Genomic DNA, 57,671 nt, shown 5'->3' with positions numbered 1-57,671 from the left:
AGAAGTAAAAAGTAAGAGAAATGATTCGCCTCTTTATATTGATTCCTCTCAAATTTTAAATTTAATGGAATTTTCGAAAAGATCTTTAGGTATACCCATTATTGCTTTTAAATCATCAAGAAAGGAATGGAGATTTCATTTTATAGATAATTTAGAAAGTAAAGGAAACAGCTTTAAACTTGAGAATCCAGGAGAAGGTCTTAGGTTTAGAGATTTGGAAGAAGCGCTATTTAAAAAACATAAGGATATGGAAGAATTTTTAAAAAATAAGTAACAAATTTTTAGATTTTAAATCTTTTAAATGGTAAAAATTTTTAGATTTTAAATAACATATGTTCATAACATTTTATTTTAAAGATTTATGTATTTATTAAAACAATTATAAAATGGGTCTGAATTATGACCAGTAAGATAGAATGTGAGGTTGAGGAAACTCCATTAGGGAAATTCTTAACTCCTCCACAACAAGGTTATTATATAAGAGTACCAAAAGGATTAGTTGATGTTATCACTGACACAACTAATGTGAGCGGAGTAGATCCAAAAGGTACAAGCACCATATATAGAGGGTATACAATTGATGATATAGGAGAACATGCCGATTTCTATGAAGCGGCACATTTAATACTATATGGTCACTTACCTAATGAAAGTGAATATAAAGAAATAAAGAATAAAATTGATACGTATAGAGGACAGATCCCTGAAAAAATATTTGATGCATTAAAATATGTGCCTGCAACGCATCCTATGTATTATGCCCAAGTTGCAGTAAGTATGATGGGTCAATACTTTGCTCCAGAATGGAAGTTTGAAAGAGATTTATTATATGATCATGCATTAAGGTTAATAGCCGCAATGCCAGTTTTCTTTGCTGCTGGATGGCACTTATCTAGGGATGGTCAATTATATAGACCTGATCCGAGTTTGCCTCATGGTAAAGATGCCTTAAGAATGATATTAGGTAGAATGCCATCGGATTTGGAGGCAAGAGCATTTGAGAGCACTTTAGTGTTATATATGGATCACGGATTTAATGCGAGCACATTTACTGTAAGAGTAGTTGCTAGCACTTTAACAGATATATACAGCGCTATAGCAGCAGGTATTGGTGCACTAAAAGGCCCATTACATGGAGGTGCAAACGAACAAGCGATGGCAATGTTCTTAGACGCTTTAGCTAAGGCTAAGGCTAAAGGGGTTTCATTAGATCAATACATAGAAGAATATATAAAAGATAAGCTTGCTAAAAAAGAATTAATCATGGGATTTGGACACAGAGTTTACAAGGTACATGACCCAAGAACAGACGTTGCAGGGAAATTCGTTAAACAATTGAAAGACGGAGAAATGTGGTTAAACGTTCTTAAAAAGTCTGAAGAAGTCATGAAGAAAGAAAAGAACTTACCTGCAAATATAGACTTATACACAGGTGTACTTTACTATCAACTTGGTATTCCAATACCTATGTACACACCAATATTTGCAATGGGTAGAATTGTTGGTTGGTCAGCTCATTACATAGAACAGGTTGGTGAAGGAGACACGAAGAAAAACAAGATAATGAGGCCAACAGAAGATTATAAAGGGCCAGTAGGACTTAAGTACGTTCCTATGTCAGAAAGAAAGTAAATTATTTTTTTATTTTTTTATTTTTTTATGCTTTTTCCATTGCATTTATACTAACTAGCATTCCTATTACAAATAGAGTTATTGATATGACTATAAGAATTATCCAGCTCAATAAATAATTGCTTATAGGTGTACCTACTAAATTATATCTAACTATGTCTGCGGCATAAGTTATTGGGTTAAATTTGGCTACTTCTTGTAACCAACTAGGCATTTGTTTTAATGGAAATAGCGCGCTTGACGCAAACATTAATGGCAAATTAATTAAGTTTACTATAGCAAACATAATTTCAACATTATCAACATTAAATGCTATTGCTGCAAAGATGCTTACAAACCCTATAGCAACAAATATTATTGCAATACCAGCTAATAATATGTTTACTACTGTTAATCCTGGCTTGAATTTAATCCCTAGTCCCCAAGCTATTAATATTAATACGGTCTCATAAAATAATATTCTGATTAGAGTTCCAAACACCTTTGATAAAAATATACCTGATCTTGGCGTTGGAGTCATTAATAATCTATTTAAGTAGCCTAACCTCTTTTCGAAAACTAGGTTTGTTCCGCCAAAAACACTTTGGAAAAATCCAAATACAACTAACATTCCGCTTGCGAGATAGGTAAAGTAACTTGTTGTACCGAACAAGTTTAACAGTTGTTGGTCAACATATTTAGAAATTAAAGATGAGTATTGTGGGGGTATATTTGTTGGGGCAAACATCTGAGCAAAGTTAAGACTCTTTCCAAATAAGCCTAACCAGAACAATGGAGTTATTAAAGACACTACAAATGTACCCCTTCTACTTAACCACTTTTTAAGTTCCCTAATAGTCAATGTATAAACTTCCTGAATCATCTTCTAGCACCCCTTGTAACTCTCATATATTTAAATCTATCAAATCCTCCCTCTTCTTCCCTAAGCTCTCTACCTGTTAACTCTAAAAACACTTCTTCTAAATTTGGTTTCACCACTTTAAGCTCAACAACATCGTAGCCTGATAATATCTTAATAAGTTGCGGAAGTAATTCACTTGATGATTCAGTTTTAACTAAAATTTGATTATCTATTTTTATTGCTGAATTAGGGATTATATCATTGATTTTATTAATAATCTCATTCAATTGATCATTTTCTTTAACTAATATATAAATTCTATCGCCTTTTATTTTAGCTTTGAGTTCATCAGGAGTTCCTATAGCTATAATTTTTCCATGATCTATTATTGCTACCCTATCTGATAATGCCTCAGCCTCTTCCATATAGTGGGTTGTAAGCAAAACAGTTGTTCCATTTTTCTTAAGCTCTCTAACGAGTTCCCAAATATGCCTTCTTGATTGCACATCAAGACCTACAGTGGGTTCATCTAAAAATATAACAGATGGATTATGCACTATACTCATAGCTATTTCTAATCTCCTTCTCATACCTCCGCTATATTCTCTTACCCTTCTAAAAGCGCTGTCCCACAAATCCATAAACTTTAAAGCCCATTCTGATCTATCTTCTGCTTCTTTACCCTTATAGCCAAAAAGCTTAGCCATAATCAATACATTTTCATAACCGCTTAATTCATCATCTGCAGTTAAATCTTGAGGAGAAACTCCAATAATTTTTCTAACATAATACTTTTGTTTAACTATGCTATATCCTAATATATAAGCATCACCTTCTGTAGGTCTTTTTATTGTTGATAGCATTCCAATTGTTGTAGTTTTACCTGCTCCATTAGGGCCCAATAAAGAAAATATTTCACCCTTATTGATTGTAAAGTTGATATGATCTACAGCAACAAAGTTTCCATACTTTTTGGTTAAATCTTTGACTTCAATAGCAGTTTCCATTTGTTTCACCCGGATTAATGTATATAAAAATAATATATAAATATTGCTATATATTAGAAAAGTATATATAAATAATTTATCATATAGTTAATTTTATCCAGAAAACAAAACAAATATTGATGAAAAATGGAATATAATAAAAAACAAACTCATATAGCAATTGGTAACATAAATATAGATTTTATATCAATAATTGAAGAAGAATTAAAACCGGACTTTAATGTTGTTGCAAAAGATGTATGGATAGGTTTAGGCGGAGCTGCCACAAACTACGCTATAGCAGTATCTAGATTAAATCATAAAGCCAAACTTATAGCGAGAACTGGAGAAGATATAGTCAAATATGGATTTTTAGATAAATTAAAAGAAGAGGGCGTAGACGTTTCATCTGTCGAAATTTCAAAAGAAAAACCGGGTATGGTAATGATAATAGTTAATAGCAAGAAATCAACAAGAACAATGATTACAGCAAGAAATGCTAACAAAGGGTTAAGATTAAGCAATGAAAAAATTGATGGAGACCACATACATTTTTCTAGTGTTGACCCAGATTTAATTAAATATGCCAAATATGCGAATAAAACAAAAACAATTAGCTATGACCCTGGTGGAGAAGCATGCTATAATAAAGAAAAAATTATTAACAACATAAAATATATCAACTGGTTATTAATAAATGAAAATGAGTTCTCATGCTTAGATTTAGATGTTAATAAGTTGTTTAAAAACTATGGGTTAGAATTTATAGCTATAAAGAAAGGATCAAAAGGAGCGGAAATTATAAACAAAAACAAAAAAATTTTAGGTAAAATAGAGACTACAATAAATCAGATTGATCCAACTGGTGCAGGAGATGCCTTTAATGCATCCTTTAACATTTTTTATAAAAGCACAGGTGATATTAATGAGGCATTAAAATATGCCATATCGGCTGGATCTGCTAAAGTAGAAAAGTTGGGAAGCAGTAACATGCCTTATTTAGATGAAATTGAATCTAAGCTAAAATTTGTTGAAATTTTGCATTATTAACTATTTTTTCTATAAGACTTTCGGCTTCGCTTAGATGTTTTTGACCTATCCTTAAATGGCCTCCTATATCTATTAAAACGTCTTCTCCAGCTAAGAGGCTTTCTATTATTGCGTTTTCATTATATATATTTTTTATATAATCTAATGTTCCTTTATAATAATTCATCGCTGGTGGTCTAGACGTATCATAAACAACAATTTCAGCTTTATTGTTTTCCTTTATTATATTTGGAGGTAAACCGGCTAAAGCCCTTATCTTTTCGCTTTTTTCATAAACATTTTCTATTTTTGATAAATTATAACTTCTCTTGCCTAATAATGTTAAGTAATCATTAGAATCCTCACTAATTCCTTTTCCATCACAACCATAGCCGCTAACTTCTATTTTTCCACTGAGGCTTGGTGGTACTGATATATTATCCATACAAGATGGCGCAGCTATGCCAAAGAATCCTCCTAATTTATCTTGAAGATCAATGATATACGAAACGTCTATAGACTCAGCAAATATTGTTGTAACTCCATGCATGTTTAGCTCATAAATGCTTGGCAAAGATAAAGTAAACAAGTCCTTTTTACTAAGCATCTTGTACAATTCTATTCTTTTGTTCATCTTTAAATTAAAAAATCTGATTAAGAAGGTTGATATATCTGCTATAGCTGTTAGAGACGGAGCAATAATCCTACCTTTTCCTCCTAAAACTAAAGAAGGTTCACTTATTTCATCAGGAACTGGCTGAATTCCAACTTCTTTTATTTTACCATCTTCAATGAAAACGTAGCCATCTCTTATCAATTCTTTTCCTGTGAATATTGATGACCCAGTTATTAGCATTGAAACCATTTTTTCACCTATAAGTTAATTAATTTAAAGAAAGTATAAATATGTTAATAAAAATCTTATGCATTAATAGTGCGAATCCTTTTTCATGTTAGCAGAAATGTTTTTAAATCTTTTTATAATAGCTCTAAATAAAGACACCCCCATACCGATGTGGGCTATGTCTAAAAGGTAAGGTAAAGCAGATATGTGAGTCCCGTACCGTTAGGCTCGAAGGAGTCCCATGACCTGCACGTGATGTTCCCTGAGCGTGAGGCCGAGGACTAAGTCCCTACGCTAGATCATGAATGAAGGTAAGATGGTTGAAATGAAAGTGTAGGGACAAACGGTTATAATCTGGATAAGCCAGTGGAATTTGGCTAAAACTGAAACTGTTGAGTAGGGTAATGCTGAGAGTAGTTTTGGCTGAAGGATATGGCAAAAAGCCCTTGCCTTTAACAAAAGGAAAATCAAAATCTTTTTTGGAAGTTGTAGGAAGGTAATTATTAGATTACAGCGTTGAAATATTGAGAAATACAGGTATAAAGAAAATTGTTGTGATTGTTCCAACTGGATATGAAAATCTAGCAGTACATTGTTGAATAATTTAATGGTAAACAAAAACATACTCAATATCTTTTGGTAAGTTAATTGTTTTGCATTCTTTATTTTTGCATATTATTTCAGCCTCAACTCCTTTATCATAATAATCCATTTTTGCATTATTTCCATATACGTGAAATTCTATATTATTAAACATCTTTTCTTCTATATAAGAGATTTCATTCTTTAGCATTGGAATAATTGAGTTTAGCTTAACAAATAATGGAAACTCATCTAAATTATAAGATAAATTATACCATTTTCCTCCTTCAAAATACTTATTTGAAAAAAATTCAATATAGTAACCCTCTGGCAAATAGACTTTTCTCTTACCTCCTTTTTCCATTATAGGTGCAACCAATAGACTATTACCTAAATAAAACTCGTCATCTATATTATAAGTGTTAGGATCATCATTTTCAAAGAACAATGGCCTAATAAGAGGAGTCTCTTCTTTTATAGATCTTATGGATTCACTATATATGTATGGTAATAGCTTATATCTTAATTTTATCATTTTTTTAGTTATTTCTTCATTATACTTCCATGGTTCTCTCTCGCTATTTCCATGGGCTCTTACATGACTTATCATTATACCTGCTTGCAACCACCTTATGTAAAGTTCTTCACTTGGTTTTCCAATAAAACCTCCAATATCAAATGATGCAAAAATTCCTCCTGATGAATGAAAAGATAAAAGTCCTCTTAAAGCCTGCCTAAGTCCTTCCCAAGTTGATGGAGGATCACCTCCCCAGTTTAATGGATATTGCCAAATACTTGTATAGCCAGATCTACCCCAAACTATTCCATATCCTTTATTCTCTTTAGTTGCCTCATAAACAGCTCTCATATAATATAAGGGAAAAAGGTTGTGAAGTTCCTCCCCTCTTAAACTTTTTGATATTGCATCAAAAGGTATTGCTTCTCCATAATCGGCTTTAATTACATCAGCATATTTTAAAACTAGCTCCTTTAAGACTTTTTTATACCTTGAAAAGCCTTCTTCATCAAACAGATCCGGTATTCCAGCATTTTCTCTTTTTTGGCAATCTGCTAGAGGAACTGCATGGCCTCCATTTGATGATTTTAACAGCTTATCTTTCATAATATTCCATAACTTTGTCCCAGGCTCTATATAAGGGTTTATCCATAAAGAAAGCTTGAATCCCATTTTATGTAATTTTTCTATCATTTCATCAGGATTTGGAAATGCTTTTTTATCCCATTCTAAATCCACTGTATCGCAACTGAATTTATCCCAGTTTCCCATCCATGGAGGGTCTATATGAATAACGTCACTTGGAAAATCTCTTTTTCTTAATTCTTCTGCAACACTTAATACTTCATCCTGATTTCTATAGGCGCATTTGCTCTGCCAAAAACCAAAGCTCCACTTAGGTAATTCATTTTTTGGTTTACCTGTTATACTATATAATTTCTTAAATATTTCCTTTACATTACCTAAAAATAGATATGAATCGAAATAATCCCTTGTTATAATTAAAAGCCTATCATAAGAAGTTTTTCCTATATCAAAATAAACTGGTGAAGAACTGTTTATTAAAAGACCCCAACCCTTTACAGACCATATGAAGGGTATTGGAATATAGGTTGCATAATTAGGAGTTGAAGGCATATCTGAAGCCCAGGTTATAAAATCATAACCCCTTTTATTTATATGTCCAAAATGCTCACCCAAGCCATATATAGGTTCATCGCCAGATAAAGATACGGAAAAGGAAAAACAAGTTTTACCATCTTTACAAGTTAAAACGCCAGTTGTTATTGTTGTCTTATCATACCATTCTAATGAAGGATCAAACAATGGATCAAACCATGGTCTCTCTCCTTCATTTTCTCCAGTTCCCCACTCTTCAAGAACCTTATCATTATTAAAGATTAGCAATTTTGGTAGTAAATGAACTCTATAGCTATTTGTAGTAAATGAACTATTTACGTTTCCATTAATTCTATTGCCAATCCTTAAAATACCATCATCAACCAATGAATAACATAATTTGCCATAGTCTGAATAAATACATCCATCTTTAAAAAATCTTCTTTTATATGGGTGAAAGGATAAAGTTTTAAATTTCGACTCGTCAAATTTTAATGTTGCCATTTTTTTCACCTGATTCTAACAATATTATTTTATTAATAATTTATACGTTTATACTCAGATAAGAGATTATCCGAAAAAAGACAAATAGGCCTCATGGTGCTCGATAAGGTTTTTAAATATTGAATCCATTAAAAATTTTAATCCATCAATTTATTAATAATAATCGTCAACACATAAATTAAAAAGTAAGATGCTGAGTGATTAAAATGTATAAATACTATAGACCTCGGCTTGGAAGAAAAAGATTTGGAGAGCCAATAGTAACCTTCAGTATCCCATGGCCTGAAAAGGCAAAAAGGCTTTATTTGGCATCCGAGTTTACTTCTTACTTTCCAGGTAGGTTTGAACTAAAAAAAGAAGGAAATAGGGGCTCAGTTTCCCTAAAAATATGGGAAGGTATTTATAAATATTTTTATTTTGATAATTACTACAATGTTTTAACTGATTTTGAAGTGGAAGATCATGAATTCATAAAAATTTATCCTTTTGATACCTTGTCATCTATAGCTAATATAGGTCTTCAAGATTTAAGAGACTCAATAAAAAACGGTTTATCTGATGAGCTCATAATACATGATGAGACTATGCCTTCTTTTATATCAAAACTTGGGAATAGATATCATATAAGAATTTTTACAATAAAAGATCAAATCGATGATATATATTTAATGTTTTTTAACGGGAAAAGTTGGAATGAAATAAAAGCAGAAAAAGTTTATTCAGATAATTACAGGGATTATTACGAGGCAATAGCAGATAACGATATAAAAGCTTATAAATTTAAGCTGATTATTGATAATCGAGAAAAGTACTTTGGTTTTGATGGTTTTGATGACGATAAACCATTTTATGTTTCTGATGGAGAAAAAGAAATACCATGGTATGTAGGAACGATTTATTATTTAATTTTTCCTGATAGCTTTTTATCAAAAGATTTTGATTATAAGGAAAGGTTACCAACAAAGATTGGTGGTAAGATTGATGATATAATAAACAAAATTGATTACATAAAAGACCTAGGAATAGAAACAATTTATTTAACTCCTATATATGTATCTCCCAGTTATCATAGATATGATGTTATAGATCACTTTAATGTAGATCCTAACTTAGGTGGGAATGAGAAATTTAAAGATTTAATAGAAAAAGCACATAAAAAAGGTTTGAAAATAGTTATAGATATTGTAGCTCATCATACATCCCCTTGTGCAAAGGAATTCAAAGAGGCTTTAAGAGACTTTAATTCTGAAAAAAAGAATTGGTACAGGTTTTTAGTAGAGGATTTAAAGGAAGTAAATGAAGAAACAATGAACTTTTTTAAAAATTATATAGATAACAACTGTCAGAAACTGCCTCAAGAATTAAAAAGCTTAAAGCCATTTTACGAATCTTTCTTCAATTTATGGTCAATGCCGAAACTAAATCATAATAACATAGATGTTGATAACCATTTTTGTGAAATAGTTAAGAGATGGTTAAGTTTTGGGGTTGATGGCATAAGAGTTGATGTTGCTCATGGAATACCAGATAAATCAATGGAATTTTTAAAAGAATGCGCTCATAGAGAAAAGGAATCAGTAACAATAATGGAAATTATGGGAAATTCATCAGATTTTCCCCTAGGAAAAATTGCTGATTCTGCAATGAATTACGAAATAAGAGAAAAGATAATAAAATTTTTAATAAATGAAATTAGTGCTTACGAACTATCAGAACATTTAAATAAACAATATATGAAGTTACCTGTTAATGTTTCAAATTCTATGTATAACTTGTTGGGAAGCCATGATACTCCAAGGATTATTAATGTTTTAGGCTATGATGTTGATAAAGTAAAAAGAGCTTATGTAATAATGTATTCCATTTATGGATCTCCCAGCATATATTATGGGGATGAAATAGGTTTATCAGGTCAAAAGGATCCTGATAATAGAAAACCTATGATTTGGAATGAAAACAAATGGAATAAAGAAATATATTTATTAATAAAAGAATTAAATAAAATAAGGCTAAATAATTCAACTTTAAAATATGGTTCATTTGTATCAAATGCTTTAAATAATGATGGGTTAATTATAAAAAGAAGATTCAAAAAAGATGAAATTATTGCTTATATAAGTAGAAAAGAGATTAGCGGAATAAAAATAGATAACCATAAAATCATTATTCAAGAAGGATATAATGAAAACAAATTAAACGGTTATGTAATAGCCCTCTCAAATTTACAATATTAATTTTTTTAATATAAACCGTAAATATATTTATACTCCTTTGTGTATACAATATAATTAGATAACTTTGGGTGAAATTATGGGTAAGTATAGGTCCTTAAGTGGAACTGCGATAGCAGCAATAGTTATAGTCGTTGTAATAGTAATAATAGCAGCAGGAGTTGGGGCATATTATGCAACAAGAAAGCATATTACTACGACTTCAACTACACCTGTTGCAACGACTACTTCTTCTGTTCCAGTAACTTCTACCACGACTACGACAACACCACCTCCAACGACTTCGACCACTACGACAACAACGACTACCACAACAACTCATACTCCTGTAACAATAACTGTTGCAGATTCTTATAGTACATCAGAAAATGCTGCATTTAATCAAACAATAGCTGCATTCGAACAACAATATCCATGGATTCATGTAAATGTAGAGTATGGTGCTCAAGACTCCGCAAGCAATTACCAAAGTGAAGTACAGGCTGGAGATGCTCCTAATGTGCTAAGAGTATCAAGTGATTCAGCAGGCGTAGCATTTGCATCAGGATGGTTATTGAATTTATCTCAATACTTACCTAAGAGTTATTTTGCAAGATACATAAATGTTACAATTCAGGACTCAATGCTTAATGGTTCAGTATATGGTTTGCCTGATGATGAAAACTCCATTGTAATGTTCTACAATAAGAAATTTGTGCCAGAACCACCAAATACAACAAATCAATTAATACAAATTGCTGAAAATGTTAACAAAACATACCATATATGGGGTATTGCTTACGGTGCATCAGATGAATATGGTTATAGATTTGCTGCATGGTTTGCTGGTTATGGTGGACAAATATTTACTACAATAAATGGAAAAATATATCCAGATTTGAATTCAACAGCTATGGTTAATGCATTAAACTTCTGGTATAATTTAACTTATAATTTAAAAATAAACTACTTAGCACCATCGCCTGGAGCAGGAGGTGCAGAAGGTGAACTATTTACATCTAATCAAACAGCTATAATTTTTGACGGACCATGGGATTTAGGAAATTATTTCAGCGCTTTGGGCTGTAATTTAGGTGCAGCACCCTTACCAGTTGTTAGCCAAACTGGACTGTATGCAACTCCATTTGTTGGTGCACAAGATTGGGTAATAACAACTCCATCAGCATCTGGGGCAACACCTGCACAAATAAATGCTTCATTATTATTCATAGAATTTGTAACAAACTATTCAGCAGAAATGAGGTTATGGAATATAGCTGGGGATATTCCAGCTTTAACTTCTGCATACAACACAGCTTTAAAAGAATTAAGTGAAACCAATACAACTAATACAACTATATTGTGTTTAAACAATATAAAGAAAGGCATTTTAGAACAAGAAACTCATGGAATGATAATGCCAAATATACCGCAAATGGGTTCTTATTGGTCCTCATTCCATCAATATGCTAGTGAATTCTTTGCCAGCAAAATAAATGCAACACAAGCAGCTCAAGGAATGGAACAAGCATTTATACAAGCATTACAGCAATCCGGTTTACTATCACCAATTCCACTACCTAATTCTTTGTATTTATTGCAAGAATTTTCAACAAAGTATTGAGGTATAGTAAATGGTTAGTTGGAATACAAAACAAAAAATAATTGGTTTTTTATATATTCTTCCTCTTTTTATTGTTGTTTTGCTTCTTTTCTTGTATCCATTAATATATTCAGTTTATATTTCCTTTACTAACATGGCAGCTATTCACTTCCTTCATTTCAAATACATTGGATTGTTTAATTATGAAATGATGATTAAGGATAAATATTTAGCGACACTTTTAATAAACACAGTTATATGGACTCTTGGAAGCCTAATTCCTATGATAGCTTTAGGCTTATCATTAGCTATAATACTAAATCAAAAGGATTTATATGGTAAATCAATTTTTTACGCCATTCTAATTTTGCCATGGGCTTTTCCTGGTTTTATTTCATTATTAGTTTGGCAAGGCATGTGGGTAGATCCGTATGGATTCATGAATAGATATCTCTTACCATTTCTTCATTTGCCTCACGTAAATTCATTGATATCTGTAAGCTCTGCGTGGACTGAATTAATTGTAACCAATTTGTGGTTAAGCTTTCCCTATTACATGACAGTTTTCTATTCTGGTTTGCAAAGCATACCTCAAGAACTCTATGAAATAGCAGATGTAGATGGAGCGGGACCTTTGCAAAAGTTTGCAACAATTACATTTCCATCCTTAAGAAAAATTATAGCTTTTGTTTTTATAACAAGCTTTGTATTTACATGGAATAACTTCTACCCAATTTACATATTAACAGGAGGGGGTCCAGGTATTGCAACGGAAACCTTTACAGTTTATGCTTATCAGCAGGCTTTCAGCCAATATAATTATGCATTTGCAGCAGCTCTTTCAATAGTTTCCACAATAATAACTGTTGGTCTTGGTATAATTGTTTTAAAGTTTACTGGAGTTTTGGAGAACATAACATGAGGTGGTTAATTTGAAATTTAGGTTAATTAAGAAAATTGTGAGATTGATTATTTCATATTTGGTTCTCATTGCAATAGCGATATGGTCAGTTTTACCTATTTATTATATTATTATGACATCGTTTAGCAAAGTAGGTGGATTAATTTCAATAAGCATAAAGACGCTAATACCAAATCATATTTATTTGGGAGCATATAAAACGCTCTTAGAAGGAAGATTCATTCCATCTATAAAGGTTCCCAACTTTCCTATATGGGTTTTACATAGTATAGAATTAGCAGCTGCAACAGCAGTTTTATCTGTTATATTAGCTATGCTAGCTGGTTATTCCTTATCAAGAATGCAAATACCAGCTAAGCAAACACTTGCAACATTTATTTATATAATAACGTTTTTACCTATGACAGCAACAGCTGTTCCCCTCTATCTCTTATTTGCGAAATTCCACCTATTGAATTACCTTGGCTTAATCCTGGCATATACTCCTGGTACAGCGGTTTTCGCAGCTTTTCTAGCTAAGCTTTCTATAGATTCTATACCACCTGATTATGAGGAGGCAGCAATGATAGACGGATTATCAAGATTTCAAGCATTTTTAAGGATTATATTTAGATTAGCCTTACCAGTTGTTATGCTTACTGCCTTACTAGGCTTTTTAGGGGCATACATGGATTACGCTTTAGCATATGCTTTTATTGGTCCTGCATCAACAAAGTGGACAGCTATGATAGGTCTTTATTATTTATCAGGTTTGTTTAATTATGCAGCTGCTCCAGCATATAATATATTTGCAGCTGGAGCGGTACTAATGGGTTTACCATTAATGGGTTTATTTTTAGTATCCCAAAAGATGATGACTAAAGCTTATAGTAATTTAGCAGGGATAAAATAGGTGATATAAATGGAATACATAAAATTAGAGGATATATGGAAAACATATAAAACGAAAAAAGTTGTTACTACGCCTCTTAAAGGTCTTAATTTGTCAATCGACAAAGGGGAATTAGCGGTTATTTTAGGTCCTTCAGGAGAAGGGAAAACAACAATTCTGAGAGTTATAGCAGGTTTAATTAAACAAGATAAAGGTCATGTATTTTTAAGAGGGAAAAATGTAGATGATTTATCACCAAAAGAAAGGAACATAGCAATGGTATTTCAGAGCTATGCAATTTATCCATTTATGTCAGTATATGATAACATTGCATACCCATTAAAAATCTCACATGTATCAAAAAATGAAATAGAATCAAAAGTTAAATACATAGCTGATATTTTAAAGATAAGCGATATTTTGCAAAAAAAGCCTTCAGAATTGAGCGGCGGACAAAGGCAAAGAGTTGCTATAGCAAAAGCCTTAGTAAAGGGAGCTGATATAATATTAATGGATGAACCTATGGCAAACCTTGATGCAATTGTTAGAGTATATGCTAGAGAGGAATTAAAGGAACTTCACAGGAAATTAAATACTACAATAGTTTACGTTACACACGACCAAGTAGAGGCATTATCCTTAGCAACTAAATTGGGAATTTTGCATGATGGGATAATACAGGATTACGGGGATCCTATGGAAGTATATAAAAATCCAAGAAACAGCTGGGTAGCTTCATTTGTTGGCAACCCTCCAATGAATCTTGTTGAAGGTATCGTTAAGAATAATGAGATATCATTTATTAGGGGGAATTTAAAATTTGGTTTACCTAAAAGGTATTTAAACAATATTAATGATGGACAAGAAGTTATAATAGGCTTTAGACCTGAAGATGCTATTATAGGTAAAGGACAATTTAAGGGAAAGGTTTCTATGACTGAAAAAATCGGTGCGTATACTGTTATTCACATAGATGTAGGAGATAATGTTCTTTTAAGGCTAATTCAACCGGCGTTTGCTAATTATTCTAGAGGGGATGAAGTAAATTTTGATATACAAGAAGATTCATTAGTTTTATTTGATAAGAAAAGCGGGAAAAATTTGTTAAGATAATTATTACTATTATTGTTTTTCTTTGTATTTAATATATTAAAAACACTAATTTTCTTCATTTTACATCATATTTTACGGTAGATTTGTATCTAATATTGTTTTAAGTTTTATTTTAATAAATTAATGAGTGAAAAATTGGAAGATAGATTTTATAATGAGATTTTTGGTTCTTCTCCTAATAGGTTTGGGACTCATAGAATTTTGACGAATCTATATTTCAATTCTTAATCCTTGGGCTTTACTATGGCCACAAAGTATAGAATCTTTCACTTTTCTCTTCTTTAGCAGGATAACACCAACTCATACATGCGTCATTAATAGCCTTATTAACGTAATGGGAAGCCAAGACATTAATTTTCTCTAATTAATCCAATAATGTTTTGTATAACACATTCTTTTTAGGTAAAGAAGTCTTGACCTTAGTTCTGATTTTACTTCCACTTCTTACCTCATTTCTTTCTATCTTTGTCCTTTTCCACAACCAATCAAAAGCTTTCTCTAAAAGGCCTTCTATAGTTCTCTAGAAGCGTTTTAGTCTCCTTATTTTTATTATTTTTGCAGAATATGTTAGATAAACATATTCTTCTTTCGGTTTGAATGATCTAAGCCGTTAACAATGGCTTTAAAATTCTTTGAATTTAAAAAAGAATAATATAATTTATACTCCTATTTTACATAAAAATATTGGTAAGGGGACAACAAAGTTGGTAGAAAATGCAGGCCTATATCTGGTTGACATAGAATCTGTATTAGACGGTAGTGCGAGGAGAGCCATTGAGGAAGGTATGGTTCCTGTAGGAAGAGTGATAATATTAAAAGATCTAATTGAGTATTTTTATAACCAAGCTAAAAAAGGAATGAGCATAGGATTTACTGGTTTAGATGAAATTAAGAAGATAGGTAATATAAAAAGAAGTGGAGTTCAAATAGATATAGTGGAAAGAGATAGAAAATTAATAAAAGAAATAACTTATGAAGAATTAAAAAAAGAAATTAGAGATTACGCTTGGAAATCAAGTGCTATTATAATAACAAGTGATTTGATGATGTTAGAATCCTCTGAAGCGTTAAATATACCTGTTCTATTTACGGGATCTAAGAAATCTGGAAAACTAAAAATAGAAGAATTTTTTGATGAGAAAACTATGAGTGTTCATTTGAAAGAAGGAGCTTTACCATTAGCAAAAATAGGCAAGCCTGGCAGTTGGATATTCGTTAAGCTTTCAGATAAAACCTTAGATAGGTCTCAAATTGAAGAAATGTCGAGAGAAATAATAGAAAGGGCCTCTACAATGGAGGAAGGATTTGTAGAAATAGATAGAACAGGATCCACAATAATTCAACTTAAAGACTATAGAATTATAATTACAAGACCTCCATTAAGCGATGGATGGGAAATAACGGCAGTAAGACCAATAGTCAGACTAAAGTTAGAAGATTATAATTTACCTGAAAAGTTAATGAAAAGACTGTTAGAAAGGGCTGAAGGAATTCTAATAAGCGGATCACCAGGAGCTGGTAAAACAACTTTTGCTCAGGCTCTTGCAGAATTTTATTCTAGCAAAGGAAAAATAGTGAAAACTATTGAATCCCCCAGAGATATGAGATTACCTCCAGATGTAACTCAATATTCAAAAACTTATGCAGAAATGACAGAACTCCATGATATATTACTTTTATCAAGACCTGATTATACATTTTTTGACGAATTGAGAGACGATGATGATTTTAAGCTCTATGTGGATTTGAGATTAGCAGGAATAGGCATGGTAGGTGTAACTCATGCTACATCACCAATAGATGCAATACAAAGAATCGCTACAAGGGTTGAACTGGGTATGATACCAAGTATAATTGATACCGTAATATTTATAAATAATGGAAGTGTTGAGAAAGTTTATGAATTAGAAATAACTGTAAGGCTTCCTACTGGGTTAAAAGAAGCTGAGTTAGCAAGACCTGTTGTTGAAGTGAAGAACTATTTGACAGGTGAACTTGAATATGAACTATATACATTTGGAGAACAAACTATGGTAATTCCTGTAAGAAGAAAATATAGAGAAGGTAAAGGGGGTAAAACTAGCTTAAATTTATTGGAAGAGGACTTTTCATCTATATCAGATAAAATAAGTAGGCTAATTCCTAATGCGAAGACTGAAATAAGCGAAGGTAGCCTTATTATAAGGATACCTAGGCATTCAAGAGTTACAGCGAAAAAGGTAAAATCAATAAAGAAAATTGCAGATGAATATGGATTAGACTTAAAGTTTATACCATTAGATTAGGAGGATAAAACTATTAATGATTAATTCCACAATTATATCGTTTCTCTACGTTGGTGTTATAATATTAATTGCTAAAGTACTAGAAGAGAGCCTAAAAAAATTCTACATTCCAGCATTTGTTAGTATAATTGTTTCTGGTATTATATTGGGGCCAGCAGTATTAAATTTTATAGTTCCAAATCAATCAATAAATTTCTTATCTCAACTAGGCATAACTTTTATTTTATTTCTTGCTGGAGCTGAGGAGTTTAATTTAAATGAAAGGCCAAACATAAAATTATTTGTTGCGTCTTTAATACAAGTATTGATTCCCATTACTTTTATTTTGTTATTTTTTAAACTAATAAACACTGAGAATGCTTTAATATTAGCTGTACCATTAGCTATGACAAGCACTGGTCCTCTTGCAAGAGCACTTTCTGATATGAATATTTCAAAAACAAAAACGGGAACTACACTCTTTTATCAAGCTGTGATAACTGAAATTATATTTATTATTTTATTTGTAGGATTTAGTCAAAAAACAAGGATATTAGAAGCTTTCATCGGAACTTCTTTGGTAATAATAGCTATTTTTGCTCTAGGGCAAATATATTCGAAAATATTTTCAAAAATATTGTACTTATTAAAAGCAAGAGAAATTGAATTGGCATTAATAATATCAATAATTTTAATCGTAGGTTATTTCTCAGACTATTATGGCTTCAATGCCGCTATTTCAGCTCTTTTTCTAGGATATTTGTTTAGAGATTACTTCGAAGACAGACAAGAAATTTTAGAAAGAGTTCGAGGATTAACTTATGGTTTTTTCGAACCAATATTTTTTGCTGATATTGGACTAGAAGTTGTTAAGATAACAGCTAACATAGTTATAATGTCATTAATACTTGTTGGAATTGTTCTAGCATCTAAGCTTTTTTCTGGGTATCTTTCTTCCGATATAATAAAATTTCAAAACAAATGGCTCAATTCGTGGGCCCAAACGGCCAAGGGCGGCGTTGATACATCATTGTTGCTTATTTCATTACTGAGCAATTACATAACCGGATATCAATATTCTTTTTCGGTTTTAACAATAGCTATAGTTGCAATAATATTCCCATTTGTTTTAAGAAAATGGAAGTTACCTGGAGAAAAAATTGAAAATATTAAGCTTTCAATGCCATTATCAACTATTAAAGTTGATGACTATGACATATTGCATTGCGATTCTACATTATCTGATGCTGCAAAAATATTTTCAAAAAAAGATATAAATGAAATTGTTGTTGTTAACCGTGATATGGTTCCAATTGGAGTTTTTTCTATAAGAAGTCTCATAGATGTAGATCCTAACAATTACGAGAACACGATGATATGTGAAACCTATTTAAAACAAGTTGAAGTATTATTATATAATAATACTATAGGTGAAGCTGTAAGAAGAATAAAAGATAAGGACCTCTATGTAATAGCTATAATTGATAAGGATGGTAAGCTAGTGTTCCCATTATATAGAAGAGATATATTAAAGATTTACAGCAGATAAAAATTTAGGTTTTATGTATAATATGATCTTGGTGGTAATAATTGAATAAAAATGATTTAGCAAGGTTCTCTAGACAATTATTAATGCAAGATATAGGATATGAAGGTATGGAAAAAATTATGAATTCCAAAATAGCTATTGTAGGCTGTGGTGCCTTGGGTTCAACCCAGGCAGAAATTTTAGCAAGGGCAGGAATTAAAAAAATCAAAATTATAGATAGAGATTATATAGATTTAAGTAATTTACATAGGACTCATATGATTACAGAAAAAGATGCTTTGGAATCATTGCCTAAGGCTATTGCCTGTGAAAAGTGGATTAAAGAAATAGATCAAAGTATCAAAGTAGAAAGTGCTATAGATGAATTTGATTCTTTAAACGCCGAAAAGTTTTTAGAAGATGTCGATTTAATTCTTGATGGAACAGATAACTTAGAGGCTAGATTTTTAATTAATGATGTTTCAGTTAAACACAACATACCCTGGATTTACGCAGGCGTTAATTCGTGGTATGGTAATGTTATGTTCATAAAACCGAATCAAGGGCCTTGCCTTAGATGCCTTATACCTGAAATTAGCAATCAAAATGAGAGTTGCGATATTATACCTTCTATTGGAACTATGACTTCATTAGTTTCTTCCATATCTTCTAATTTAGCTATAAGATACTTAGCAGGTAATGAAGTGCCCTATGGTGTTTTATTTGTAATAGATGGAAGAGATGTGAGCATAGAAAAGATAAAAATAACTAAAAATGAGAAGTGTACTACATGCGGTTTACATCACTATGAATTTTTAGAGAAAAAAACGTTAAGAGGTGTAGTAAAGATTTGCGGGACGCATGCTGTAGAAATAAGGCCAGAAAAATTTGTTAATTTTGATTTTAGTAAAAAAATTAATAAAATTAAAGAAAAATTTAATGTAATATCTATAAACAAATATAGTTTAAGAGTACAAAAAGATACTATTCAAATGGTTCTCATGAATAATGGCTTAGGCATGGTAGAAGGAATCGATGATATAAATACTGCAAAGAAAATATATGATGATCTCTTTAATATTTTAATTCAATAAGATTTAAAATTATTCATTATTGATGTCCTCAAGTTTTTTATTAATTGTTTCAACCCCATAAACATACCATAATATAGATGCTAAGCCGCCAATTCCCCATAATATGATATTATATATTAAATATTGCATTACATCAAAAGAAGCTGCATAAAAAATAGAGGCCGCGTATAAAATATATGGCAAAAGTCTTGAAATAGCTATTCCCGTTGATCTAAAGTTTGTTGGAAATATAACTGGTTCTAATGAGACTCTTGCAGCCCATGCAAATTCTCCAAATAATCCATTTATAAATAACAGGGCCAAAAATAATTGTAATACATTTTTTGCAAAAATATAATCAATAACGACAAATATCATAATTATGAAACCTCCCATATAAGAAAAAACAGCAAAAAATTTCGTGCCAATTCTTTTAATAATGCCTAATGAAATGAAACCACCAATACTTTCCCCTAAATTATAAATAACTAATAAAATTGAAGTCAATTTAGGAAATAAGTAAGGACCTATAGTTAATGCTAATAAAGCATAAGTTAATGCTGTTGCAATTATCAAAGAAGTTAAAAAGTAAATTTTAAACCATAGCTGTTCAATTTTAACCCTTTTTCCAATTTCTTTTTTCTTCTTAATCTCCCATCTCAATGACTCGGGTATCATTAACCTAAATACTAGCATTAATGATATTGATGCTATTAAAGATATCAAATAATAAAATCTTTCTTGTTCTATTGAAAGAAGACCTGCCTTTAATGAAATGATACCGCCTATTAACACACCTACATTTGCAATGTTAGTTGTAAATATTAATACAATTTCTCTATATTTTATTGGAATCATTTCTGATAGATAAGTTAAAAGCGTAGGCATTTCTCCTCCAAGACCTATTTGAGAAATAAGCAAGCCTAAAATCAAAACCAAAAAATTATTTGATACTAAAACTATTAAAGAACCTAATCCATACAATAATAATGTTAATATAAACATATTTTTTCTTCCTTTAGTATCCGCTAGCCTACCTATAACCATGTTTCCTATAATTGTCCCTATTGGAATTGAAAGAAATATGTATACGTAATAATTTTGAGGTACAAAGCTCCACGTAGTTGAAATTGAAGGTAAAGCTAAAACTAGACCATAAATTAACATACTGAAAGATGAGGAAATTATTATTAGCCATTGATACTTATTTAAAGGTCCATAATCAATTCTGTTTATTTCATTCACAAATTTTCACCAAATAAATTGAATTGAATTAATAATATTAGCTCTGCTGAACGTTCAATAAAATTTAGGGATAGGATTCTTCTATAGCCCCTAGTACATCAGTTATTGAATTTTTATATCCTAAATCATTTAGAGATCTTGATAAAGCCGAGTAAGCTATCAATAAGTTATTTAGAGATGCTTGATATCCCATATGTCCAATTCTTGCAACTTTCCCTTCAAGCTTACCCCAACTACCTGCTATCATAACACCATATTTCTTCCTTGTTAATTCTCTTAAATCTTTATCATTAATGCCTTTAGGTAATAAAAAAGCTGTAACACTTGGTGAAGAATAATATTCATTTTCGGGATATAATTCTAGGTTCAGAGATTCTAATGCTTTTAAGGATGCTTTTTTTGCTAACTTATGCCTTTCGTAAACGTTTTCTAAACCTTCTTTAAATAAATTATTCAATGAAGTATCTAAAGCATAAATCAAAGTATCATTCATAGTGTAAGGAAACGTATCTTTGTAATCAAACATTTCCTTCCATAAAGTTAAATTCATATAGTACCCTTGGTAGTTTACCTTTTTAATCTTTTCCCATGCATAATCACTTAATGCAACTATTGTTAACCCAGCAGGTACATTTAATGCCTTTTGAGACCCACCAATCATAATATCTATATTATCAAATTTTATTTCTGATGTTGCTAAACTAGATACAGCATCAACGATAAGTAATGCTCCATGAGATTTAACAACTTTAGATATTTGATTTAAATCGTTCAAAATACCTGATGGTGTATCGCAATGCACTAAGGTAACAGTATCGATGTCTTTATTTTTTTCTAATGCTCTATCTATCTCATTCGGGTCAGCACTTTTTCTCCAATCTAAACCCATCGTTAATGGAATACCTTTGTACATTTTAACTAAATCTTTGAATCCATCGCCGTAAACACCATTATCTATAATTAAAACCTTGTCTCCTTGGTTTATTGTATTTGATATAGCTGTTTCCAAACCTATCATTGCTTCACCTAACATTATATAAACATCACCCTTTTTCATATTTATTAAATTCTTTAGTTTGTTTCTTAAGTTATTGTAGAAAACTATGAATTCTTCATCTAAATCGGTATTTTTAGCCTTGGTAATCATACTTTGATAGATATCTAAAGGAACTTGAGTGGGACCTGGAGTTAGCAAAATTTCATCTGTGTAATATTTAACCATACTTTCACCATCTTACATACTATCTTTTTATAAAGTAAAAATTTTAAGTGTTTATTTTTCAATATTAATTGTGGAGAAAATGTGGAGTTTATTTTGTAAAAAATGTGGGTTTGAAGGAGAAGAAAATAAATATTATCCTTACTGCCCTGTTTGTAAATCATCACTTTATATAAAAGGTATACCACCAAAATTTAGATCAATACTTGGAGAAGGAAATACACCTATTGTTAAGGAAAGTATTAATAAAAATGATGTTTATTTTAAGCTTGAGTATCTAAATCCTACTGGTAGCTTTAAGGATAGAGGGGTATCATATAGCTTACAACTTGCTTCTCAATTAAAATACAAGTGCTCTGTAGAAGACTCAAGCGGAAATACTGGTATATCTACAGCAGCTTTTTCATCAAGGCTAGGAATTAAAAGCAAAATAGTTATACCAAAATATGCACCTCCTGGAAAAAAATCAATTCTAAGATCTTTGGGAGCTGAAGTTATAGAATCAGAAACAAGAGACGAAGCCTCAAATATTGCTGAAGAATTATCAAAGGAATGTTTTTATGTATCTCATGCTAGAAATCCTTTCTTCATTGAAGGTATGAAAAGTATTGCTGAAGAAATTAAACATATTAATCCCAGAGGTATTGTAGTTCCAACTTCCAGTTTTTCATTATTTTTAGGAACATATTATGGATTAAAAGAAATCGGAATAAATGCTAAAATGTTTGCAGTTCAAGGAAAAGAAACAGCTTCTTTAAGGGAATTTATCGAACCTATATATGAATCTAAAGGAAAAGAATCGAAGTTAGCTGATGGACTCGCATTAAAAAAAGCACCAAGGGTTTATGATGCATTAAGCGTCATTAAAGAAAGTAATGGTGGGCTATTAGTTATAGACGATGAGGAAATTAAACTTGGTTTAAAAAAACTATGGAATTTAGGTTATATGGTAGAGCCTACATCAGCTGTATCTTATATAGCACTAATTAAACTTAACGAATTGAATTATGATATAAACAAATATGTAGCAATGCTTACAGGTAATGGGCTTAAATTTTATGACTTAATTGAAAAAATAATAAGCAAAATATAAATCAGTTTTTTAAATTGTACTTATCTAAAGCATTATAATTTCTAATATAATTAAAGTAATCATTCTTTTTGTTCGTGAAGAGTAATTAATTAATTTTAGAAATTAAATAATTGTATAGAAATAAAGCTTTAACTTGAGTAAAACTAAAAATTAAATCTATTAATAATACCATATTAATTTAGTTGTAATACTTAATTCAGGTATACATCTTTATTTTAGTTATTTGATATGAACTAAATCGTTATTAATGTTAAGTATATAAAGATAAATAGGCAAGGTGGCCTATATGGTTTTAAATAGAAAAAAGAAAGGTATGGTTGGTATTGATACTGCTATAATTCTAATTGCCTTTGTATTGGTGGCTGCTGCGGTTGCATTTGTTGTATTAGATATGGGTATGACATCAGCAACAAAGGCAAAGCAGACAATGGTTAACGGATTACAACAAGCTTCCACAGCATTAGAAGTCAATGGAGAAATACTAGGACTAACAAATTCAACAGGAACTGGGGTTGACGAATTGGCTATACCTTTAGGTGTGACACCGGGTACAGGTTACGTTTCATTTGATACAGCTACTTTTGTAGTATCATTTTCTGATCAATATGGGTCATATCCAAATATATATATCGGTGTTAGCAAAAAATCAATTTCAGCATCAACTAGCTTGTATAGCTTACATAATAATAGTTCAAATGGTCCTATAGCAAAAGCCTATTTCTTAACAGGTAACGTAACTCCAACAGTTTTAGGACCCTATGGACAAGCTCTATTAGTAATAAGCTTACCTAACGGTAAATCCTTAACTGCATATAATAGCTTTACAGTAACAATAAAACCAAGTGTAGGTGGAGCATTAACAGTATCAAGAATTATACCTCCTGACACACCAGAAAACACCACAATAGATTTAGGATAAACTTCATATTTTATTTTTATATTATTTTTATATTATTTTTATATTAAAATGGTTTTATTATATTTCACTATTTTTATTTTTAAAATTTACTGGTATGTTAGTTCACATGAAGAATAAGTACCAACTTCAGTATATACAGAAACCTTATATAGATTGCCAGGCGTTAAGGCAAATGTTTGTATATATATTGGTAACGCTTTTCCTGGAGGAATCTTTACTGATAAGCTGGTATTGCTAGCATCTTCTAGCCCATTTTGATCATAGAGATAAGCTGATGTAATTACGGCATTTGATTTTCCTATATTTTGCACATATGCCACGATTGTTATGAGACCATTTTGGTTCTGAAATGAGAAACATTGCACTACGCTTATACTTTCGTTAGTAAGCTGAAATTGCGTTGTACCTATAATATACATAATTTTTGGAACATTAATTACAATAATAATAACTAACACGAATATTGCAATTAACATTATTATAGCACTTTTCCCATTTTCTTCCGGTACCTTTATTTTGGGCAATTTCGGTCTTCTCATATAAATCACATTTTTATTTTTACTCTACCTAGGTATTACAGGGGTTAAGGTATACTCATAAATAAAAGAGCCCACAAAAAGGAAAATTTATTTGTATTTTTGTAATCAAAATGATATATAGCTCAGGGGAAACTATATGAAATTAAATAAAAGTTCAATTAAATACAAATATAATTAAGGTGATTGTATTGCCAAAAACTTATTTATATGTAAGCGGGAACAATAAAACGGCCAGAAAAATAAAGATCGAGTCTTATCTGTTAACATCTATGTTTCTTTTAATAGAAATTTTAGGAATACTATTTATATTGATGAAACCATATAGCATGTTATATTTTATTTTGGGATTGGCTCTAATTGTATTATCATCAATAAACATTCCTATACCAGCAATTATTGGATATAGAATTAAGGGAGGTTGTTCAATCCCTTTCAGGAAAAAGACCTGGCTAAGATTAACAAAAAAATATTATCAGGATTTATATTATATAAGCTATCAAATAAACATAAAATTATTGGGAGGTGTGAGCAATTGAGTCAACCTCCTCAAACACCTCCTATTGAGAAAAAACAAGATGATTCTGTTAAGGAAATAGCTGAAGCGTTAAGAGATGCTACCTCCCAATTAAGAGCTATAATAAATGATCTAACTAATCCTTTGCTCAGAGTAAGTTTACAATCACAAGCCCAACAAAGTAATATTCAACCACAAAGTAATAATCAATCAAGATCGCAACAAGTAGCAAATAGTGAGACTATGCAGCAAACATCTAAAAACTTACAATCCCCAAATGAAGAAATTGAATTAAAGGAGTCAATTAAAAAGATACAGACAGAAAAACAGCCAGAAGAAATTATTAGAAAAGAAATAATAAAAAGAGAAGAAGAGAGAAGAGAAAAAGTCGAAACTACGAACGTTTTTAAACTTCTTTCCTTGGTTTCAGATTTATATATGCTTCCTAAAGAGTTTTTTGAGCAAGCCATAGATGCAATGAAATCTTTAGGTTACTTAACACAACAAGAAGCAGATGCTACTAAGAAACTTTTAAATGTAATGATAATGGCTGGAGATAAGGGTTTAACTCCAAATGAATCACTAGCATTAGTTGCTTTAATGCTTAATGAATTAAGCGGAGAGAATAATGAGCTTGTTAAGGATTCTCTTAGCAAAATTGTAATTAATAAATTAAAAAGACAAGAAGAGGTTAGATAATGAGCGATGTGCCAATTAGCCACACAATATTTTTATTAGTTACTATAATATTAGTTAGCGCTGTAAGCTCAGTAGTAATAGTAAAAACATATCAAATTATGTCTTCATATTCACAAAATGCTGAAGCTATAAGCCAACAACTATCAACATCGTTAAGTATTGTATATGGATATTATAATCAAACTATCAATGGATACGTCATATATGTGAGAGACAATGGAATGGAAACGTTAACTCAAGCATCTTTTTCTAGGACACAAATATATTTGGGATCAGTAAACTCTACTATGGGTTTTTATACTTATAATCCTAGTGGTGGTTTAGGATATTGGAATATTTACAAAATAATTGGTGGAAATAATAATGATATGACGCCCGGATCTACTGCAATTATCTATGTTTATACAGGTGCAAACTATGGCAAAACTATTCAAGTTTCTATATCTTTACCAAATGGGCAAACATTTAGCAATGTTGTACAATCAACACCATAGGTGATATTTTTGGGAATAGAAATTGCCGTTGGTATGGTAATTGCTGCGGTTGCATTAGTTGTAGTTCTTGGATCATTAGCCTCTCTTATTTTAACGGGATACAAAATTTCAACATCAAATCTAAATATTAATGTTCAAGATGAGATTAAAATTACTGGAGCTATTCTTGAAAGCAATAATCAAACCCTATTAGTTAATATAACAAATATAGGAAGCAATTTGATTTACGATATAAATCAATTTGACATAATAGTTGAATATAATTCAACTGATAAAACTCAGGTTGTAACACTTCTTCAATATAATGTTTCTTGGTTTCCAATAGAAATTTTTGTAAATTCATATAGTTCTCCATATATTTACTATAATGGTATTTTACCTGGAGAAACTTTAGAGATAAAGATAAACTTACCTAATCAGGCTAATAGAAGCTATCCATTAGTAATAGTGGTATCACCCCTAAAAGGTATTGAAGCAACCTATACATACTAGGTGAAAAAAGTGTGCAGATACTCAGCACAGGTAACGAAGAAATTGATCAAAGACTAGCTGGCGGAATTCCACATCCAAGTTTTATAGTTATAGAAGGTTCTCATGGAAGTGGAAAAACTGGAATAGCGTTATTGTTAACGCAGGCATATTTAAGATCTGGTTTTAGGGTTACCTATTTTACAAGTGAAGGGGATAGCTATAGTTTTATAACTAAAGCAGCGCAGTCTGGTTTTGATTTTTTAGACTATTTTGCGAAAGGAAACTTATACATATATAATATGAGTGTAGGTTTGTCACTAAATGAAAATTTTGCTAATATTTTGCTTAAGCAATTAGCGAACATATTAATAAAAGACATCATTAAGACAGAAGCTATAATAATTGATAGTCTTTCTTACCTGGCTGAGGCATCTGCAGATTATGTGAGATTAGCTATAGAAACTTTTAGAAGAATTTCCGATGAAGGTAAAAGCGTTGTAGTAACTTTTCATCCAAATTCATTTCAACAAGAAGTAGACTTAATGATGAAAAACTCTGCTGATGGTTATATAAAACTAACGGAGGCTAGCATTGCAGGAAGAAGACTTAAAGTTATGAATATAATAAAATTAAAGGGGCTTCAATCTGGAGCGCAAAGCAATATAACATTTGATATAGACCCAGCTTTCGGGATAAAGGTTATACCAATAGTTGTTTCTTAAGCGGGGATAGCAATGGCAATCAAATTGAACATATTTAAAAGGAAAAAAAGCGAAATAGAAGCTAAAGAACCGGACTTCGGAGAGAAACCTGATTATTTAGATAATTATATGAAAAGCGTTGAAAATCCTCCTCAATATATAAGCAAACCAGATTCTAGTATGAGAAAACTAAGAGAATTTAATTTTATTTATCCTGTTGGAGGAGGGGTATTTATACACGTTTCATCTGTAAAAGGAAGCGATATGGGTAAATATATTGTTATTGAACCTCCTAAGCCAAAAAATGAAATTTTAAGACTTGTAGACATAGCTCTTGCAAATAAAATTCATGAAGAAGCGCCTGAGAACGCTCAAGAAAGGAAAAAAATGTTGCTTAAACTTATTGATGAAATATTAGAACCGACTAACAAAGAAATAGATTATAAAACCATGATGAATTCTTTCTATATTGAAAAAATTCCCGTGAAAAAAGAAACGATAAATTATTTAAAGTATCACATAATAAGGGATAAGATTGGAGTTGGGGTTCTAGAACCGTTTTTAAGAGATCCTTTTTTGGAAGATATATCATGCAGTGGTGTTGGTCCAATATATGTTGTTCATAAAATTTTTAATAGATTAGCCAGCAATTTGGGTTTTAAATCCCAAGATGAATTGGATTCTTTTGTTTTAAGATTAGGAGAAAAAATTGGTAAGCCTATAACCAGGGCTAGACCAATAGTTGATGCTAGCTTGCCTGATGGTAGCAGATTAAATATTGTTTTTGGATCAGACGTTAGCTTAAATGGAACTAATTTTACTATAAGAAAATTTTCTCAAATACCAATAAGTGTTACTCAACTAATAGATTGGAACACTATAGATGAAAGGGTTGGAGCATATACTTGGATGCTTTTAAGAGAAGGGATGAGCGGTTTTATATGTGGAGAAACTGCATCAGGTAAAACAACTGCTTTGAATGCCATTGCCGCATTTATTAAACCTACAAATAAAATTGTAACAATAGAAGATACGGCCGAAATACAATTACCTCATTCGAATTGGACTAGAGAGCTTGCAAGGGATACTGGAAAGCCAGAAACAAGTGTAACTTTATTTGATTTGCTAAGAGCAGCATTAAGGCAAAGACCAGATTATATAATAGTCGGAGAAATAAGGGGTGCAGAAGGAGCCATAGCATTTCAGGCCATGCAATGTATAAAAGAGGGTAAAATAATACTAGAAAATGAGATAAAAAATATCAAAGATTTATTTAATTTTTATAAAAGCAGATTTGGCAGCGAAATAATAGATAATAAAGAGATAGTTTATATTAAAAATGAAGAAATCAAAATCCCTTCATATAATAATGGGAAAATAGTTAAAGCTAAGCTTGTTGCTATATCTATGATGCCAAAAGAAAAATTAATAAGGATTGAACTTGAAGATGGTAACGTTTTTGATGTGACAAAAAATCATAAATTTATAACGAACTATGGTGAAATTGAGGCCAATCAAATAGTAAATTTATTAAAAAATAATAAAGAGGTATATGTGAAAAGAATTAAAAACTTTGAAACGACAAAGAAATACATAAAATTTAAAGAAGGTAAATTAAACATATCAAATCCATTATTTTGGTATTTAATTGGGGTAATTTTAGGAAGCTATGTTAGTTATAGAAAGGGGAAGTTCATACTCAAAACTACTAATAAATTAGAAGAATTTATGACGATTGATAACCTACCAATAATTCCAATGAGGAAGTCAGGTAGAAAATATTACTATTATGAGTTAGAATTGTTTTTTGTTGATTGGCTTCTAAAAAATAACTTCATTGAATTTGATGGAAAAAAGATTAAAATCAAAATACCTAATATTGATTTTAATGTAACAAAATTAATTATTTCAGGCTTTATATCTTCTACTGCATTCTCATCGATTAAAAATCCCATTATAATAAACTTCAAAGAAGATGAGGAGATCTTATATGCAATCAATATGTTAAAAGAATTATTTTATAAAGAACCAAAATTCTATCAAAGGAAAAAAATAGCAAATAAATTACTTAAAACTTTTAAAAATAAAATTTCTTATCAAGATCTTACCAATTATAGAATTAACTCTTATAGCGATGTATCAATTAAATTTATAAAAATTAATGAAGATAAATTAAATATTTACATAAGTAAACTTTGGTATTCAGGGTATATGTTTTCGTTAGATTTAGTTAAATCGAAATACAGAATTATTTATGAAGACAATAAAGAATTCGTAAAAATAATAAAAGCTGATTATAGTATTGAAGATTATACGTATGATTTAATGTTAGAAGGAGCAAAATATTATATAGGATTTAATAATGGCTATCCAATACCATTAGAAGACACAGGTCATCCTGTTATGGCCACATTTCATGCTGGAGACTTAACAAGGTTAATCCAAAGACTCACTGGAAATCCTATAAATATACCCAAACCATATATGGATAATTTAAATTTTGCATGGTTTCAAGCATCAACATATTCAAAGACAGGTTTGTTGGTAAGAAGACAAACATCTTTATATGAGCTAGTAGGTTACGACCCAAATACAGACCAAGTAAGCGCTATACCAATATTTAACTGGGATCCAAGTACTGACAAGTTTCTTTTCTCAGGTAAGGGATCTTCTTATTTGCTTGAAGAAAAAATAGCCAGAATGAGAGGGTTGAGTAGAAAGAATTACGGACTTATTTATGACGAACTTGACTTAAGAGCAAAATATTTAAGAGAACTAGTAAATAAAAAAGTGTTTGATTATTATAAAGTTTTCAAGGCAATCACTATTGCGGAATCTATAGGAATAGAAAATGCATTAAAAGAATTAGTTTCTGGGAGGCTAAATCTAAATGAGTAATTTAATGCATTTTATCAAAACAAAGTTAAAATTAACGACTTTTATAACTTTGGGTTTAATTGCTCTAGGTTTAATTATTTTAATAATAGATAGACCTTTTCTTTATATTGGACTCGGAATAGTAATTTCCGGAATATTATTTTATTTATTACTTTATTTAAAAAATAGAAGCTATGTGAAAATAGATTATGATTTATTATATTCTATTATGCATATGTATTCGATTTCAACAGGTTCTCAACCTCCAGGAGTTGTTTTAAAAATTGCTGGAGAAGGTCCTCATGGAAGGTATTCAAAGGTATTAAAAAGAGCTGGAGAACTTTCCAAAAAATGGGGTTATACGGTACCAGAAGCTGTTAGCTTGATTGCTTTAAGAGAGAAAAATAAGGCATTTAAAGAGTTTTTAGAAAGGTTTGCAGTTGTATCCTCTGTTGGAGAAGAGCTCGTAACTTTCTTAAAAGTAGAATTCGACACATTGAAGTTTAATTTTGAGAATATTTATAATAGATCATTAGATTCTTTAAATGTCCTATACGGCGTATATACATCAACGATGGTTTCTGTAATTTTTGCAATATCTACATTGCTCATGTTATCATTTTTCTTTGGCGGAGGAAGTCTTAAAATGATCCTAATGGGTTACATATCTGCAATGTTTATTATTATTATATTGGGTTCATTGGTTATTTTAAAAGCGCCTAAAGATTACTTTGAAGCAAAAGCATCAAGAAATCCTGTAGCACAATTTGCTGATATACTAGCAATAGTCGCTATTATTATTGGAATGATTCTATCATATTATATTATAAACGATGCAATAAATTATGTAACTTTAGGTTTTTCAATGCTTATAATAGGCTTATTGTTAATACCTGCAGGATATATAATAAATAATATGGAAAACGTAATTAATGATTATGATACATTTTTCCCAGTAATGATTAGAAGTTTAGGCACATACCTTTCACAAGTACCAAATTTGAAACAAGCAATCAAAGATTTAGCAAAGGTTGAACTGGGAAAATTAAAGAATTTATTAAAAAAATTAAATTCTGCTCTGTTTCTTGGCGTTGAAAATGACATTGCAATGCAAAAGTTCGGTTTAGATACAAACAGTGAAACTATATATAGATCTCTAAAGATATTTTCTGATACAGATAAATATGGCGGAGATTTGTTAAATGTAGGTGTTGTATTATCAGATTTTGATAATATGATACTCTCTTTAAGGCAAAAAAAATTACAAGTTTTTGGGAATTTCTTTTCGGCTTTAATAATAATGCACGCAAGTATCATAGCTATATTAGAATTTATGTCATTAATAACATATTATTTTAATAGCCTCTTAGTTCCTTTAAGCTCCGGTCTTTCTTCAACTTTCCCTGGATTTATCTCTCCTCAGCCTGGCATGGTTGTTTTTCTTAACTTAGGTACTATCGCTTTTTCCGTAATACTTGCAGTAATTAATTCGTATATATTAGCAATAACAAAGGTAGGAAGTGTAAGATCATTTTATCTATTTTTAGCTATAATGTTTATTCTAACTGGTTTAACATTAGTTGGTGTAGACGCTATAACTATGTATATGTTTCATCTATTTCCAGTTACATCTACTCCTCAAATCTAATTATCTTTGATATTTACCCATTAATAGTCCGTAACCGATCACTTTTCCTCTGATTAAATTAATAAGTTTGTCGGCGTTCACTTCTCCCTTAATATTTAGTTGATCAACATTTAGAGCATGCATTGCAAAATAATATCTATGAACACCATGACCTCTTGGAGGACATGGGCCATCGTAGCCAATCTCACCAAAATCATTTTTACCTTGTTTTCCGACTCCTTCTACAACTACATTTTTCTGTATAGCCTCATACAATGAATTTAAAGATGGAGGAATATCGTATAAAACCCAATGAATAAATGTCTTCATTGGAGCATCAGGATCATAAACTATTAATGCATAACTTTTCGCTTCGCTCAATCCATTCCATTTAAGTCTTGGACTTATGTTATCCCCATCGCATGTAAACCTTTTTGGTATAGTTTCACCATTTTTAAAATCATCAGAAGTTAAACTAAATTCACTTCCATCTTTCAACAAATACTCTCTGGGCATTTTAATCCCCGTTCTATAGTGACGCTCAAAAAATATAAATTGGTCGGTTGAGACAGGTATCATCACCTATCAGACCCGTGGCAACCTCATTCCATAAAAATAGTTTATTAAAAAATTAAAATGCTTATTTTAGAAAGAAAACTTAAATTCTTTATCAGATATAATAGATAATAGATTTTGAGGGGAAAATTTTGTGCGGAATTATTGGAATAACTAATAAAAAATGCAATGTTGTCGACAAACTTATTGTTGGCCTTCAAAGACTTGAATATAGAGGATATGATAGTGTCGGTATTGCAGTAATTAATGGAGATTCTATAAACTTTAAGAAAGGAGCAGGAGATTTAGATACAGTAATGAAAAGGCTAAGTTTTACTGATCTATCGGGTAGCACTGGTATAGCTCATACCAGATGGGCAACTCATGGCGGGGTCAATGATATTAATGCGCATCCCCATATGGATTGTACTGGTGACATAGCTGTAGTTCACAATGGCGTTATAAGGAACTTTGCCTCTTTGAAATTAGAACTCGAAAGTAAAGGACATAAAATAAAAAGTGAAACTGATACGGAATTGTTTGCTCATTTATTAGAAGATGAGGAGAAAAAAAGTGCAACATTTATTGAAGCATTGGCGAAGGCGTTAGCAAGAATAGATGGTACTTATTCCTTCGCAATATTATATAAGAAAGATCCTGACAAAATATATTTTGCAAAAATGAGGTCACCATTGATAATAGGAGTTGGCGAAAACATAAAAGCCATAGCAAGCGACTTACCAGCTTTATTAGACATGACAAAAACAGTTATATTATTAGAAGATGGAGAATTTGGATATATAAGTCCTACAAATTTTGAAATATATAAATTATTACCTGGAGGAGGGTACAAAAAACTAAACCTTGAGCAAATAACGCTTAAAGTTAAAACTGTAGAGCTAACGCCTGAGGCAGCAAGTAAAGGTGGATATCAGCATTTTATGATAAAGGAAATATATGAACAACCTAACGCTATAAGGGAGACATTCGAGGGAAATATAGAAGATCCTGCCCTAAGCAAAGCAGCTGAAATTATTTCTTCATCTAATAGAATTTTCCTAACAGCTGCTGGAACTAGTTATCATGCTTCATTGGTATTCTCAAAAATTTTAGCTAAAAGGGCAAAGCTTTTCTCATATCCAATAATATCATCTGAAATGAGCTATGTATCTTCAACATTTCAAAAAGACGATTTGCTAATAGCAGTATCACAAAGTGGCGAAACTTATGATACTTTGCAAGCGATAAGAGATGCGAAAAAGAATGGAGTAAAGGTTATAGCAATAACAAATGTTTTAGGAAGCGCTATAGTTAGAGAATCCGATTTTTCCTTATATACAAGAGCAGGGCCAGAAATAGGGGTTGCTGCAACAAAAACGTTTTTGTCTCAAATAATGCTTCTAGAGATGCTATCAGCTTTTATTTCACATGAAAGAAAGGAATTAGATAAAAATGAAAAAAATAAAATATTAGATTATTTAAGATATGCTCCAAATCTTATTCAGTCATCTCTTGAAGCAAGCGATACGTTAATACCGGCTTTGTTAAATTTACATAAAAAGAATTCATCATATATCTTAGGTAGAGGTTTAGGCTCAGCAATAGCCATGGAAGGTGCTCTAAAGATTAAAGAGATAACTTATTTACACGCCGAATCATATCCAGCTGGAGAAAGCAAACATGGTCCTATCGCTCTAGTAGAAAAAGACTTTCCAGTTTATATAGTGTCAACTAGTGATGCTCCAGAAATTGCTGGAAATGCTATAGAAATGGCTGCTAGAAACGCAAAAGTAATTGTTGTTAAACCTGCAGATTTAAAATTAGAACTAAAGGAAGATAGAAAAAGCATATATTTCGCTGATATGCCGCCTTCAAACTCAATTATAGAACTTGAACCATTTATTTTAACTCCTCTATTTCAATTACTTTCATATAGGCTTGCAGTAGAAAGAGGTTATAATCCAGATAAGCCAAGAAATTTGGCTAAAACTGTAACTGTTGAATGAGGTGATTAAAATGCTCGGAGTAGTATTAGCTGGAGGATATGGTAAAAGGCTTTTACCTTTAACAAAAGAAAAGCCGAAATCTTTTTTAGAAATTGGAGGAAGGCAACTTTTCGATTATAGTGTAGAAATTTTAAGAAATGCAGGTATAAAGAGAATAGTTGTCATAGTGCCTCCTGGATATGAAAACATGGCTTTACCAAGAGATGAAGAAGTTTACATTGTAACACAGAAAGGAGAAGACATAAGAGGAGGGATTTTTACAGCTGTTCAAGAAGCTAAGAAAAGAAATGAAGATCAAGTTTTAATCGCATATTCAGGTTTTCTAGCAAACCCAAATATTGGAAAGGCAGTATTAGATTATTATTCTACATCAGGATATCCAATTGTTATAGGTGTAGCTCCAGTATCAACTGGTTTAGAAACATATGGATTTGTTAGCATAGATTATAGAGGACAAATAACAAGCTACATGCAATCAAACGAGCAAAACAGAGGATGGTTAAAAAATAGAGGGTATGTTTTTGCAGGTATAATGGTCTCAGATATTAAACAATTAGAAATAATAGCAAAAGATCAATTTGAACAGTCCATGATGATAATGTCAAAAGAAGGAGTAGTTGGAGGTATAATATGGAATAACAAATGGATAGAAGTAGGATATCCATGGGATCTCTTAGATGCATTAAAAATTATATTAAGCGAATCAGGAATTAAAATAAGCAAAAATGCTAATGTTAGTAGATCAGCCATTATATCAAATGGAGTTACAATAGACGATTACGCAATAGTAGAAGATGGTGCAATAATTATGGGTCCAGCTTATATAGGCAGAAGAAGCCAAGTATTAGCGGGAAGCATAATAAAGCCATACACTAGCATTGAAGAAAATGTAATAGTAGGTGAAAACAGCATTATTTCATCTTCTTTGATAATGAAGGATTCCATAGTATCATCACTATCAGAAGTTAGATCTTCTGTTTTAGGAGAAAAAGCTAAGGTAGATCAATGCTCTCATTTAATAGAAGGAATGCCAGAAATGCTTCCAGAAAGATTAAAAGGCGTTACTGAATTCTTAGGAGAAGTTAAATTGGGTGCAATTATTGCACCTAAAGAAAACGTCAAGGCTTTTAGTATAATAGGAAGTGGTAAAATTATTGAATAAGCAAATACATTATTGTAATTGTATATAATAAATATCAGATTTATTTTAAAATAAATTTTTATCCTTTTTTAAATAATTTCCAAATATCTCTTCAATTTTTCTATAAACTTTTTCGTCTTCACTTACAATCTCCGGCCAAACTTTACCTTCTCTTTCTTCAGGTAGCTTTCTTGTTGCATCTATGCCCATTTTGCTTCCAAATGATGGAAATAAATTTGAAGGATCCAAAGCATCACTATGAGATCCTTTAATTATTAAAACATCGTTTTCAGGATTAACATTACTTGAGATAGCCCAAATTACTTTACCAATATCATTAGGATCTATATCATGATCTACTACTATTATAATTTTTGTTAAAGATGACTGCCCAATACCCCATAAAGCATTCATAACTTTTTTAGCCTGTCCAGGGTATCTTTTCTTAATGGAAACTATAATCATACCTTGAAAGACACCTTCAACAGGGTAGTTTACATCAACAATTTCTGGTATTATTGTTTGCATTATTGGTTTAAAGATTTTTTCTATGGCTTTTCCGATAACAGCATCTTCTAAGGGAGGTAGTCCAACAACAGTACCATAGTATATTGGATCATCTCTTAAATATACCCTATCAACAACTAATAATGGATATTTTTCAATAGGCTTATCGTAATAACCCCAATGGTCTCCAAAAGGACCCTCTTCTAATAATTGATTAGCTAATACTCTCCCCTCTATAACTATTTCCGAATTTGCTGGAACTAAAACACCATTATTAAGTTCGTAAAGCTCAATACCTTTATTCCTAATTATACCTGCGAAAAGTGCCTTATCAATAGGATAAGGAACTGGAGAAACTGACGCAAGCATAGTTCCAGGATCGCTACCTATTGAAATAGCTACTGGTATTTCATCCTTCTTATTCTCTAAAGCATTTAAATGTACATGAGCCCCTCTTTTATGTATTTGCCAATGGATAATCCCTTTATTACCATCCAAAATCATAACCCTGTATACCCCCATATTAACTGTTTTCTCATTTTCCAGAGTAATAACCATACCGAATGTAATATAACGTCCCCCATCTTTAGGCCAAGTTTTAAAGAAAGGTATTTTATCTAGTGGATTGTCGTTACCTTCGATAACATTTTCCGTAAAAGCTGCTTTGTTAGTTTTCTTAGGTAAATATGAAGACATTTTTGTTAGATCTCCCAATGTTTTTATTTTATCAAACGTCTTATATGGAATTGGTAATATTAAAGGTTGAATCATCCTAAAGCCTACTTCTTCCAAATTATTTACAGACAAAAATGATGATATTGTATCCAAATTAGGAAAAAGATTTCCAACTATACGCCAATTATCAAATCCTTTAACTTTTTCAAAAATAACTGAAGGTCCTTTTGAGTACATTAACTTCCTTAAGAAAGTTGGAATCTCTAAAATTGGAGACAACTCTTCTCTAATTCTAATAAGACTTTTTCTTTCTTCAAGCCATTCTATATAACTTCTTAAATCTCTTAATTGATCCATAAATACACCAACCTTAAATATATATGGGAAATATAAAAAGTTTACATACAAAAATAATTTAAAAATAAAAGTATTTATGAATTATTAAAATCACTAAAAATTATAAAATTTAAAAATAAATTATTTAGCAACTACCTCAACCTTCTGGCCCGTTACTTTAGGCCCTAATATAGCAATGTCAATACCTACTATTAATGAAAATACAAATGTTACTAAAAATAGGGCAGATGGACCTAATGATACTAATATTGAACCAAGCATAGTTAACAATATAAAAGTACCTAGCCTGCTTATACTATATTGAAGCCCGTCAGCAGCAGCCCTTACTCTTGTTGGAAGTATTTCTGCCATATACAAATGATATGTATTAGAAAACAGATTTAAGAAAGTAGCTAACAAAAATCCAGTTGTTTCTAATAGGGCAACACTTTTAGAGTATCCAAACAAAACTCCAAATATTCCTGCCAATATTATATACGTGACTATTTGCCATTTTCTATCAAATAACTTTTCTATAACAAATATAGATATGACCGAACCTATAAAGTAACCGGTATAAATTACAAAAGTCATTGTTGTTGATTTTGCAAATGTAAAACCTTTTTCATAAAGAACTGTTGGTGCGAGTGAAGTAAAACCATAATAAACTGCAGCTTGGAAAAACTGGAAAATTATAAGCATTATCATTCTTTTCAGATATGGCCCTTTAAAAGCATCACTTAAAGGTACTTTCTTAGTTTTTATTACTTCAACTTCGATAGGTTCAGGTAACTTTTTACCTTCTTTTATAGCTTGCTCTTCGAATTTAGATACTATTTTGTCGGCCTCGTCATATTTTCCATGAACTTCTAACCATCTTGGCGATTCTGGTATCATAAATCTCAAAGGAATTATTGATAGAATTCCTAACCCACCTATCCAAAATATCCATTGCCAATGAGTTGGTAATACAAATACTGCTATACCTGCTACAACTAAAGGAGCTAGCCATGCTATAGTATATGCTATTGCTAATCTGTTACCTCTTATAGAAGGTTGGAAAAACTCAGTTGACATAATATCAACTACCAATATTGCCTCTGGTCCTGCTCCAAAGCCCGCTAAAAACCTTAAAGCACCTAATACGTAAATGTTAGGAGAAAATGGTGTTAGCAAGTAAGCTAAACTCATTATTGCCATATTTATTAATATAACTGTCCTTCTTCCAAGATAATCTCCTATATAACCTAACAAAATTACTCCAATAAATGCTCCTAAAAAGAATATTGCTATTGTATAAAATATTGATGTGGAAATGCTTACGTGATAATAAAGGTGTATTGGAGCAACTGTAAAACCCCCGGCTATTAAATCGTATAGATCAAAAAATTCTCCTAAACTTAATAATATCAATAACTTAGTATGCAAACTTGTCCATGGTATCCTATCTAATCTTGCTGCAATAGAATGCTTATTTGAGCTCATACCCAATTTCATCACCTAATGTATTCATATTTGAATTTTAATCTTAATAACAGTTATATAAAACCCTTTTTATGTAAAGCAAATAGCTGATAAATAAAAATTAAATGTGGGATAAAAATTGGTTCAGTTAATAGATGATACGTTAAGAGAGGGGCTTCAATCTCCAGGAATTTCCTTCAAAATGGAGGAAAAATTAAAAATAGCTGATTTATTAGGTAAGTCAGGTATAGAAAATGCTATTGTAAGCTATCCTTCAGCTCATTGGTCCGAAAAGAAAATTACTGAAGAAATAATTGATAAAAAATTGATAAAAAATACCTATGGATTAGGAAGAGCCATAAAAAAGGATATCGATGAAATTCTTAGCACGGGAGCTCATATTGCATTGCATCTACCATTTAAATATAATAACATAGATAGTGTTATCGAAGATATAAAATATGCCATAAAAAAAGATGAATTGACTTCAGTAGCATTAGTTAATATTGTTGATAACAAATCTTTAATCATAGATATATTGAAAAAACTTAATGAGATTGGATTAAAAAAGGTTCAGTTACCCGATACTACAGGAAACGCCAATCCTAAATTTATGAGAAACCTAATAAAGGAAGCTATAGAATCTTTAAAAAATAACATCGATATAGAAGTTCACTGCCATAATGATTATGGGCTTGCTGTAACTAATTGCTTAGCTGCTATAGAAGAGGGTGCATCTTCTGTATCGGTAACAGTTTATGGCATAGGTGAAAGAAATGGCATAGCAGATTTATACGTAATGTATAATGCATTAAAAGAAGAAGGGTATAAATTAGATTTAAGTGAAGAAGGCTTGCAAAATTTGTATAAATATGTAGGAGAATTAATTTTAAACAAAATTGGATATAAGTTCTTTTATTATAATTTTCCAATAGTAGGCATAAATACAAAAACGATGACAGCTGGAACGCATGCATCATTTACCTCAGTATTTACTCAAGAATTGTTTTCTGTAAATGTCTATGCTGGCAAAAGCTTAATCAAAAAAATATTAGAAAAATACGGTGTTAATTTAAGTGAAGAAAAGTTAACCAAATTAGTAAACCTAGTGAAGGATATAAGCGTAAATGAAGGTAGAGCTCTTACATACAATGAAGTTTTAAAATTATCTAAAGAGGTGTAAAAATGAGAGCATTAGAAATTGGGCATATAGTTGCTGGGCCTACAGCAGGATTAATTCTATATTCATTAGGATTTGAATTAATAAAAATCGAAAAACCAAATGAAGGTGACATATCTAGAAGATTACCTGGAAGTAGTTCAGGTACTTTTCCGTACCTAAATTGGGGCAAGAAAAGCATGACACTTGATATATTTAGAGATGAAGGTAGAGAAGTTTTTAAAAAATTGATAAAGACTTCAGATGTGCTCATAGATAATCTAGCAAGAGGTGCTTTAGATAAGGCTGGCTTAGGATATGACGAAATTAAAAAAATTAATCCAAGAATCGTTTATGCGTCAATTAAGGCCTATGGTTATGGAAAATATGAAAATAGAAAATCTTTAGACTATCCAATTGAAGTACATAGCGGCCTAGCCTACATGACAGGACTCAAAGATAGACCATTAAGATTAGGGGCATCTATTGTTGATATAGGAGCTGCTATGTTTGCAGTAATTGGAGTTTTACAAAAACTTTTAGAAAGAGAAAAAACAGGATTAGGAGGGATAGTAGATGTTGGATTGTTCGAAACAGCAATGTTTTTTGTAGGCCAACATATATCAACATATCAAGTTTTAGGTAGGCCTATTTTACCTATAAATGAAGAAGGATTTGCATGGGGCATATACGATTTTTTTGAGACCAAAGATAATAAAAAAATTTTTGTTGCAGTAACAACAGATAAGCAATGGATAGATTTCTGTAAATCTCTCAATTTAGATATTTGTTATGATGAAAAATTTAAGAAAAATGAGGATAGATATAAAAATAGAAGTTTCTTAATACCATACCTACAAAATGAAATAAAAAAATTTAATGCTAATGAACTTATAAATATATTTGATAAAAATAACATAGGATACTCAATATTGAACAAACCATGGGATCTACTTCAAGATCCTCATGCATCGGAAAAAATGATCAAAATATTTTATAATGAAAGAGAGCTAAAAGTTCCTACACCACCTTTAATTAATATCATAAAAAGTACAAAAGTGCCAAGCTTAGGAGAATATACATATGAAATTCTTAAGGAGTTAGGATATAATGATGATGAGATCATTACGCTAAAGAAAAAAGGGATTATCTAATTAGGAATCAGACAAAATATTGCTAAGTATTTTATTTATTGCATTTCTAATATGATATATAATTGTCGGCTGAGAAACACCTAATTTTAAGCTTAATTCTTCTAAATTTATTTCTTTAGGCCAAGAAAAATAACCATAATTATATGCTTTGGACAAAATTTCATATTCTCTATTATTAATATTACTTGCTTCTATTATCATTTTTGAAATCCAAGATAAAAGAGACTTCATATTTACATCATTATAATTAAAATTGATTACATTATTATTGCGAGATATATCTTTAATTATGTAATCTATATCCTTTTTATTTTTTATTAAGATCAAAAATCTTTCATACCCATCTCCAGCAATGGTTGGAGTTATCAAAGCTCCTTTATATTCAATTAATGTTTTTACTATTCCATGACCTTCTTTTAATCCATTAAATAAGATACTTTTTTCACCTATCTTATCCCAATTTAAATATGAAAAATCTCCATATCTTTTCTTCCATGACTTCATTAAAGTTTCTTGATTTTTTTCTTTTAAAGTTACGAAGGCAATTATTGAGTTCATGCCTTTGCTAAATTGCGATACTGAAAAAGACAAAACCTCTCCATTAAAATCATGAGCCATTTTTGATAGACTACAATTACTTTTTATCGATAAGTCTAATATTATCATTAATTCGACCTCTTATTAATTTCATGTCTATATATGCAATTTTGACTTAATAAAGATATTTTATTAAATTATTATAATTTAATTGTTATTTTTAATTCGATAAATAGAATTTATTTTTAAATATATTTTAGATAAATAATATTAAGGTATTGGGGATAAACTTGAAAATTGGAATCATTGGATGCGGAGCAATAGGAAGTTTTCTATCAATTATTTTGAATCGTTCAGGTCATGAAATCACCATAATTGAGAAAACAAAAGGATGTAAAAAACAAAAAGTAATAGTAGAAAATATAGGTGAAGAAGAAATTAAAGTTTGCAATTATAAGGAAATTAAAGGACAAAAATTTGATTATTTAATTTTTGCAGTAAAAGCATATGATTTAGAAAAATCTATAAAAATTGCGAGAAAATATATTAATTCAGATTACGCATTATCAACTCAAAATGGTTTATATTCTTTAGAAAAGCTTGAAAAATACTATAAATCTGGTTCAATGATAATTTATTATGGACTTAATAAAATTAAGAAGTGCCATTCAATATTTAATGGAGGATCCAAATTAATCATTGGATGCAAAAATAGAGATTGCAGAGAAGAATTTAAAAACTTGGCAATAAAAGATGTTAAGACAGAGCTTGTTGATAATATAGAACCCTACAGATGGGAGAAGGTTATTGTTAATTCTGCCATAAACCCAGTCGCATCGTTATATTTAAAAAAGAACGGATTTATATTGGAAAACAAAAATGCTTATAATTTATCACTTCATATAGCCAATGAATCTAAAAAAATAGCTTCTTTATTTAAGATAAGCTTAGCTAATGATCCTATTATAGAATTAAAAAACACAATAAAATTTACATACAACAACTATAATTCGACCATTCAAGATCTTTGTTCAAATAAAAGAAAAACTGAGCTCGATTACATTAATTTAGCTTTATATAAAATTGCGAGAAAAATAGGATATCAAGCAAAATATAATTATTTTGCCTATAAATCAGTTATGGTCATGAAAGATCTTTTAAAAGAAAATAATAGACTTTGTGATTCCATATTAAATGGGTGAACATATGGAGAGAAAAAAGATAACGATTAGAGACATTTTAAAAATGAAAGGTAATAAAAAAATTGTAGCTATAACGAGCTACGATTATCCAACAACAAAAATAGTTGATGAAACAGGGGTTGATATAATATTAGTCGGTGATTCATTAGGTATGGTAGTCCTAGGATATCCATCAACTTTACAGGTTTCAATGGCCGAAATGCTTATTCATACAAAAGCTGTATGCAACGCTAAACCGAATGCCCTGGTTGTATCAGATATGCCGTTTATGAGCTATGAATATAACAAAGAGAAAGCTATATTAAATGCATCACGCTTTCTCAGGATTGGTTCTGATGCTGTTAAACTTGAAGGCGGTAGTGAATATAAAGAAATAATAAAAGGTATTGTAAATTCAGGTATTCCTGTCATGGGTCATATAGGATTAACACCTCAAAAACACAAACAGATTGGTGGATATAGGCTTTTAGGGAAAACCTATAGTGAGGCTAAAGAAATACTTAATGATGCTCTTCAATTAGAAGATTCAGGCATTTTTTCTCTAGTTATTGAATATACAGCATATGAAGTTGCTAAAAAAATAACAGAAAAAATTTCAATACCAACTATTTGTATTGGTAGCGGACCATATTGTGATGGTCAAATAATGGTTATAAATGATTTATTAGGTCTCGGAGACTATTCCCCTGAGTTTGCAAAAAAGTATGTAGATTTAAAATCAGTAATAAAAGAAGCTATATTAAATTATAAAACCGAAGTAGAAAGTGGTAAGTTCCCTGAAAAATATTGGGGTATGAAAAACAATGAAGATAAAAAGAAATTCATGGAAGAATAATTTTTTAATAAAGCAACAAATAATCAATAAAAAGCTTCGTTATTTATTCATAATATTATTAAAGATTACATTTACTATTTCAATAAAGTATTAACTTGCTTTAGCTGTGATCAAGCATATTATTTTATAAAGTATTTATAATCATTTTAGAATAATTTATAGTGAATTAATTTAAATTTTTTATAACATAAGTTTTTATAAAATTCTTAAAAAATAAGGAAAACATTATCACTAATAAAAACTTAATTAATCAAATAGGTTAAATAAAATTTTTATTAATATATTATGCATAAGAAATTTATACTCTTTAAAGAATGGTTTAATTAGGTGATTTTGTTTGGATGATAAAGAGAGTCCAAACAAAAGTACAAGCCTCAAAAAGGAATTATCTTTTTTGGAAATATTTATAGCAGGCGTAGTAGGAGCTGTTGGTACTGGAGTATTATTTTCAACTGCCGGAATGGCTGGATATGCAGGACCATCATTAATTATTTCATGGATTATTGGAGCACTATTTTATACATTTATTGCCATTCCAATTATTGAGTTATCATTAGTATGGCCAGAAGCGGGAGGACCTGCAAGGTATCCCTTATATACGCATGGAAACACTTTAAATCTATTATCATCATTTATGAACTTAGTTTGGTATCTTTTTATTCCTCCAATAGAAGCTTTAGCAACTGTTGAAGGATTGGCGTATTTCTTTCCAAAACTATTGGTTCCAAATTCTACAATACCAACACCTCTAGGAGCTATTGTTGGCACTATCTTGTTGCTTTTATTTGTTCCATTTAATTATTATGGTGTTAAGGTATTTGGAAAATCTACATTAGGATTAGGCATTTTTAAATTAATACTATATATTGTTGCAGCTTTATCAATTTCTTTTGTGTTTTTCTCGGCTAAGAACTTCACATCTCTACCCGGAGGATTTATTCCATATGGTTTCACAGGAATATTTTATGCAATACCTTTGGCTATGTTTGCATATGGTGGAATAAGAGTTATACCAGATTTTGCAGAAGAAGTAAAAGATAAAAATTTCTTGGGAAAAGCTATAATTTTAGTAGTTATTGGGCAAACTATTATTTATATATTATTTTCAATAGTTTTTGTTGGAGGTATAAAATGGGATTCTTTTGGCTTTAAACCAGGCGACTGGACTTCCATATCTAATTTACCAGGTAATCCTTTTGTTGATATTTCATCTGCTATTCATTCCAACATATCATTGTTCTTAATATTAATCGTTGCTATACTTGGTCCTTTTGTAACAGGATATATATATTTAGGTGGTGGAACCAGAGTAGTTTTTGCTATGGCCAGATCTGGATATATGCCAGAAAAATTAAAGGAAGTAAGCGAAACATATGCTATACCATATTGGTCTTTGATAGTATTTGCAATAATAGGCGCAATATTAACTTTTCTAACAGCACCTATCCATGCAATTTATTCTTTATTGGAAGATGCCGTAGTTGGCGGTTATCTAGCTTTTGCTACTCTACCAGTTGCTATGCTTTCAGCTAGAAGGAAAGGATTAACTCCAAATAATTATAGATTGCCTGTTGGTTGGCTATGGAGTGGTTTGGCTTTTATTTCTGCTTCATTAATTGCTTTTTGGAGCGGATGGCCATCTGTTCCATACGCAATTGCTATAGGAATTATTGCCTCTATTGTATTCGGATTTATATTTAAAGTTAAAGGAGATTTTAAAAAATCTATATGGTATGTTGTTTATCTTATATTCATATTAATTATGACATATATAGGTAGTGATGGCGCATTAAATATAATAGGCTTTATACCATCAACAATAATAGTTGCTATAGTTTCAGTTTTTATATTCTTGCCATGGGGAGTATTAAGTTCATAATTTTTTTATTTTTTAAATTATACGGGATAAACATTTAATGCTACTTAAATTTATAGTATATTTTTCACTAGCGAAGATTTTCATTTTAAGCCTAAAGGGCTTTATTATTAATCTATTTTCTTTATAAGGATAAAAATACCAAACGTTATCGTATTCTTCTCCCAAAGGAATACTATAATAGTCTTTTATATTACCGTTCATTAGGTAAAGAGTTGTTATATTATTATTGATTCTTCTAATCATTGCATCTAATTCAAGTCTAGGATATATCTCATTGTCAGCTAATAATTGAATTAAAGCATCTAGACCGATATTTAAGACAAATGCTGGTTTTTCCATTTCTTCAATTTCATTAACATGATCAAAATACTCTGTCAATGAATATTTATTAGCATCTATGCCATCTATTATATAACTTTTTAATAATTCATCAACTTTATTTTTATCTATACCAGCATTTAGTAAGCAATTCTTTATCTGACTTGAAAATTCTTCAGCGGTATAACTCATCATTCTTATAATGGTTTTTCGTCTTATATTTTCTGATAAATTTGGTGTCCCAGTAACCGCACCAACAATTATCAATGAAGCCAGAGCTTGAATATCAATTTTTGGATTTGCAATTATTAAATTTTGACTACCTAATGAAATTGTAAAACTGTTATTACCTACAACTACATTAATTAGTTTATTACTTCTTTTTTCTTTAACATTTTTAGGGTACAATACGGAAATTCCTTTATCTTTTCTAATAATAAAAGGTATTGATACTAAGGAAACATCTGAACCCCTAGCTTTCTTTATTTCCATAATTCTAATGCTTCTTCCTTTGATTTGAACAGTTTTCAAAAAGATTACTGCATCAACCAAGAATTCTTCTACTCCAAAACCAATATTTTCATTCCCATAAGGAACTTCCTGGATTAAAATTGTAGTAATTCCTTTAATTTTCGATAATCTGTAAAAGAAATTATGTAATATTTCCCTTAAACTTATTATATTTTCAGTAACTTGCAATAAGGGTGAAATACTATCTATAACTATTATTTTCGCACCTGTTCGTTCAACTGTGTTGAGAATTTGATTTAGAATATCTGGTATTAAATCCTTGTTAAGAAAAGTTATCTCTTCTAAATAAGTGAAAAGACCTTTTTTCTCTAACTCTTCCATATCTAAACCCAATCTCTTTAAATTTTTGTAATATTCACTTTTTGTTTCGACAAAGCTTACATAAATTGTTTTAATACCGAGCTTTGTCATATTTTCATACAATATTTTAGAAGCTCCAATAGTTTTTCCTGTTCCCGGATTACCTGCGATTAATATGACATAACCAAGATCTATCTTATCTGCAATTTCGTTTAATTCTTCAACTCCCAAAATAAACTTGTTATTTTGTTCCATTTTAACCCTAATAAATTACAAAAAATCTTGTTTAAATATTTTTCCTTATATCATCGTTATCGACCATCTTTAATATAAGTTATCTACATCGCCACCATGTTATAAGTGAACTATCAATTAATAAAATGCTCGGAAATTATTTTAACTTTATATTATCAAACTTAACAAAAATTAACATTATGTATTTAATATCTAGTTTTTAGAATAAAAAACATAAAATATACCCTATTTATTTACTTTATTTGGGAATTAAGCTTGATTTCAAAAGAAGTCTATAAATTAGCTTTCTCCGCATTCTTTGCGGATCTTGGATATCAAACAGCTGTAGTCATGTTTCCCTTAATTTTCGTTATTATTCTAAAAACTCCTATATGGTTATATGGAGTTGCTGAAGCACTTAACTATGGACTTGGAAGTTTCATGGGTTTAATTGGAGGCATAATGGGAGATAGATTTGGAAGAAAAAAGATGGCTGTTTTAGGTAATTCAATAATAGTATTTATTTCTTTATTAGGATTTTCAAAAAATTGGTGGGAAGCATTACTAATATTTATGATACCATGGTGGTTTAGGAATTTTAGGTCTCCTATAAGAAGATCTATGATAACAGAAGTAACAAGCGAAAAGGAAAGAGTTAAAGCCTTTGGAATACTTCATAGCCTTGATATAGGTGGAGCTATTTTAGCAATAACATATACTAGCATTTTGCTATACTTTAAGTTCCCAATAGAATATTTATTATTAATAACTTCAATACCTATTATTATCTCAACAGTTTTATTATCGGTATCAAATGCCGGAAAAATAACTTATAAAAGGAAAACAATTTTTAAAGGAAATGATAAAATAATTATCTTATTGATAATATCGACAACACTTTTTGGCTTGTCTCAATATAGCTTTGGCTTTCCTATAATTACAACAGCTCATTTTACTCATGAAAATTATTTAGCAGTTATAAGTTATGGTATCTTTTTAACAGCCTCATCCTTTTTTGGCCTCATATATAGTAGAACTAGAATTAATGAGTTTATGGGATTAGGATTTCTTGGATATCTAATTGCATCTATTTCATCTTTGGGGTTTGCTTTTCTATCCCCTTTTGGCATAAAAGGGATATATCCAATGGCATTCCTATTAGGTGCTTCTGTTGCATCTGCTGAAACATTTGAACCATCAATAATATCAATATTTTCAAAAAAAGAATCCATAGGAGAAAATATGGGTTTGCTAACTTTTGGTAGGAGTATAGGTATTTTTACTAGTAACTTTATAATGGGATTTCTTTATCAAATTAAATATTACTATGCATATTATTTTTCTTCTATAGCGTCTATAGTAGCCTTTTTTATAGTAGTCTACATAATCATATCTCAAGGTCGTAATAATGGTTAATTACTTAGTCTTATAGAGTTAGATGTATATATTTAATCTTTATAAGTAAAAACTAGGAGCTAAAATGATCCAAGATATTAAGTTTGAAAAAGTTATATATTCTGATAAAAAATTAGTTGAGGAACTAACGAAAAACACATTTGAATGGGGAGATTATATAAAAGAAGTTTTTGATGAATGGATTAATGATGGACTTTTTATTAAAGCTGTTGATAGCAACGGAAATATTTTGGGCATAATACACGCCAAAATATGTGATGATTTTGCTTGGCTTGAGGGTATAAGAGTTAATAAAAACTTTAGAAAGAAAGGTATTGGTAAAAAGCTAACAGAAAAAGCTATAGAATTAAGTAAAAAAAGAGTCTTCAGATTAACAGTAAATGAAAAGAATGAACCATCTCTAGCCTTAGTAAAATCAATGGGTTTTAAAGAAATAGATCGATTTTATTTTAATAGCGGAAATAGACTTGATTTTAAAAACATAATTGAAATGTATAAATTAGAGCAAAAGAAAAATATAGATTTTATTTTTAATGGATATGTTGATAATTGGGTATGGTATCCATTTAACAAATACAAGAAATTATTTTACAAAAATGATCAAATAATATTATTACAAACTAACCCTCCATTTGTTTTAAAAGGGGACAACCTGGAATTTGAACATATATCAATAAATAAAAAGGAAAATTCAGAGGGATTTATAGTATTTGAGTTAAAAATCTGATATTAAAATAATAAATAGTGCAGCAAGATCAATTTTATTTACTTTATATAATTTTTTAAGTAAAAGTAAATTTCAGTTTATAAAAAGCTATTTAAAGATAAAATTATTAAAAAATAAATTTTTTTATAGTTTAAACTTTTAAATTTATATTTTACTAATTAAAGAGGTGAAATGAATAAATTGAGTAATAGCGAAAACGATAAAAAAGCTATTTCAAAACTTTCAATATATAACTTAATAAACAGTATGATATCTAGCTCATATTCTCCATTTTTAGCCTTTATTGGTGCAACGATAGGATTACCCGGTTATCTATTAGGTATAGTATCAACTTCAGGAACATTTTTTACCAATATTTCTCAATACCTTTCATCTCTCACAAAGAAAAATCCCAAATCATTAATTTTATATGGTAATATATTGAAAAGTATCTCATTAGCAGCTTTATTTTTTGTTACTACGCAAGGTCCTCTGTATACAATTTTTGTTTCCTTAATTATGATAAGCTCTGGAATAACAGGATTTGGTCTTTCTCTTTATTTAGAACTTTATAGCAGAGTTAGCAGGAGCGTGACATTATCAAGGATATATTTTTATTCATCTCTTGGATCTTTACCAGTTATTGCCTTAGGAGGCCTATATTTGGAATATAACACCCTATTAGTTAAATATTTATTTATATTATCAGCTTTTGTTACATTAATTTCAACATTAATAGTAACTGGAATAGATTACAAAGAAGATTACACTTCAAAAAACAGTGTATGGATAAATAAAGAAGACTTTAATAAACTAAAAAAATTTTTCTTATTTAATTTTTTGTACATGATTACTTGGTCTTTTGCATGGCCTTTATTTCCTTTAGCCCAAATATTTGTATTCCATATGAATACTTTCCAAGTTGCTATAATAAATATAATATCAACTTCTTCCACAATTCTATTACAAAGATTTTTTGGATATTTTATATCTAGGCACATTAAACTCTCCTTATACATAGGTAGGCTAACAAACACTTTTTTTGCATTAGCCTACGCAATATCTCCTAACATTAACGGAATTTATCTAGCCAATGTATTAGGAGGCGTTTCAAATTCTATAAATAATGTTGGATACTTTTCATATTTAGTTGATAACTCCAAAGACAAAAGATCTGCTATAGGAACTTATAGCGTTATAATGGGTTTGTCCGCATTATTGGGAGGAGAAATTGGCGGGATAACTTATGACATTTTACAGCAAAAATATGGATACCATATATTAAGAGATATGTTTCTGTATACTGCAATAGCTAGAGGCACGGTGGCATCTTTATTTTTATTACTGTAACTATTAAATTTCAAACCGTATACTAAAACTTTGGTGATAATATTTGAAAAATGAAATTAGCATACCATATAACGAAAGAGAACTAGCAGAAAGAATTGACCATACTGTTCTTAAGCCTGAAGAAGGATATGATGGAATCATTAGAGGAATTGAAGAAACAAAAAAATATGGATTCAGATCATTAGTATTACCTTTATCCGCTGTTAAATATGCATCCGAAATTTCAAACATTAGAATATCATCTGTAATAAGTTTTCCTATGGGTAATGATCCATTAGAAATTAAGAAAATTCAAATTGAAAAAGCAATTAATGATGGGGCAAAGGAGATAGATGTTGTATTGGATCTAATAGCTATGATGTCGAACAAGTTTGATATTATAAACAAAGAAGTCGAAGAACTCACTGAACTTGGGCACCAACTTGGAGCAAAATTAAAATTTATAATAGAGACAGGATATTTAAATAAAAATAACATTATACAAGTTTCTAAAATAATCGAAAAACATGGTGGGGATTTCATTAAAACATGCACTGGATTTGGTCCTAGAGGTGTGACAATTGATGATATATTGATCATTAGACAAAATGTAAGCAAAAATCAAAAAATTAAGGCATCTGGAGGAATTAAAACTGCAATACAAGCGCTTCTTTATTTATATGCAGGTGCTGATATTTTAGGAACAAGTAGCAGCATAAAAATAATAAATGAATTTAATGAAGCAAGAAATTATTTTAAGAATTTTGATTAACCATAATTTAGTTAAATTTCTTTTTATCAACGCTTTCTGTTAATTCTCGCTCTTACTAATTCAATTACCGAATTATAAATAATAACCAAAATAGTTACAAAGAATATTATATGAGCAATAGCTATAGAAACAAAGCCAATTATAAAACTTATTAAAAATATTAATCCTAAAAATATTCTTAAATTAATCTGCTCCTTAATACTCTTCGTTGATCTCTGGTCAAAGACACTTCTGTAGTCATTTAAGATACTTCTTAGCATAAGAGACCATATAAAAGATAACGCAGCTAAAGTCCCTGATAAATAAAAGATGTCTCCTACTTTCAAAACCTCAGGTAAAAGTGAAATTATAATTAATAACAATACATCATAAAATGGAAAAGTATTTCTCTTTACTGGATATTTAAACCTGTCCATTATATACCTCCACCAAAACCATACAACAATTATGTTAACAAAGATATAATCTATAATGTTAAACAATGTAAAACTATTCGATAAAGATTGAGCGCTAAATGCTAATGCTATAGCTACTATCATTGTAGATAGCTCTAGTATCAAAACATTAGTTGTTAGTTTTTCTTCATTCAAATCTTATTCACAATTCATAAATGACTTACTTCTAATATAAAAATCTTTTAAAAATTGACCCAAAGTGATTGATAAACATCATAAACTACATTATTAGGATATTATTCTAAAGTGTTAATATTTTTAAACTAAAATAAAATATGTAAGAAATGGATTTTGGTGAAATTTTATGGGATCTATAGCATTAGTTAATGGAACTATATACACATCGTTTTCACCTTTTAGAAAAAGCGGGGGTGTTTTAATCTATAATGGCCTTTATAAAATTATTGACAACAATGATAAAATTATTAACTTTGCTAAGAAAGAAAAGATTGAAATAATAGATCTACAAAATAAATTCGTAATTCCTGGATTTATAGATGCCCACATGCATTTAGATGAACTTGGAGAATTCATAAAAGGGATAAATTTAAAAGAAATAAATTCAATTAACCAGTTATGTAATTATATTTCTAGAGAAAAAGACAAATTTAAAACGTGGATATTTGGCCATGGATGGGACCAAGAAAAATTTATAGAAAAAAGATGGCCTAATCATCACGATATTGATAACTGCTCCAGTGATAAACCCTTGTTTTTTTCTAGAATTGATCTACATTCCGCTCTAATAAATCAAAATGCCATAAACATACTTAAAAACGTAAATCAAAAACTATACGGAATAGAAAAATTTCCAGATGGATCTCCTACAGGTATTATTAAAGAAGAGGCATTTGAAGAACTAAGAAAAGTATTAAGAGGAAGCAGAAATATTGATGAACAAAAAGAAATATTAGAATTAGCACAAAACGAGTTGTTAGCAAATGGCGTTACATCTATAGGATTTATGAGCGTCGATGAAAAGACATTAACGTCTCTAATAGAGTTAATGTCAGAAAATAAGCTTAAGATTAGAATCTCAGCGTATTTAAAACCTGAAATAATGAAGAAATCAAGAGAAATTAAGAACGATGATATTCTTGCAATAAAAGGAATAAAGTTATTTGCTGATGGATCATTTGGATCTAGAACAGCTTTATTGTCATATCCTTATGATGATGAGCCTACAAACCATGGCTATGAAGCTATGAGTAAAGAAGATCTACTAGAAAATTGTATGAGAGCAAAAGAACTAAACCTAAAAACTGCAATACACGCAATAGGAGATAAAGGAATAGATAACGTAATTTGGGTCTATGAAAGGTGTGGAAAAAGGAATAGGATTGAACATGCTTCGCTTATTAGAGATGATCAATTTCCTAAAATTGCAAAAATTGAACCTTTTGTTGTTGTTCAACCTCATTTTATAATATCAGATTATTGGATAATAAACAGAGTAGGAAAGAAAAGATCTACTTGGGTATATCCTTTTAAAACATTGATAAACTATGGAATAAATGTTGCGTTTTCAACAGATTCTCCTGTTGAACCTATAAATCCATTTTTTACCATTGATTCAGCAGTAAATAGAGGGAAAAATCAAAACATTGAATTATTTAAATATACACAACATGAAGCCTTTAGTATTTTAGAAGCCTATAATGCTTATACAAATGACTCTTCGTTAGCTATAGATAGGAATGATATAGGTAAAATAGAGATAGGTAAAAAAGGAGATCTTATAATTTTAGACAAAGATCCCATGGAAGATTATTTTTATAACAAAGTATTAATAACTATTATTAATGGAGATATAGTTTATAAGAGCTCAGATCAAAATCTAATACATTGATTTTCATAATAAATTGATTTATTGCAATTCATTTAATTAAAACGTTTTAACTAAAAATAAAACATTATTAAAGCGGAGATGAAATAGATTTGAAAGTAGGTTTAATCGGATTAGGAGTTATGGGTTATAGGATTGCAGCAAATTTAAAAAAGGTAAACTTGCTTAATTTTGTTTACAACAGAACTTATTCAAAAGCTGAAGAATTTTCCAAGATTTATGATGTTAATATATCAAAATCAGTTGAAGAATTAGCAAAGAATTCCGATGTAATATTAACGGTTTTATCAGATGATGATGCAGTTTCTGATACAATCTACAAGATCTTACCCTATGCGAAAGGGAAGACTATTATAGATCTATCAACTATATCTCCTACCACGAGTATAAACTTAGCGAATAATGTATTCTTAAATGGAGGATTAATGTTTGATGCACCCATGATGGGCACGTCAGTCGATGTAGAACAGAAAAAAGTTTCAATAATAGTTGGCGGTCCTAAGGATCATTTTGAAGAAGTAAGAAATTTATTAAGTAACACCGCAGGAAAAATAATTTATGCTGGTAATAATGGTATGGGACTTTACATGAAATTAGCAGGAAACATGATTTTCGCATCATTTATTAATGGATTAGCTGAAGCAATTCATTTTGCTGAACGTGCTGGAATCTCCAAAGATGCTATAACTGATTTATTCCTAAATATTAGCAGTACTAGATCTCCAGCAAGCATTTTAAAATTATCAAAAATGGTAAATTCAAATTTTGATGTACAGTTTGCATTAAAACACATGAGAAAAGATACGGAGATAATGATAAGAGAAGGACAAAAACTTAAAGTTCCATTACCAACTACTTCTTTGATCTCTAATTTATTAAAAATTGCTGAAGGTTTGGGATTTGGGGAACTTGATGTGTCCTCAATAATAGAACTATACAGAAAAGGTACTCCCTAATTATTTAAGGTAATATTTTTGTGACAAAAATAATTAGCTTATGGGGGAAAAGTATTATCGGAAAATCAACAATTACTGCATCAAAATGTTATGTTAGAAAACACAGCTTCTTTTCTTCTAAAAATAAAAATTAATGTTTAAATAAATAATGTTTAAATTTATGAAATTCTACTATCTAGTACTTTATATCCATAAGCATATGTATATTCACTTATATTAGGAGATATTATTGTAATTATAGTTCCATTGCTTGCTAAATATTTTATCATAGTTACGTTTCCAACACTATAATATGCTCTTAAAGCTATAAGATAATGATTCAGCTTAGCATTTGACACGTTCGATAATATGCTTTCGTTTACAGTTTGATATAGATTTGAGTATGAGAAATGCTCTATTATGTAAATCGTTACATTTGCTGCTTCTTGTGCTGCATAAACTCCTATATATGTGTTTGGAAACCATGGAGAATCGGATATCCCTCTAACTATAATCCATGGAATTCCAAGTTCTGCATTTACATAAGCAAAACCCATGCCTTCGTTTTCTCCTGCATCAGTTTGATACAAAGCATTTTGATCCAATTGCCAAACTAATGGTTCAGTCCATTGATTAGCGGATCCTATTACTCCAACAATAATTTGAGATTTAACTAGCCCATTTATAGTACTATTGCTAGATATATTAGATGCGGGTAAATAACCTAGTTGAGCTTGTTGTGCAATTTGTACTAAACCAAGAGAAGCAGGAAATGCAGCAATATAAACATAATTTTTATCGGTTGTACCTGGGCCATAACCATAATATGAGGCATTTTGCAAAGTTGGACCCACTTCTCCATAACCGCCTATTATAGAGTTATTAATTAGGCTTTTGTTGCTTACAACCATTTCTACACCTGTATAATCACTTTGAAATCCTCTATTATGATAATGAATTGATGACTTATCAACAACATACGCTCCAATAACGACATCACCAGGTAACACATAAGGATTTCTAGAACCTGCTGTCCCACTTAATATGTTAGCTATTATATGAAAATGAGTATCCATAATATAAGTAGCTAGTTCAGCTGCATATTCTTTTTCTCCACTTCTTACATTAACTACCCATTGATTTCCTATTTTACCAACGTAGAAAGTATAACCACTTATATTAATTTCTGTCACATTTTTCATCACAGCCAATATTGGTGCCTGCTCCATAGCCATAGGTGTAACTATACCTATCATTGGAATAGAAAATAAATAAGAATTGCTTGCAGTATTATTAATTGATGAATTGGTCTGCTGATAAATTTTGGTCTTAATACTGTATTCATAAGCAAAAAGGCCAAACCCAATTATAGCTAAAGCCAAGAAAATTACAGCCGCTATCTTAATTGTGTTAACCATTTGTGATCACAAATACAAAAAATTGGTATACATTTTATAAACGTTTCGAGTTTTTCATTAGATATTTTATTTTATTACGTAAAAACTGTTTGACTCTACATATAAGAAAATAATTTACTTTGATAAATAAACTTGATCTAAAATTTAAATATCTTAGATTATCATAATAACACTGGTGAAACCTTGTTTGATAATTATAAAGATGGGTTTATCAACGTCTTTGGCGTAAACCTTTATTATAAAATTTATGGACATGGTAAAAACAAAATGTTAATACTTCATGGTGGACCAGGCGGTTCTCATGATTATCTATTACCATTATCATCATTTGCAAGAGAAAATAATACAGTAATTTTTTATGATCAATGCGGTTGCGGAAAATCAGAAGAAGCAAAGGACCTTCAAAATTGTGCCAGATTGGAATATTATGTTGAAGAGGTAGAAGAAGTAAGAAAGAAACTAGCCAAAGATAAAATTATATTACTAGGTCATTCTTGGGGTGGTCTTTTAGCATTAGCTTATGCTATAAAGTATCAAAATAATTTAAAAGGGCTTATAGTTTCAAGCGGACTATCAAGTGTTCCTTTAACAGTTAAAGAAATGAGGAGATTAATAGAAAAATTACCGGAACAAACTAAAAATACTATATATGAATGTGAAAGGAATAATGATTTCTCGAGCGAAAAGTGCACAAAAGCTGTCAATGAGTTCTATATAAGGCATCTTTTTATGTTCCACAGATTTCCAGATTTTGTTCAAAATACCTTTAATTCTATTTCTAATAGGAAAATCTACAAAATAATGAATGGACCCACTGAATTTGAAATAACAGGATCTATCAAAGATATAGATATAACTAATGATATAAAGAATATAAATATACCCACATTGATTTTAGTGGGTGAACATGATGAAGTCACACCTAGAGTTGCGCAAGTTATACATGATAACATAAAGAATTCTTTACTGTATGTTATTCCAAATTCATCACACCTTAACTTCTTAGAAAATCCAAAATATTATTACAATGCAGTTAACAACTTCTTGAAATCAATAACTTCTCCATAATGAATTTTAGTTAATTAGTATATTAATAGGGATCTATGAAAAGTACCCATTAAGTATATCAATTAACTAAAACTTTGTTATAAAATCTTTTTAAATTATTCTAGGAGTATTTATTTAACATTGTTCTGAAAACAGAAAATCTTTAAAAATTGTTTAAAAATAAAAATTTTTAATAGCCAATAATCATTAATAGTTAGGGTTAGCAAAAGATGCAAAAAAGGGTGCTCTTAACAGGGTTTGAACCTTTTTTAGAATTTAATTATAACCCAAGTGGAGATATAGCAAAAAAATTAAATAACTTTGAAACTGATAAGTACAAAATTTATGGGATCGAATTACCTGTTATTCATAAAGAAGCAATAAAGATTCTTGATAAAAAATTTTATGAAATAAAACCTGATCTAGTTATTGGCTTAGGATTGGCTCCTGGAGCCACTGGAATAAGAATAGAAAGGGTAGCTATAAATTCCTATTACTTTAATGATGAGAAAGAAATAGATGATTCAGTAGAAGATGGACCCGCGGCTTTATATACAGGCCTGCCCTATGAAGAAATAAGAAAAATTTTATGGTCAAAAGGAATTCCAGCTTATTACTCATTCCATGCTGGTACATATCTTTGCAATGAGGTATTTTACAAGATTATGAAGTTAGCAAATGAAAAAGGTATTAAAGGAGGATTTATTCACATACCTTTAACGCACAAACAAGTAATCGAGATGAAAAAATTTAATTATCCATCATTAGATGAAAATTTAATTATCGACGCAATAAAGCTAATAATAGATGCTAGCATATAGTTTTGATTTTTCAAAATTAATATTTTATTAAATATATATATGGTAATACGCATATTA

49 protein-coding genes (1 of these 49 only partly in view) are annotated in these 57,671 nt (G+C 30.2%); 35 read left to right on the top strand and 14 right to left on the bottom strand.

The genetic code is table 11. The features are described 5' to 3' along the window. Window positions 1-274, top strand: partial view of a Holliday junction resolvase Hjc gene (gene hjc, locus Q0C16_RS00825; RefSeq protein ID WP_292319141.1) — the 3' portion only. It extends 161 nt beyond the left edge of the window; 274 of the gene's 435 nt are visible here — the last part of the coding sequence; the start codon falls outside the window, past its left edge; the stop codon is at window positions 272-274. Window positions 275-399: 125 nt separating this feature from the next. Continuing rightward, the gene (locus Q0C16_RS00820) at window positions 400-1,632 is read left to right on the top strand and encodes a citrate/2-methylcitrate synthase (RefSeq protein WP_292319140.1); all 1,233 of its coding nucleotides are present in this window, start codon (window positions 400-402) and stop codon (window positions 1,630-1,632) included. Between the two features lie 25 nt (window positions 1,633-1,657). Here Q0C16_RS00820 and Q0C16_RS00815 read toward each other — a convergent pair whose 3' ends face one another. Both Q0C16_RS00815 and Q0C16_RS00810 read right to left on the bottom strand, forming a co-directional pair. Continuing rightward, window positions 1,658-2,494 carry an ABC transporter permease gene (locus tag Q0C16_RS00815; RefSeq protein WP_292319139.1) on the bottom strand — a complete coding sequence of 279 codons (837 nt, stop codon included), beginning with the start codon at window positions 2,492-2,494 and terminating at the stop codon, window positions 1,658-1,660. Further along, a complete protein-coding gene (locus Q0C16_RS00810; protein WP_292319138.1) occupies window positions 2,491-3,480 on the bottom strand; it encodes an ATP-binding cassette domain-containing protein in 990 nt (329 codons plus the stop codon). Before Q0C16_RS00810 ends, Q0C16_RS00815 begins: the two co-directional genes overlap by 4 nt. Before the next feature lie 126 nt (window positions 3,481-3,606). Between Q0C16_RS00810 and Q0C16_RS00805 the strand changes: the two genes are divergently transcribed. Then, window positions 3,607-4,509 carry a PfkB family carbohydrate kinase gene (locus Q0C16_RS00805; RefSeq protein ID WP_292319137.1) on the top strand — a complete coding sequence of 301 codons (903 nt, stop codon included), beginning with the start codon at window positions 3,607-3,609 and terminating at the stop codon, window positions 4,507-4,509. Here the strand turns inward: Q0C16_RS00805 and Q0C16_RS00800 are convergent. Both Q0C16_RS00800 and Q0C16_RS00795 read right to left on the bottom strand, forming a co-directional pair. After that, complete coding sequence (locus Q0C16_RS00800; protein WP_292319136.1) at window positions 4,475-5,353, bottom strand: hypothetical protein; 879 nt, start codon at window positions 5,351-5,353, stop codon at window positions 4,475-4,477. The two genes, Q0C16_RS00805 and Q0C16_RS00800, sit on opposite strands and share 35 nt — an antisense overlap. Before the next feature lie 583 nt (window positions 5,354-5,936). After that, complete coding sequence (locus Q0C16_RS00795; RefSeq protein ID WP_292319135.1) at window positions 5,937-8,054, bottom strand: TIM-barrel domain-containing protein; 2,118 nt, start codon at window positions 8,052-8,054, stop codon at window positions 5,937-5,939. A gap of 206 nt (window positions 8,055-8,260) precedes the next feature. Here Q0C16_RS00795 and Q0C16_RS00790 point away from each other — a divergent pair, with 206 nt between their 5' ends. The 8 genes from Q0C16_RS00790 (at window position 8,261) to Q0C16_RS00755 (ending at window position 19,659) form a co-directional block, all read left to right on the top strand. Next, a complete protein-coding gene (locus tag Q0C16_RS00790) occupies window positions 8,261-10,288 on the top strand; it encodes a glycoside hydrolase family 13 protein (RefSeq protein WP_292319134.1) in 2,028 nt (675 codons plus the stop codon). 76 nt (window positions 10,289-10,364) lie between these two features. Continuing rightward, a complete protein-coding gene (locus tag Q0C16_RS00785) occupies window positions 10,365-11,888 on the top strand; it encodes an extracellular solute-binding protein (RefSeq protein WP_292319133.1) in 1,524 nt (507 codons plus the stop codon). 10 nt (window positions 11,889-11,898) lie between these two features. Next, window positions 11,899-12,789, top strand: coding sequence for a carbohydrate ABC transporter permease (locus Q0C16_RS00780; RefSeq protein ID WP_292319132.1), 891 nt, complete (start codon window positions 11,899-11,901; stop codon window positions 12,787-12,789). A 1-nt stretch (window position 12,790) separates the two neighbouring features. After that, window positions 12,791-13,681: an ABC transporter permease subunit gene (locus Q0C16_RS00775; protein ID WP_367117868.1), complete on the top strand. Its 891-nt coding sequence runs from the start codon at window positions 12,791-12,793 to the stop codon at window positions 13,679-13,681. Between the two features lie 9 nt (window positions 13,682-13,690). Then, a complete protein-coding gene (locus Q0C16_RS00770; protein ID WP_292319130.1) occupies window positions 13,691-14,773 on the top strand; it encodes an ABC transporter ATP-binding protein in 1,083 nt (360 codons plus the stop codon). A gap of 704 nt (window positions 14,774-15,477) precedes the next feature. Next, a complete protein-coding gene (locus Q0C16_RS00765) occupies window positions 15,478-17,058 on the top strand; it encodes a PINc/VapC family ATPase (protein ID WP_292319129.1) in 1,581 nt (526 codons plus the stop codon). Between the two features lie 16 nt (window positions 17,059-17,074). Then, the gene (locus Q0C16_RS00760) at window positions 17,075-18,586 is read left to right on the top strand and encodes a cation:proton antiporter (RefSeq protein ID WP_292319128.1); all 1,512 of its coding nucleotides are present in this window, start codon (window positions 17,075-17,077) and stop codon (window positions 18,584-18,586) included. 41 nt (window positions 18,587-18,627) lie between these two features. Continuing rightward, a complete protein-coding gene (locus tag Q0C16_RS00755; protein ID WP_292319127.1) occupies window positions 18,628-19,659 on the top strand; it encodes a ThiF family adenylyltransferase in 1,032 nt (343 codons plus the stop codon). A gap of 9 nt (window positions 19,660-19,668) precedes the next feature. On the opposite strand, the gene Q0C16_RS00750 is transcribed toward Q0C16_RS00755, so the two are convergent. Both Q0C16_RS00750 and Q0C16_RS00745 read right to left on the bottom strand, forming a co-directional pair. Continuing rightward, window positions 19,669-20,883 (bottom strand): MFS transporter, encoded by a 1,215-nt coding sequence (locus tag Q0C16_RS00750; protein ID WP_292319126.1) that lies wholly within the window; start codon window positions 20,881-20,883, stop codon window positions 19,669-19,671. A gap of 64 nt (window positions 20,884-20,947) precedes the next feature. Beyond that, the gene (locus Q0C16_RS00745; RefSeq protein ID WP_292319125.1) at window positions 20,948-22,105 is read right to left on the bottom strand and encodes an alanine--glyoxylate aminotransferase family protein; all 1,158 of its coding nucleotides are present in this window, start codon (window positions 22,103-22,105) and stop codon (window positions 20,948-20,950) included. Between the two features lie 79 nt (window positions 22,106-22,184). Here Q0C16_RS00745 and Q0C16_RS00740 point away from each other — a divergent pair, with 79 nt between their 5' ends. Beyond that, a complete protein-coding gene (locus Q0C16_RS00740; protein WP_292319167.1) occupies window positions 22,185-23,195 on the top strand; it encodes a PLP-dependent lyase/thiolase in 1,011 nt (336 codons plus the stop codon). Window positions 23,196-23,481: 286 nt separating this feature from the next. After that, window positions 23,482-24,114 carry an archaellin/type IV pilin N-terminal domain-containing protein gene (locus Q0C16_RS00735; RefSeq protein ID WP_292319124.1) on the top strand — a complete coding sequence of 211 codons (633 nt, stop codon included), beginning with the start codon at window positions 23,482-23,484 and terminating at the stop codon, window positions 24,112-24,114. A gap of 86 nt (window positions 24,115-24,200) precedes the next feature. Here Q0C16_RS00735 and Q0C16_RS00730 read toward each other — a convergent pair whose 3' ends face one another. Beyond that, window positions 24,201-24,653 (bottom strand): hypothetical protein, encoded by a 453-nt coding sequence (locus tag Q0C16_RS00730; protein ID WP_292319123.1) that lies wholly within the window; start codon window positions 24,651-24,653, stop codon window positions 24,201-24,203. Between the two features lie 188 nt (window positions 24,654-24,841). Between Q0C16_RS00730 and Q0C16_RS00725 the strand changes: the two genes are divergently transcribed. From Q0C16_RS00725 to Q0C16_RS00695, 7 genes are read left to right on the top strand one after another with little or no spacing between them, the layout of a single operon-like run. Continuing rightward, window positions 24,842-25,189 carry a hypothetical protein gene (locus tag Q0C16_RS00725; protein ID WP_292319122.1) on the top strand — a complete coding sequence of 116 codons (348 nt, stop codon included), beginning with the start codon at window positions 24,842-24,844 and terminating at the stop codon, window positions 25,187-25,189. Then, a complete protein-coding gene (locus Q0C16_RS00720) occupies window positions 25,186-25,866 on the top strand; it encodes a hypothetical protein (protein ID WP_292319121.1) in 681 nt (226 codons plus the stop codon). The genes Q0C16_RS00725 and Q0C16_RS00720 overlap by 4 nt, the downstream gene beginning before the upstream one ends. Further along, complete coding sequence (locus Q0C16_RS00715) at window positions 25,866-26,360, top strand: hypothetical protein (RefSeq protein ID WP_292319120.1); 495 nt, start codon at window positions 25,866-25,868, stop codon at window positions 26,358-26,360. The genes Q0C16_RS00720 and Q0C16_RS00715 overlap by 1 nt, the downstream gene beginning before the upstream one ends. A 9-nt stretch (window positions 26,361-26,369) precedes the next feature. Further along, a complete protein-coding gene (locus Q0C16_RS00710; RefSeq protein ID WP_292319119.1) occupies window positions 26,370-26,852 on the top strand; it encodes a hypothetical protein in 483 nt (160 codons plus the stop codon). Between the two features lie 11 nt (window positions 26,853-26,863). Continuing rightward, window positions 26,864-27,553 carry an ATPase domain-containing protein gene (locus tag Q0C16_RS00705; protein WP_292319118.1) on the top strand — a complete coding sequence of 230 codons (690 nt, stop codon included), beginning with the start codon at window positions 26,864-26,866 and terminating at the stop codon, window positions 27,551-27,553. A gap of 12 nt (window positions 27,554-27,565) precedes the next feature. Further along, on the top strand, window positions 27,566-30,430 hold the full coding sequence (locus Q0C16_RS00700; RefSeq protein ID WP_292319117.1) for an ATPase, T2SS/T4P/T4SS family: 2,865 nt from the start codon (window positions 27,566-27,568) through the stop codon (window positions 30,428-30,430). Beyond that, window positions 30,423-32,057: a flagellar protein J gene (locus Q0C16_RS00695; protein WP_292319116.1), complete on the top strand. Its 1,635-nt coding sequence runs from the start codon at window positions 30,423-30,425 to the stop codon at window positions 32,055-32,057. Before Q0C16_RS00700 ends, Q0C16_RS00695 begins: the two co-directional genes overlap by 8 nt. Here the strand turns inward: Q0C16_RS00695 and Q0C16_RS00690 are convergent, their stop codons facing one another. Further along, a complete protein-coding gene (locus Q0C16_RS00690; protein WP_292319115.1) occupies window positions 32,058-32,552 on the bottom strand; it encodes a YbhB/YbcL family Raf kinase inhibitor-like protein in 495 nt (164 codons plus the stop codon). Between the two features lie 191 nt (window positions 32,553-32,743). Between Q0C16_RS00690 and glmS the strand changes: the two genes are divergently transcribed. Both glmS and Q0C16_RS00680 read left to right on the top strand, forming a co-directional pair. Beyond that, window positions 32,744-34,597, top strand: a complete 1,854-nt coding sequence (gene glmS, locus Q0C16_RS00685; protein ID WP_292319114.1) for a glutamine--fructose-6-phosphate transaminase (isomerizing) — start codon at window positions 32,744-32,746, stop codon at window positions 34,595-34,597. Window positions 34,598-34,607: 10 nt separating this feature from the next. Continuing rightward, window positions 34,608-35,759, top strand: coding sequence for an NDP-sugar synthase (locus Q0C16_RS00680; RefSeq protein WP_292319113.1), 1,152 nt, complete (start codon window positions 34,608-34,610; stop codon window positions 35,757-35,759). Between the two features lie 45 nt (window positions 35,760-35,804). Here the strand turns inward: Q0C16_RS00680 and Q0C16_RS00675 are convergent, their stop codons facing one another. Together Q0C16_RS00675 and Q0C16_RS00670 are read right to left on the bottom strand one after the other, a co-directional pair. Further along, entirely contained in the window at window positions 35,805-37,277 is a 1,473-nt protein-coding gene (locus Q0C16_RS00675) for a UbiD family decarboxylase (RefSeq protein WP_292319112.1), read from the bottom strand. Between the two features lie 120 nt (window positions 37,278-37,397). Beyond that, window positions 37,398-38,741 (bottom strand): MFS transporter, encoded by a 1,344-nt coding sequence (locus tag Q0C16_RS00670; protein ID WP_292319166.1) that lies wholly within the window; start codon window positions 38,739-38,741, stop codon window positions 37,398-37,400. Between the two features lie 118 nt (window positions 38,742-38,859). Between Q0C16_RS00670 and Q0C16_RS00665 the strand changes: the two genes are divergently transcribed. After that, window positions 38,860-39,903, top strand: a complete 1,044-nt coding sequence (locus tag Q0C16_RS00665; protein ID WP_292319111.1) for a hypothetical protein — start codon at window positions 38,860-38,862, stop codon at window positions 39,901-39,903. A gap of 2 nt (window positions 39,904-39,905) precedes the next feature. Next, window positions 39,906-41,033: a CaiB/BaiF CoA-transferase family protein gene (locus Q0C16_RS00660; protein WP_292319110.1), complete on the top strand. Its 1,128-nt coding sequence runs from the start codon at window positions 39,906-39,908 to the stop codon at window positions 41,031-41,033. Here Q0C16_RS00660 and Q0C16_RS00655 read toward each other — a convergent pair whose 3' ends face one another. After that, a complete protein-coding gene (locus tag Q0C16_RS00655) occupies window positions 41,034-41,699 on the bottom strand; it encodes a helix-turn-helix domain-containing protein (RefSeq protein WP_292319109.1) in 666 nt (221 codons plus the stop codon). It abuts the gene before it with no gap. A 161-nt stretch (window positions 41,700-41,860) separates the two neighbouring features. Here Q0C16_RS00655 and Q0C16_RS00650 point away from each other — a divergent pair, with 161 nt between their 5' ends. The 3 genes from Q0C16_RS00650 (at window position 41,861) to Q0C16_RS00640 (ending at window position 45,486) form a co-directional block, all read left to right on the top strand. Further along, window positions 41,861-42,772 carry a ketopantoate reductase family protein gene (locus tag Q0C16_RS00650; RefSeq protein WP_292319108.1) on the top strand — a complete coding sequence of 304 codons (912 nt, stop codon included), beginning with the start codon at window positions 41,861-41,863 and terminating at the stop codon, window positions 42,770-42,772. Between the two features lie 4 nt (window positions 42,773-42,776). Beyond that, entirely contained in the window at window positions 42,777-43,607 is an 831-nt protein-coding gene (gene panB / locus Q0C16_RS00645; protein ID WP_292319107.1) for a 3-methyl-2-oxobutanoate hydroxymethyltransferase, read from the top strand. A gap of 337 nt (window positions 43,608-43,944) precedes the next feature. Beyond that, the gene (locus Q0C16_RS00640) at window positions 43,945-45,486 is read left to right on the top strand and encodes an APC family permease (RefSeq protein WP_292319106.1); all 1,542 of its coding nucleotides are present in this window, start codon (window positions 43,945-43,947) and stop codon (window positions 45,484-45,486) included. A gap of 12 nt (window positions 45,487-45,498) precedes the next feature. Here the strand turns inward: Q0C16_RS00640 and Q0C16_RS00635 are convergent, their stop codons facing one another. Continuing rightward, window positions 45,499-46,890: an ATPase domain-containing protein gene (locus Q0C16_RS00635; RefSeq protein WP_292319105.1), complete on the bottom strand. Its 1,392-nt coding sequence runs from the start codon at window positions 46,888-46,890 to the stop codon at window positions 45,499-45,501. Between the two features lie 255 nt (window positions 46,891-47,145). On the opposite strand from Q0C16_RS00635, the gene Q0C16_RS00630 reads away from it, so the two are divergent. The 4 genes from Q0C16_RS00630 to deoC all read left to right on the top strand — a co-directional run bounded on the left by Q0C16_RS00630 (window position 47,146) and on the right by deoC (window position 51,092). Continuing rightward, a complete protein-coding gene (locus tag Q0C16_RS00630; protein ID WP_292319104.1) occupies window positions 47,146-48,285 on the top strand; it encodes an MFS transporter in 1,140 nt (379 codons plus the stop codon). 64 nt (window positions 48,286-48,349) lie between these two features. Next, on the top strand, window positions 48,350-49,012 hold the full coding sequence (locus Q0C16_RS00625; RefSeq protein WP_292319103.1) for an N-acetyltransferase: 663 nt from the start codon (window positions 48,350-48,352) through the stop codon (window positions 49,010-49,012). A gap of 180 nt (window positions 49,013-49,192) precedes the next feature. Next, window positions 49,193-50,341 carry an MFS transporter gene (locus tag Q0C16_RS00620; protein WP_292319102.1) on the top strand — a complete coding sequence of 383 codons (1,149 nt, stop codon included), beginning with the start codon at window positions 49,193-49,195 and terminating at the stop codon, window positions 50,339-50,341. 43 nt (window positions 50,342-50,384) lie between these two features. Beyond that, entirely contained in the window at window positions 50,385-51,092 is a 708-nt protein-coding gene (gene deoC / locus Q0C16_RS00615; protein WP_292319101.1) for a deoxyribose-phosphate aldolase, read from the top strand. Between the two features lie 26 nt (window positions 51,093-51,118). Here the strand turns inward: deoC and Q0C16_RS00610 are convergent, their stop codons facing one another. Next, window positions 51,119-51,682 (bottom strand): hypothetical protein, encoded by a 564-nt coding sequence (locus Q0C16_RS00610; RefSeq protein ID WP_292319100.1) that lies wholly within the window; start codon window positions 51,680-51,682, stop codon window positions 51,119-51,121. A 169-nt stretch (window positions 51,683-51,851) separates the two neighbouring features. On the opposite strand from Q0C16_RS00610, the gene Q0C16_RS00605 reads away from it, so the two are divergent. Next, window positions 51,852-53,396 (top strand): amidohydrolase, encoded by a 1,545-nt coding sequence (locus tag Q0C16_RS00605; protein ID WP_292319099.1) that lies wholly within the window; start codon window positions 51,852-51,854, stop codon window positions 53,394-53,396. A gap of 89 nt (window positions 53,397-53,485) precedes the next feature. Next, entirely contained in the window at window positions 53,486-54,349 is an 864-nt protein-coding gene (locus Q0C16_RS00600; RefSeq protein ID WP_292319098.1) for an NAD(P)-dependent oxidoreductase, read from the top strand. Between the two features lie 158 nt (window positions 54,350-54,507). Here Q0C16_RS00600 and Q0C16_RS00595 read toward each other — a convergent pair whose 3' ends face one another. Next, complete coding sequence (locus Q0C16_RS00595; protein ID WP_292319097.1) at window positions 54,508-55,746, bottom strand: nucleoside phosphorylase; 1,239 nt, start codon at window positions 55,744-55,746, stop codon at window positions 54,508-54,510. A gap of 183 nt (window positions 55,747-55,929) precedes the next feature. On the opposite strand from Q0C16_RS00595, the gene Q0C16_RS00590 reads away from it, so the two are divergent. Both Q0C16_RS00590 and Q0C16_RS00585 read left to right on the top strand, forming a co-directional pair. Then, window positions 55,930-56,814, top strand: a complete 885-nt coding sequence (locus tag Q0C16_RS00590; RefSeq protein ID WP_292319096.1) for a proline iminopeptidase-family hydrolase — start codon at window positions 55,930-55,932, stop codon at window positions 56,812-56,814. A gap of 209 nt (window positions 56,815-57,023) precedes the next feature. Then, entirely contained in the window at window positions 57,024-57,614 is a 591-nt protein-coding gene (locus tag Q0C16_RS00585; RefSeq protein WP_292319095.1) for a hypothetical protein, read from the top strand. Window positions 57,615-57,671: the final 57 nt, after the last annotated feature.

This window comes from Caldisphaera sp. (assembly GCF_023256325.1).
In the GTDB taxonomy this organism is placed as follows: Archaea; Thermoproteota; Thermoprotei_A; order Sulfolobales; family Acidilobaceae; genus Caldisphaera.
This window is presented reverse-complemented; position numbering and strand designations above follow the sequence as displayed.

Coding starts and splice junctions, on each gene's coding strand:
- Q0C16_RS00790 (WP_292319134.1), top strand. CDS start 8,261: ATGTATAAATACTATAGACCTCGGCTTGGAAGAAAAAGATTTGGAGAG.
- Q0C16_RS00815 (WP_292319139.1), bottom strand. CDS start 2,494: ATGATTCAGGAAGTTTATACATTGACTATTAGGGAACTTAAAAAGTGG.
- Q0C16_RS00625 (WP_292319103.1), top strand. CDS start 48,350: ATGATCCAAGATATTAAGTTTGAAAAAGTTATATATTCTGATAAAAAA.
- Q0C16_RS00735 (WP_292319124.1), top strand. CDS start 23,482: ATGGTTTTAAATAGAAAAAAGAAAGGTATGGTTGGTATTGATACTGCT.
- Q0C16_RS00635 (WP_292319105.1), bottom strand. CDS start 46,890: ATGGAACAAAATAACAAGTTTATTTTGGGAGTTGAAGAATTAAACGAA.
- Q0C16_RS00805 (WP_292319137.1), top strand. CDS start 3,607: ATGGAATATAATAAAAAACAAACTCATATAGCAATTGGTAACATAAAT.
- Q0C16_RS00585 (WP_292319095.1), top strand. CDS start 57,024: ATGCAAAAAAGGGTGCTCTTAACAGGGTTTGAACCTTTTTTAGAATTT.
- Q0C16_RS00670 (WP_292319166.1), bottom strand. CDS start 38,741: ATGAGCTCAAATAAGCATTCTATTGCAGCAAGATTAGATAGGATACCA.
- Q0C16_RS00780 (WP_292319132.1), top strand. CDS start 11,899: ATGGTTAGTTGGAATACAAAACAAAAAATAATTGGTTTTTTATATATT.
- Q0C16_RS00770 (WP_292319130.1), top strand. CDS start 13,691: ATGGAATACATAAAATTAGAGGATATATGGAAAACATATAAAACGAAA.
- Q0C16_RS00820 (WP_292319140.1), top strand. CDS start 400: ATGACCAGTAAGATAGAATGTGAGGTTGAGGAAACTCCATTAGGGAAA.
- Q0C16_RS00595 (WP_292319097.1), bottom strand. CDS start 55,746: ATGGTTAACACAATTAAGATAGCGGCTGTAATTTTCTTGGCTTTAGCT.
- Q0C16_RS00700 (WP_292319117.1), top strand. CDS start 27,566: ATGGCAATCAAATTGAACATATTTAAAAGGAAAAAAAGCGAAATAGAA.
- Q0C16_RS00605 (WP_292319099.1), top strand. CDS start 51,852: ATGGGATCTATAGCATTAGTTAATGGAACTATATACACATCGTTTTCA.
- Q0C16_RS00715 (WP_292319120.1), top strand. CDS start 25,866: ATGAGCGATGTGCCAATTAGCCACACAATATTTTTATTAGTTACTATA.
- Q0C16_RS00800 (WP_292319136.1), bottom strand. CDS start 5,353: ATGGTTTCAATGCTAATAACTGGGTCATCAATATTCACAGGAAAAGAA.
- Q0C16_RS00730 (WP_292319123.1), bottom strand. CDS start 24,653: ATGAGAAGACCGAAATTGCCCAAAATAAAGGTACCGGAAGAAAATGGG.
- Q0C16_RS00695 (WP_292319116.1), top strand. CDS start 30,423: ATGAGTAATTTAATGCATTTTATCAAAACAAAGTTAAAATTAACGACT.
- Q0C16_RS00785 (WP_292319133.1), top strand. CDS start 10,365: ATGGGTAAGTATAGGTCCTTAAGTGGAACTGCGATAGCAGCAATAGTT.
- Q0C16_RS00760 (WP_292319128.1), top strand. CDS start 17,075: ATGATTAATTCCACAATTATATCGTTTCTCTACGTTGGTGTTATAATA.
- Q0C16_RS00795 (WP_292319135.1), bottom strand. CDS start 8,054: ATGGCAACATTAAAATTTGACGAGTCGAAATTTAAAACTTTATCCTTT.
- Q0C16_RS00680 (WP_292319113.1), top strand. CDS start 34,608: ATGCTCGGAGTAGTATTAGCTGGAGGATATGGTAAAAGGCTTTTACCT.
- Q0C16_RS00745 (WP_292319125.1), bottom strand. CDS start 22,105: ATGGTTAAATATTACACAGATGAAATTTTGCTAACTCCAGGTCCCACT.
- panB (WP_292319107.1), top strand. CDS start 42,777: ATGGAGAGAAAAAAGATAACGATTAGAGACATTTTAAAAATGAAAGGT.
- Q0C16_RS00655 (WP_292319109.1), bottom strand. CDS start 41,699: ATGATAATATTAGACTTATCGATAAAAAGTAATTGTAGTCTATCAAAA.
- Q0C16_RS00740 (WP_292319167.1), top strand. CDS start 22,185: ATGTGGAGTTTATTTTGTAAAAAATGTGGGTTTGAAGGAGAAGAAAAT.
- Q0C16_RS00690 (WP_292319115.1), bottom strand. CDS start 32,552: ATGCCCAGAGAGTATTTGTTGAAAGATGGAAGTGAATTTAGTTTAACT.
- Q0C16_RS00675 (WP_292319112.1), bottom strand. CDS start 37,277: ATGGATCAATTAAGAGATTTAAGAAGTTATATAGAATGGCTTGAAGAA.
- Q0C16_RS00660 (WP_292319110.1), top strand. CDS start 39,906: ATGAGAGCATTAGAAATTGGGCATATAGTTGCTGGGCCTACAGCAGGA.
- Q0C16_RS00810 (WP_292319138.1), bottom strand. CDS start 3,480: ATGGAAACTGCTATTGAAGTCAAAGATTTAACCAAAAAGTATGGAAAC.